Annotated in this window: 47 protein-coding genes (2 of these 47 running past the window's edge); 30 read left to right on the forward strand and 17 right to left on the reverse strand. The window is 36.3% G+C overall.

The genetic code is table 11. The features are described from left to right. From BZG01_RS03430 to BZG01_RS03475, 9 genes are all read left to right on the forward strand, one after another. On the forward strand, window positions 1-537 hold the 3' portion of the coding sequence (locus tag BZG01_RS03430; RefSeq protein WP_101308427.1) for a shikimate dehydrogenase family protein. The gene continues 204 nt to the left of window position 1, outside the view; only the last 537 of its 741 coding nucleotides appear in the window; its start codon lies beyond the left edge, outside the window; its stop codon occupies window positions 535-537. Window positions 538-789: 252 nt separating this feature from the next. Next, window positions 790-3,150, forward strand: a complete 2,361-nt coding sequence (locus BZG01_RS03435) for a DUF2339 domain-containing protein (protein WP_101308428.1) — start codon at window positions 790-792, stop codon at window positions 3,148-3,150. 62 nt (window positions 3,151-3,212) lie between these two features. Continuing rightward, window positions 3,213-4,454: a DUF3999 family protein gene (locus BZG01_RS03440; protein ID WP_101308429.1), complete on the forward strand. Its 1,242-nt coding sequence runs from the start codon at window positions 3,213-3,215 to the stop codon at window positions 4,452-4,454. Window positions 4,455-4,538: 84 nt separating this feature from the next. Continuing rightward, window positions 4,539-5,114 carry a helix-turn-helix domain-containing protein gene (locus BZG01_RS03445; RefSeq protein ID WP_101308430.1) on the forward strand — a complete coding sequence of 192 codons (576 nt, stop codon included), beginning with the start codon at window positions 4,539-4,541 and terminating at the stop codon, window positions 5,112-5,114. A gap of 86 nt (window positions 5,115-5,200) precedes the next feature. Beyond that, window positions 5,201-6,688 (forward strand): serine hydrolase domain-containing protein, encoded by a 1,488-nt coding sequence (locus BZG01_RS03450; protein ID WP_101308431.1) that lies wholly within the window; start codon window positions 5,201-5,203, stop codon window positions 6,686-6,688. Window positions 6,689-6,711: 23 nt separating this feature from the next. Continuing rightward, a complete protein-coding gene (locus BZG01_RS03455) occupies window positions 6,712-7,212 on the forward strand; it encodes a nuclear transport factor 2 family protein (protein ID WP_101308432.1) in 501 nt (166 codons plus the stop codon). 465 nt (window positions 7,213-7,677) lie between these two features. Next, entirely contained in the window at window positions 7,678-8,493 is an 816-nt protein-coding gene (locus BZG01_RS03465; RefSeq protein ID WP_101308433.1) for a helix-turn-helix transcriptional regulator, read from the forward strand. Between the two features lie 90 nt (window positions 8,494-8,583). Next, window positions 8,584-9,480, forward strand: a complete 897-nt coding sequence (locus BZG01_RS03470; RefSeq protein WP_101308434.1) for an alpha/beta hydrolase — start codon at window positions 8,584-8,586, stop codon at window positions 9,478-9,480. A 291-nt stretch (window positions 9,481-9,771) separates the two neighbouring features. Next, window positions 9,772-12,399, forward strand: a complete 2,628-nt coding sequence (locus BZG01_RS03475) for a S8 family peptidase (RefSeq protein ID WP_101308435.1) — start codon at window positions 9,772-9,774, stop codon at window positions 12,397-12,399. Here the strand turns inward: BZG01_RS03475 and BZG01_RS03480 are convergent. The 4 genes from BZG01_RS03480 to truA all read right to left on the reverse strand — a co-directional run bounded on the left by BZG01_RS03480 (window position 12,396) and on the right by truA (window position 15,561). Continuing rightward, window positions 12,396-13,406 (reverse strand): AAA family ATPase, encoded by a 1,011-nt coding sequence (locus BZG01_RS03480; RefSeq protein ID WP_101308436.1) that lies wholly within the window; start codon window positions 13,404-13,406, stop codon window positions 12,396-12,398. The genes BZG01_RS03475 and BZG01_RS03480 overlap by 4 nt on opposite strands. Before the next feature lie 677 nt (window positions 13,407-14,083). Then, the gene (locus tag BZG01_RS03485; protein ID WP_180327192.1) at window positions 14,084-14,269 is read right to left on the reverse strand and encodes a hypothetical protein; all 186 of its coding nucleotides are present in this window, start codon (window positions 14,267-14,269) and stop codon (window positions 14,084-14,086) included. A gap of 61 nt (window positions 14,270-14,330) precedes the next feature. Further along, window positions 14,331-14,804, reverse strand: coding sequence for an RNase H family protein (locus BZG01_RS03490; RefSeq protein WP_101308438.1), 474 nt, complete (start codon window positions 14,802-14,804; stop codon window positions 14,331-14,333). Further along, window positions 14,797-15,561, reverse strand: coding sequence for a tRNA pseudouridine(38-40) synthase TruA (truA, locus tag BZG01_RS03495; RefSeq protein WP_245870247.1), 765 nt, complete (start codon window positions 15,559-15,561; stop codon window positions 14,797-14,799). Before truA ends, BZG01_RS03490 begins: the two co-directional genes overlap by 8 nt. Window positions 15,562-15,867: 306 nt before the next feature. Here truA and BZG01_RS03500 point away from each other — a divergent pair, with 306 nt between their 5' ends. From BZG01_RS03500 to BZG01_RS03550, 11 genes are all read left to right on the forward strand, one after another. After that, complete coding sequence (locus tag BZG01_RS03500) at window positions 15,868-16,863, forward strand: AAA family ATPase (protein WP_101308440.1); 996 nt, start codon at window positions 15,868-15,870, stop codon at window positions 16,861-16,863. Between the two features lie 98 nt (window positions 16,864-16,961). Beyond that, on the forward strand, window positions 16,962-17,831 hold the full coding sequence (locus BZG01_RS03505) for a DUF58 domain-containing protein (RefSeq protein ID WP_101308441.1): 870 nt from the start codon (window positions 16,962-16,964) through the stop codon (window positions 17,829-17,831). An 18-nt stretch (window positions 17,832-17,849) separates the two neighbouring features. Further along, window positions 17,850-18,881, forward strand: a complete 1,032-nt coding sequence (locus BZG01_RS03510) for a hypothetical protein (RefSeq protein WP_101308442.1) — start codon at window positions 17,850-17,852, stop codon at window positions 18,879-18,881. Window positions 18,882-18,899: 18 nt separating this feature from the next. Next, on the forward strand, window positions 18,900-19,892 hold the full coding sequence (locus BZG01_RS03515) for a vWA domain-containing protein (protein WP_218972994.1): 993 nt from the start codon (window positions 18,900-18,902) through the stop codon (window positions 19,890-19,892). Window positions 19,893-19,926: 34 nt separating this feature from the next. Then, entirely contained in the window at window positions 19,927-20,964 is a 1,038-nt protein-coding gene (locus tag BZG01_RS03520) for a vWA domain-containing protein (protein WP_101308443.1), read from the forward strand. 18 nt (window positions 20,965-20,982) lie between these two features. Next, entirely contained in the window at window positions 20,983-21,744 is a 762-nt protein-coding gene (locus tag BZG01_RS03525; RefSeq protein WP_101308444.1) for a tetratricopeptide repeat protein, read from the forward strand. A gap of 108 nt (window positions 21,745-21,852) precedes the next feature. Continuing rightward, on the forward strand, window positions 21,853-23,664 hold the full coding sequence (locus BZG01_RS03530) for a BatD family protein (RefSeq protein WP_101308505.1): 1,812 nt from the start codon (window positions 21,853-21,855) through the stop codon (window positions 23,662-23,664). 125 nt (window positions 23,665-23,789) lie between these two features. Next, window positions 23,790-24,539, forward strand: a complete 750-nt coding sequence (locus BZG01_RS03535) for a tetratricopeptide repeat protein (RefSeq protein WP_101308445.1) — start codon at window positions 23,790-23,792, stop codon at window positions 24,537-24,539. 79 nt (window positions 24,540-24,618) lie between these two features. Continuing rightward, window positions 24,619-25,497: an aldose 1-epimerase family protein gene (locus tag BZG01_RS03540; RefSeq protein ID WP_101308446.1), complete on the forward strand. Its 879-nt coding sequence runs from the start codon at window positions 24,619-24,621 to the stop codon at window positions 25,495-25,497. Window positions 25,498-25,698: 201 nt separating this feature from the next. Further along, on the forward strand, window positions 25,699-26,844 hold the full coding sequence (locus tag BZG01_RS03545) for a trans-sulfuration enzyme family protein (protein ID WP_101308447.1): 1,146 nt from the start codon (window positions 25,699-25,701) through the stop codon (window positions 26,842-26,844). Window positions 26,845-26,860: 16 nt separating this feature from the next. Continuing rightward, window positions 26,861-28,366 (forward strand): PLP-dependent transferase, encoded by a 1,506-nt coding sequence (locus BZG01_RS03550; RefSeq protein WP_180327193.1) that lies wholly within the window; start codon window positions 26,861-26,863, stop codon window positions 28,364-28,366. A 146-nt stretch (window positions 28,367-28,512) separates the two neighbouring features. On the opposite strand, the gene BZG01_RS03555 is transcribed toward BZG01_RS03550, so the two are convergent. Beyond that, window positions 28,513-29,595 carry an alkene reductase gene (locus BZG01_RS03555; protein WP_101308449.1) on the reverse strand — a complete coding sequence of 361 codons (1,083 nt, stop codon included), beginning with the start codon at window positions 29,593-29,595 and terminating at the stop codon, window positions 28,513-28,515. Between the two features lie 282 nt (window positions 29,596-29,877). Here BZG01_RS03555 and BZG01_RS03560 point away from each other — a divergent pair, with 282 nt between their 5' ends. From BZG01_RS03560 to BZG01_RS03585, 6 genes are all read left to right on the forward strand, one after another. Further along, a complete protein-coding gene (locus tag BZG01_RS03560; RefSeq protein WP_101308450.1) occupies window positions 29,878-31,698 on the forward strand; it encodes a peptidase U32 family protein in 1,821 nt (606 codons plus the stop codon). 39 nt (window positions 31,699-31,737) lie between these two features. After that, window positions 31,738-32,385: an AlbA family DNA-binding domain-containing protein gene (locus BZG01_RS03565; RefSeq protein WP_101308451.1), complete on the forward strand. Its 648-nt coding sequence runs from the start codon at window positions 31,738-31,740 to the stop codon at window positions 32,383-32,385. Window positions 32,386-32,865: 480 nt separating this feature from the next. After that, window positions 32,866-33,537, forward strand: a complete 672-nt coding sequence (locus BZG01_RS03570; protein WP_101308452.1) for a TatD family hydrolase — start codon at window positions 32,866-32,868, stop codon at window positions 33,535-33,537. Further along, window positions 33,534-34,253: a tRNA threonylcarbamoyladenosine dehydratase gene (locus BZG01_RS03575; RefSeq protein WP_101308453.1), complete on the forward strand. Its 720-nt coding sequence runs from the start codon at window positions 33,534-33,536 to the stop codon at window positions 34,251-34,253. The genes BZG01_RS03570 and BZG01_RS03575 overlap by 4 nt, the downstream gene beginning before the upstream one ends. Window positions 34,254-34,352: 99 nt before the next feature. Next, window positions 34,353-34,859 (forward strand): methylated-DNA--[protein]-cysteine S-methyltransferase, encoded by a 507-nt coding sequence (locus tag BZG01_RS03580; protein WP_101308454.1) that lies wholly within the window; start codon window positions 34,353-34,355, stop codon window positions 34,857-34,859. Between the two features lie 204 nt (window positions 34,860-35,063). Beyond that, on the forward strand, window positions 35,064-36,860 hold the full coding sequence (locus BZG01_RS03585; RefSeq protein ID WP_101308455.1) for a hypothetical protein: 1,797 nt from the start codon (window positions 35,064-35,066) through the stop codon (window positions 36,858-36,860). Between the two features lie 490 nt (window positions 36,861-37,350). Here BZG01_RS03585 and BZG01_RS03590 read toward each other — a convergent pair whose 3' ends face one another. The 3 genes from BZG01_RS03590 to BZG01_RS03600 all read right to left on the reverse strand — a co-directional run bounded on the left by BZG01_RS03590 (window position 37,351) and on the right by BZG01_RS03600 (window position 41,890). Next, entirely contained in the window at window positions 37,351-38,679 is a 1,329-nt protein-coding gene (locus BZG01_RS03590) for a citrate (Si)-synthase (RefSeq protein ID WP_101308456.1), read from the reverse strand. A 67-nt stretch (window positions 38,680-38,746) separates the two neighbouring features. Beyond that, complete coding sequence (locus BZG01_RS03595) at window positions 38,747-41,014, reverse strand: aconitate hydratase (protein WP_101308457.1); 2,268 nt, start codon at window positions 41,012-41,014, stop codon at window positions 38,747-38,749. A gap of 375 nt (window positions 41,015-41,389) precedes the next feature. Continuing rightward, window positions 41,390-41,890 carry a metallophosphoesterase family protein gene (locus BZG01_RS03600; RefSeq protein WP_101308458.1) on the reverse strand — a complete coding sequence of 167 codons (501 nt, stop codon included), beginning with the start codon at window positions 41,888-41,890 and terminating at the stop codon, window positions 41,390-41,392. A gap of 216 nt (window positions 41,891-42,106) precedes the next feature. Here BZG01_RS03600 and BZG01_RS03605 point away from each other — a divergent pair, with 216 nt between their 5' ends. Together BZG01_RS03605 and BZG01_RS03610 are read left to right on the forward strand one after the other, a co-directional pair. Next, window positions 42,107-43,711, forward strand: coding sequence for a peptide chain release factor 3 (locus BZG01_RS03605; protein WP_245870248.1), 1,605 nt, complete (start codon window positions 42,107-42,109; stop codon window positions 43,709-43,711). Between the two features lie 31 nt (window positions 43,712-43,742). After that, on the forward strand, window positions 43,743-44,117 hold the full coding sequence (locus BZG01_RS03610; RefSeq protein ID WP_101308460.1) for a thioesterase family protein: 375 nt from the start codon (window positions 43,743-43,745) through the stop codon (window positions 44,115-44,117). A gap of 168 nt (window positions 44,118-44,285) precedes the next feature. Here the strand turns inward: BZG01_RS03610 and BZG01_RS03615 are convergent, their stop codons facing one another. The 9 genes from BZG01_RS03615 to BZG01_RS03660 form a co-directional block, all read right to left on the reverse strand. Then, a complete protein-coding gene (locus tag BZG01_RS03615) occupies window positions 44,286-45,527 on the reverse strand; it encodes a DUF438 domain-containing protein (protein ID WP_180327195.1) in 1,242 nt (413 codons plus the stop codon). Between the two features lie 122 nt (window positions 45,528-45,649). Next, window positions 45,650-46,648, reverse strand: coding sequence for a glycosyltransferase family protein (locus BZG01_RS03620; protein WP_101308462.1), 999 nt, complete (start codon window positions 46,646-46,648; stop codon window positions 45,650-45,652). A 43-nt stretch (window positions 46,649-46,691) separates the two neighbouring features. Then, the gene (locus BZG01_RS03625) at window positions 46,692-47,555 is read right to left on the reverse strand and encodes a UDP-2,3-diacylglucosamine diphosphatase (RefSeq protein ID WP_101308463.1); all 864 of its coding nucleotides are present in this window, start codon (window positions 47,553-47,555) and stop codon (window positions 46,692-46,694) included. Between the two features lie 298 nt (window positions 47,556-47,853). After that, window positions 47,854-48,609, reverse strand: a complete 756-nt coding sequence (locus tag BZG01_RS03635; protein WP_218972995.1) for an RluA family pseudouridine synthase — start codon at window positions 48,607-48,609, stop codon at window positions 47,854-47,856. Between the two features lie 28 nt (window positions 48,610-48,637). Continuing rightward, window positions 48,638-50,887: a U32 family peptidase gene (locus BZG01_RS03640; protein ID WP_101308465.1), complete on the reverse strand. Its 2,250-nt coding sequence runs from the start codon at window positions 50,885-50,887 to the stop codon at window positions 48,638-48,640. A 66-nt stretch (window positions 50,888-50,953) separates the two neighbouring features. Next, window positions 50,954-51,505: a MepB family protein gene (locus BZG01_RS03645; protein WP_101308466.1), complete on the reverse strand. Its 552-nt coding sequence runs from the start codon at window positions 51,503-51,505 to the stop codon at window positions 50,954-50,956. Then, a complete protein-coding gene (locus tag BZG01_RS03650; RefSeq protein ID WP_101308467.1) occupies window positions 51,502-52,335 on the reverse strand; it encodes an alpha/beta hydrolase in 834 nt (277 codons plus the stop codon). The genes BZG01_RS03645 and BZG01_RS03650 overlap by 4 nt, the downstream gene beginning before the upstream one ends. A gap of 44 nt (window positions 52,336-52,379) precedes the next feature. Beyond that, on the reverse strand, window positions 52,380-53,696 hold the full coding sequence (locus BZG01_RS03655; RefSeq protein ID WP_101308468.1) for a type II toxin-antitoxin system HipA family toxin: 1,317 nt from the start codon (window positions 53,694-53,696) through the stop codon (window positions 52,380-52,382). Next, window positions 53,690-54,034, reverse strand: coding sequence for a helix-turn-helix transcriptional regulator (locus tag BZG01_RS03660; protein ID WP_101308469.1), 345 nt, complete (start codon window positions 54,032-54,034; stop codon window positions 53,690-53,692). The genes BZG01_RS03655 and BZG01_RS03660 overlap by 7 nt, the downstream gene beginning before the upstream one ends. A 383-nt stretch (window positions 54,035-54,417) precedes the next feature. On the opposite strand from BZG01_RS03660, the gene BZG01_RS03665 reads away from it, so the two are divergent. Further along, on the forward strand, window positions 54,418-56,397 hold the full coding sequence (locus BZG01_RS03665; RefSeq protein WP_101308470.1) for an FIST N-terminal domain-containing protein: 1,980 nt from the start codon (window positions 54,418-54,420) through the stop codon (window positions 56,395-56,397). A 172-nt stretch (window positions 56,398-56,569) separates the two neighbouring features. Beyond that, on the forward strand, window positions 56,570-57,671 hold the 5' portion of the coding sequence (locus BZG01_RS03675) for a hypothetical protein (protein WP_101308472.1). Its footprint extends 47 nt past the window's final position; only the first 1,102 of its 1,149 coding nucleotides appear in the window; its start codon is at window positions 56,570-56,572; its stop codon lies off the right edge, out of view.

Here is a 57,671-nt window from a genome sequence, read left to right on the forward strand (position 1 = left end):
CAATTCCTCGATGATATTGATCCTTTGGCAGAAAGAATTGGTGCTGTAAATTCCGTACAAATTATCCGTGAAAATGATCAGTTTAAATTAGTTGGTTACAACACCGACATACACGGATTTACTGAATCGTTGCGTGTTTTTTTGGATGGAGCGAAACCAAAAGCATTAATTTTAGGAACTGGCGGGGTTTCAAAAGCTGCAGCCACAGCATTGGAAGAAATGGATATTGAATACCAATTTGTATCCAGAACTGCTTCTGACAAATGCATAAGCTACGAGATGCTTTCCCCCGAAATCATAAACAATTGTCATTTGATAGTGAATTGTACTCCGTTGGGAACTTTCCCAAAAGATGATACCTGTCCGGATATCCCATACGAACACCTTACAAAAGATCATTTTCTGTACGATGTTGTTTACAATCCTGCAGAGACTCTTTTCATGAAAAAAGGAGCAGAAAAAGGAGCTAAAACTCATAATGGTTTAAAAATGCTTCACTTACAAGCCGAAAAAAGCTGGGAAATTTGGAATAGATAACTCAAAAAATATCACATTCCATTCCTTGGCATTGTAAATTCACAAAACAATTCGTCATAATATTATTTGATCAAATATTGGGTTTGTGCGACAGCTGCATTAAAACATACATTTTGTTTATGTAGAATGCTTTTCATAAATTCACGAGCTAAAGTAAACAATTCCTTAATCAGGCAAACTAAAAATTTCCAATTTTGGATATTTACAATTCAACAAGGAATTATATTTGCAATACTTATGTAAGTAGATCATATGTCAGACAATAAAGACAAAATAAATCAGCTTTTCGAGATACAAGAAAAGCTTCATAAAAAACAAGAGGCTCTGTCGAATGAAATTAGTGAATTACGACATGAATTAATTCGATTAAAGAGTGCTGAAGCAAAACCTCTTGCAGATAAAGAAGAGACGCAGATTTTGAATGAAAATCTTCTTGATGATCTGAAAAACATCGCATCTCCAGCAACGCAGGAGAAACCCAAAATTGAGACTGCAAAAACAATTGTCACCCCTCCTGCAACCAATCAACCTCCAAAATCGAAATCCGATCTTGAGAAATTTATTGGTGAAAATCTGATCAATAAAATTGGGATTGCCATTACCATTATCGGTGTGGCGATAGGTGCCAAGTACTCCATCGACAATGATCTTATCAGCCCTTTAACAAGAATAATCCTGGCTTATTTAACCGGAATTGGTCTGTTGGGTTTTGGAATAAAACTAAAAGCGAAATATGAAAATTACAGCGCCGTTCTGGTGAGTGGTGCCATAGCAATTCTATATTTTATTACCTATATGGCCTACAGTCTGTACGATCTGTTTCCGCAGGCATTTGCTTTTATTCTGATGCTGATTTTCACCGTATTCACAGTTGTTGCTGCGATTAATTACAACAAGCAGGTAATTGCTCATATTGGTTTGGTGGGAGCATACGCAGTTCCCTTCCTGCTAAGTGACGGCTCAGGAAAAGTGGCTGTACTTTTTACCTACATGACCATTATTAACATTGGCATTCTTTTCATAGCATTCAGGAAGTACTGGAAGGCATTGCATTATTCTTCTTTCGTGCTTACCTGGTTGATTTTCTATTCCTGGTTCCTGGGAAAATACGAAACCAGTGAACACTTTGTACTGGGAAGCAGCTTTCTAACCGTATTCTTCGCGATCTTTTATTTGTTGTTCCTTGCTTACAAATTGGTTCGGAAAGAGAAATTCAACAAAGGCAATTCTCTGCTTCTTGTATCCAACTCCCTTATCTTTTTTGGTCTGGGATATTCTATATTATCGCTTCACGAAACAGGACAACATTTATTAGGATTATTCACTCTTATCAATGCTGTTGTTCACAGTATTGTCAGTGTAATTATCTACAAACAAAAGCTTGACGACAAAAATGTTTTCTATTTGATATCAGGTTTAGTTCTCACATTTATCACCATCGCATTTCCTATTCAGCTAGACGGAAATTGGGTAACTTTATTATGGGTCAGTGAAGCCGCTCTGCTCTTTTGGATTGGCCGAACTAAAAAAGTTTCTATTTACGAAGCAATGTCTTACCCTTTAATGACACTTGCCTTCTGTAGTATTTTGCAGGATTGGACCACCATGTATAACACCTACCTTGTGGCTGATCCGGAAACCAAAATCACTCTGTTTCTTAATGTTAATTTTTTGAGTTCATTGCTTTTTATTATTTCATTTGGGTTTATCAACAGATTGAACAGCAATATCAAGTATCCGACTTTATTAGGCTCATGGCTAAAGGTCACCAAACTATTATCCTATGCCATTCCTGTTATTCTCGTATTTACGCTTTACTATTCAATCCGATTGGAAATTGGCAATTACTGGAATCAACTAATTAAGGAATCGGCATTAAGCATTCAGGCAACCGGAGAGGAATATGCCAGCTACTATAACAACTACGATTTAAAAGAATTTAAAACGATCTGGATCATCAATTATTCCTTACTGTTTTTTTCAGTTCTTTCTTTTGTGAATATCAGGAAATTAAAAAACAAAAATTTAGCTTATGCCGGTATTGGATTAACAACGATAACTTTGGTCGTATTTTTAACCCAAGGATTGTACTCCCTAAGTGAATTAAGAGAAAGTTATCTTACTCAAAGTTTATCTGAATATTATCACCGGGGAACATTCAATATCATTATCAGATACATCTCATTAGCCTTTGCTGCAATTGCACTGACAAGTATATTTCTTCATGTAAAGGAAGAATTTAATGCAAAAAGGTACAGAATAGCATTTGAATACCTGCTTAGCACCTCCATTCTATGGATATTTAGCAGCGAGTTGCTTAATTGGATGGACATAAGCGGATCAACTCAATCCTATAAACTTGGCTTAAGCATACTTTGGGGTTCCTATTCATTACTCCTGATTGCCTACGGCATCTGGAAAAACAAGAAACATTTGCGAATTGGCGCTATCGGATTGTTTGCACTTACATTGGTAAAGCTCTTCTTTTACGACATCTCGCAATTGAGTACAATAGCAAAAACCATCGCATTTGTTTTATTGGGAATACTTCTTTTGATTATTTCGTTCCTGTACAACAAATACAAGAGCAATATGACTGAGGAAGAAATCTAAAGCAAAGAACACAATTTATTTCAGCTGGTTTTACTCAGACATACTAATAAACTTACACTCCCATGAAAATTAAGATCTGTTTCCTTCTGTTACTTTTTGCATTCTCCAATTCCTTTGGCCAGCAGAATAATTTCAACTACAAAAGAGAAATTATTGGTACAAACGATCAATGGCACAAACTGGAACTACCGAATGAAATTTTCGGGAAGATTTCCCCAAACCTGAACGATATTAGAATTATTGGCATCTCTGAGCAAAATGACACGCTCGAAGCACCGTACATTATACATTCCACCGAAGATCAAATAAAAAATGTAAATGTTGACTTTAAATTATTGAATCAATCGAGGGATAAAAACGGCTATTACTTCACCTTTAAAGTTCCCACCTCCAATTCAATAAATCAAATTCAGTTAAATTTCGAACAGGAAAATTTCGATTGGAAAACAACTCTTGAAGGAAGTCAGGATCAACAAAATTGGTATACTCTTGTCGAGGATTACAGAATACTATCCATTAACAATGCACACACCAATTATCAGTTTTCGAAACTTAATTTTCCAAATGCCAATTATGGTTTTTACAGAATAGGAATCAAAAGCGGGGAAAAACCTAAGCTGGAAAGTGCGGCATTATTTCTTAAAGAGATTGTAAAAGGAAAATCCCGCAATTACCAAATAAAGAAAATCAACACCATTGAGAATAAAAAGCGCAAACAGACTGAGCTTGATATCGATTTGGGTTCTCCTGTTTTGATAAATAATCTTAAAGTAAATATTCTCGAATCATTTGATTATTACAGACCCGTTCACATTCAGTATGTAACGGATAGTACCAAAACTGAACTTGGATGGAAATACAACTATCAAACCCTTGCTTCGGGCACGCTCAACTCCATTGAAAAAAATGAGTTCAAATTCAGCAATACAGTTGCTCAGCATGTAAAAATCATCATCAAAAATTCAGACAATGAAGCGCTTACCATTAGCAATGTTGAAATAGGAGGCTCTGTTTATGAGTTACTGGTTCGATTTTCGAAACCCGCGAAGTATTTCCTTTATTATGGAAATACCAATGCCCGAAGACCAAATTATGACATTTCCCGATTTTCAGACAACATCCCTAAATCGATAACAACACTTGCCCTTGGTGATGAAAAAATAATTACAAAATCGGAAACACCTAAATCGGAACCACTTTTTGCCGATGAAAAATGGTTGTGGGCGGTTATGGCTCTAATCATACTAATTCTTGGAGGCTTCACTCTAAAAATGATTAAAAAAACGGACGAAAGAGAAGTTTAAATTTCACTTGATAGCTAATAGAAAAAATTACAATTGAACGGAAAGAAAACCACCATACCCGCGAAACGTTTTTAAAACAACAGAATGTCCAAACTTAAAAATATAAGAGAACAGCAAAATCTTACTCAAGAAGAATTATCGAAGAAATCCGGTATTTCAGTAAGGACAATTCAGAGAATTGAAGCAGGAACAGATCCAAAAGGATACACACTTCGAGTTTTAGGAGAAGCATTAGGCGTCCAGGAAAAAGAATTGCGAAGCAAACAACCCGGAATTGAAAACAAAGAAGATAGTAACGAAAAAACAACACCAAAGGAAGAAGACAATTTATTAAATTACTCATCAATAAAGTTAGTCAACCTTTCTTCCTTGCCATTCATAATTCTTCCTCCTTTAAATATTCTTGTTCCGCTTATATTAATGTTTGCAATGAAATTGAAGAACCCCATAACAAAACAAATTATTTCGCTACAAATAATGTGGACAATCATAGCCCCCATTGTGTTTATGTTAGGTATTTTCACAAAGTCCGGACATAACTTTACTTTAATACTTTTGATTCTTTTGATTCTTTCAAATGTTTATTTCGTTCTTAGAAATGCAGTTGAAATAGACAAAAGAAAAAAGCTGTATTACAGCCTGCATTTCAATATGATATAAAATTGTCGGGTTTTTGACAGGTTATTGTCAGGGAGATTTTAATGACAGAATAAATTTGCTTTTGATCTTTGTGATAAAAAACAGACATGGCAAAATATATTTTATTAAGCTTCATTTTTACGATCACTTTCATTGTAAAGACCCAGGCACAGGTTGCTAAAAATTCAGACCTATACAAAATCATCCTCTCAAAGGACAGTTTGCTTTTTAATGTAGGCTTCAACACTTGCGACATTTCACAGTTTGAAAACCTGCTAAGTGAAAAGTTTGAATTCTTCCACGACAAAGACGGGATTTCCGATAAAAAGAAATTTCTCAATGATTTACAAAATGGATTGTGTGGAAATCCATCCAACTATCAGGCAAGAAGAAAACTCTTGCCCAAAAGCACTGAAATTTATGCTCTTTACAACAAAGGAAATCTTTATGGCGCAATTCAAGAGGGTGTGCATCAGTTCTTTGAAAAACAACTAAATAAACCTGAGCAATTTGGGAGTTCAGCTAAATTTACTCACGTTTGGCTTATAGAAAATGACGAATGGAAACTCACAAAATCGTTGAGTTACGAACATCAGGTAAAACAGCTTTCCTCTTCAAAATCAATTTTTGATAATGACAAAGAAATAGAAAAATGCTTAGCGGAAAACAAAGTTCCTACCCTGGGGATCGGCGTAATTAAAAACGGAAAACTTCAACAGGTAAAAGTGTTTGGAGAACTCAATAAAGGAACAGCAGCACCATACAATACTATATTTAATGTGGCTTCACTGACCAAACCTATAACTGCAATGGTTACTTTAAAATTAGTGAGTTTAGGCAAGTGGAATTTAGATGAACCGATTCATATATATTGGACAGACCCAGATGTTTCAAAAGACCCAAATAGCAAATTGCTTACTACCAGACATATTTTAAGCCACCAAACAGGTTTTACCAATTGGCGTGGAAATAACAAAGATGGAAAATTACATTTTGAATTTACACCAGGAACGAAATATCAATATTCAGGAGAAGGTTTTGAATATTTGAGAAAAGCGTTGGAAGCAAAATTCCATAAATCACTTAACCAATTAGCAAGCGAATTAATTTTTACTCCTTTGCAAATGACCGACACCAAATATTTTTGGGACAATGAAACAGACAGTTTAAGATTTGCAACAGGTTATAACAATAAAGGAGTTGCTTATGAAACAGAAAAAAATAAAACTGCAAATGGTGCAGACAATTTATTGACAACCATTGAAGATTATGGAAAGTTTTTGACCAGTGTAATGAATAGCGAAGGATTGACCCAAAAAGTTTTTGACGATATGACTACAAATCAAGTCGAAACCAAAAACAGCAAGCATTTTGGCTTGGGTTTTGAAATTTACGATTTAGGAAATGGAGAATATGCTTTGTCTCACGGAGGTGCTGACAAAGGTGTTCAAACTATTGTGTTTATCTTCCCTAAAACAAAACAAGGTCTTTTAATTTTTACGAATGTGGATGATGGCTATAAAATTTATCAAAAACTTTTAACTCACTATTTGGGTGAAAACGGACAAAAAATAATTGATATCGAAACAAAATAAAACTATAACAAACATAAAAAATAATGAAATACTTTAAGACTATAATTATACCGCTGTTAACACTTATCACACTATTGGCAAGTTGTAGTACAACAAAAAAACCAATGTATCGTTTGACAAAAAATTATAAGCCAGACAACCAACAACTATACGACACTATAGTTAAATTAGACAGTATTTTTTTTGAGGCTTATAATACCTGCAATTTGAATCTTGACAAGTATGGTACTTTCTTTTCAGAAAATATTGAATTTTATCATGACCAAGGAGGAGTAATGACATCAAAACAAGACATAATTTCTGCAACCAAAAAAAATATTTGTGGAAAAGTAACAAGAGAACTAGTTAAAGGAAGCATAGAAGTTTATCCTGTTAAAGACTTTGGAGCAATTGAAATAGGTTTGCAAAAATTTCATAATAATCAAGAACCAATTGGGACACCTTCAAAAGTAGGACGTTTTTTAATTGTGTGGGAAAACAAAAATAATGAATGGAAAATAAAGCGGGTTGTAAGCTTGCATTAGGTTTGGAAATGGAGAATATGATTTATCTAACGGAGGTGCTGACAAAGGTTGTCAAACAAAACAGCACAGCACCCCTACATTCAAAAATTTGTTAACTCCCATAAATAAAGAGGACGATAAGGACAAAATTATTAATTCTCCCGCAACGCCACTCTCGAAGCTCTATTCACCAATGTAAACAATTGATCAACCTGATCTTTCTGACCCGAAACTTTGTGTCCTTTCACTCTTACAAATTTGCTGAGCTTGCTGTTACCCCTTCTCTCCTTTTGGGATTTCAACAAAAAAATAAGCTCCTTCCTCAGCAGTTCTTACAAAACACAACGGTTTACTTTTTATTTTTCTGAGAGCAAACTTTACTGCGGGTATTTTTGTTAATCTGTTTACTTTTCATAACTTCGAAAACGCTTTTGATTTTCCCTTGCGGAGAATCAATATCTCCGCTAAAAAATTACTTTTAACAAAATGAAAGCCTTTCCAAAAGAAAAAATTTTAAAGAACAAAAATCTATTGTTCGCGAAATGGAAAACGAATACGATTTCAACAAAACAATCAATTTTAATGCAGGAAAATGCATTCGTTTTTATTCTGAAAGGCAAAAAGATTATCATCCAAGACAACAATACGATCGAAGTCGATCAGCATCAATTATTGTTATTGAAAAAAGGCATTCATGAAATGACCGAATACATTCCTAAAAACGGAGAATTCGAGGCATTGGTCATTTATTTTAAGAACACTTTTATTAAATATCCCAAGGATATTTCGCTGGGGAAACATCCACAAATGCCCTTTGTGATCCTCAACAGGGATAAAATGATTGATGACTACATATTGCATTATCTTTCTTACATCAATGAAAATGAAAACAACCCTGCTTTAATGGAGCTAAAAATAAACGAATTGGTTATTTTACTTACCGAAAGATCAGTACAGGCAAAAGTTTTTTTCAACTCGCTATCGGACAATTACAATGATCTGAAACTATTGATGGAAAAAACCTTCAAAAAAAAATATACGGTAGAGCAATTAGCAAGATTATCAAATAGGAGTGTTTCCAAATTCAAACGGGATTTTATGCTCTTATTCAAAAACACGCCCGCCAAATGGATACTGCAAAAAAAACTGGATTGTGCCCGATTTCAACTTGTCAATTCAGACAAATACATATCAGATATTGCTTTTAACTGTGGCTTCGAAAGTGTTTCTCACTTCAACAAAGTTTTTAAGAAAAACTTTAACATCACCCCTGCTGCCTTCAGAAAATTCAATATGGACTAAATGGACAATCAATAGAACTTATTGAACAATCTGGCTTTACACCTGAATACTACATTTGTCCTTTTAATTTAAAACGATGAAAGGAGAAATATGAAAAATTACAGTCTAACGAAAGTAAATTATTTAAGTGATGGTTTAAAAATCTGTGCATTACAATACATTCCTCACAAAAACAGCAAATGTCCGGCTATTGTTATGGCGCATGGATTTGGCCTTCCCAAAGAAGCTTATATAAACAAGTTTGCCGAATTATTTGCAGAAAACGGCTTTGCTGTGATTCTGTTCGATTACAGAAATCTTGGCGAAAGCGAAGGAACACCAAGAGGAGAAATCAATCCCTTTATGCAAATAGACGATTACAAAAACAGCATTAGCTATGCTGCTTCATTAGAAAAAGTGGATGCCAATAGAATCGGCATATGGGGAACAAGTTATTCTGGTGGTCATGTTATTGTTACAGCAGCAACCGACAGGAGAGTTAAATGTGTCGTATCTCAGGTTCCTACCATTAGCGGATCTCAAAGCAGCTCGAGAAGAATGCCTGCCCAAAAAGATGATGGGTATTGGAAACTAGTAAGTAAAGACCGAATAAACCGCCTCAAAGGAAAAGAGCCGATGATGAAAAAATTGGTTGGTGAAGCTAATCTTAACCCACTATATCCTATGGAAGAAGCCAGGGAATACTATACAAAAGCACAAGCATTATCAACATCAGCCAGTAATGAGGTTACCTTCCGAAGTACCGAATACGCCAGGATGTATGAACCAGGCATTTATGCAAGCATGGTAAGCCCTACTCCTATTTTATTTGTAGTCGCTTTAAAAGACATTGTTACCCCCACAGACCTTTGCCTAAAAAGCTATCAGGAAAGTCTGCAGCCAAAAGAGCTCATCACCCTTCCAGGCGGACATTTCACACCTTATATCGAACAGTTCGATATCGTGGCAAAAGCAGCAATAAATTGGTTTTTGAATCATTTGTATTAAAAACAAAAATGCCAGCAAATTCGAAAGAATAGCTGGCATTTTTTTATGCAAGCTTAATTATTGCTGTCTGTTTCAACGCATCATGAAAAATACAAATGCAGCTGCTATTTTACTATTGATAAACGCAATTTCCGGCTGCCCGCCCAAAAGTTTGAGAATTCGCCCGCCAATAATTACAGTAATCTCATTTTTTTTCTGAAAGCAAACTTTACTGCGGGTATTTTTGTTAATCTGCGTACCTTTCATAACTTTGGAAACGCAGTATAAAAAATTCCCCAAAGACTAACGACCATGGCAGATAACAATAAACCTCATTTACTACTAAAAAACCAAATACGAACAATTGAAAGGTTTCCTAAAAGAGGAATGGTTGTATCGAAGAAGAAAAATGATGAAGAGGAAGAAGAAATTGAGATAAAACCCTATGAATCCAAGAAAAAAACGTTACGAAACAACCTTCGAAGTTTTAATAGACATATTTTAGAAAGGCATCAGAATCGAACGATCGATATTCCAGCGCATATTGATTACGTAAAATTATACACTCATGGTGTATTCAATCCTAATCTTCAAAAAAAAATCAGAACCACCTATGGTTTATCTGCTGTTAAATTTGAATATTTTAATAAGGTTGTCCTTTGTGCAATTGTAGATGAAGATGCATTTGAAATATTTAAAGAACATATTAGATTCTTTATTGACACAGAAGCCAATTTCAATCCCCTTCAGACAGATTATTATTTATTAGTTCACATTGATCAATTTGAATTACTAAGTTCTGATAGAATACTTGAATTTACACGCAATGAAGAAGCTGTTGCTGAAATTATTAGCAATACTGAGCTCCCAAATAAATCAGACAATATAGAAAAAGCTCTAAATGAATTCCTTAGACAAGAAAAGTTGTTAAGAATTGAATTTGATTATGAAATTAAACTTGATTATTCACTTTTAGTCTTAAAAAACACGACTGAAGAATTAAACAAACAAATTGTCGACAACTTTGATGTAATATACAAAGTTCAAAGTCACACCTACAAAACAGGTCCTAATCGATATGGTTGGCAAAAAAGAAGACCCGATTTTGAGATATTCCCAATTGAAAATACAACGTTAGTAGGAATAATTGATACAGGAATTCATCAAAATTCACCTCTACGGAATATTATTGAAAATCATCAATTCGACATTATAAATGTCGGTGATCCTTCTCCATACATTGATACTGATGGACATGGAACAGGTATTGCTATGTTAGCAGCATTGGGAACAGAATACTATGAAAACGAAACAAATAATTTTCATTCTCCAATAAAACTTGTTCCAATTAAGGTATTAGAAAATTCAAACGGAAACTATAGCCTTATTGATTTTGAGAAAGTAATAAGAGAAGCCAGTGCGATTGGAGTTCGTGTTTTCAACTTATCAATTACTGATTCTAATTGCAAGTTATATAATGAAACTGTATCTAAACAAGCTTTTCTTCTTGATAAATTGTCATTTGAACTAGATATCTTATTCATTATAGCAACAGGCAATTTGAGTCCTGATGATATCGAATATATGAGAGATAATCCGAATAGCTTACATGATTATCCCAATCATTTTTTTAATCCATATAAGGAGTCGGAACAACATTGTTGTGTTGGAACTAATATACATTCACCGTCAGAATCATATAACAATATCGCTGTTGGAGCAATAGCTGAAAATCTAAATGATAATGAAAGTGATTTAACGTATGCCAAAGAATTACCTGCTTATTACTCGAAGAAATTTCATTTGAATTTCGCTGAAAAGGTAAATAGTGTATTCCTTTCGCAGTCTATTATGAATAAAAACTTTTTTAAACCTGATTTGGTAGCTCCTGGAGGTGATGCGATCGCAAGTTCAGCAGGCATGGAAGTGCTTTCAACAAGAGCTGGTCAATTAACAGAATTATCACACGGCACCAGTAATGCCGCACCATTGGTTACAAATATTGCTGCTCGTATCTTGAATAAATATCCAGAGTTAAAAGCTCAATCCATAAAGGCTCTGTTAATTAATTCGGCGGGTTTATCTTATAACTCAAACTTTCTGGATGAACTTATTATTAATATAAAAGATGATTTTGCAAGAGAGGAATTTAAAAAGTTAATAGAAGAACTAAACAACTCCGAGAAAAACAAATTATCGCGAATTATTAGTAAAGACAGATTATTTAAATACCTAACTGGTAACGGTTTACCAGATCAAACAAAAGCACTCTATTCAAATGAAAACTCTGCCACTCTAGTGGTAGAAGAATCGATTAAAGTAGATTCCCATAAGGGACTAATTTTAAAAATTCCGAAATATCTCAATAAGCTTTCAAATCAAGAAAAAAAATCAGTTGCAAACATTACTGCAACTTTATGTTATAGTTTCGATCCAATTTTCAATAATTTCCTGGCCTATAATCCAATCCATATAAGCTTTGCATTTTTTAATCCTGTTGATGATGACTTATCAAAAAGTATAGATTTAATCGCAGGTTACACAAGTCAACAAAAAGATCGAGATCCAAAACTAAAGAACCGTGTGGAAGAAGCAGACACTAACCGTAAATTTAAAACTGGAATAACCTGGTCAGAAGACTATTCTCCAATTGGTTCAAAAATGTTTTCTAATACCCAAAAACTATCCATACCATTTCGAATTAAAGATTTAAACGAAATCAAAAACGAGTTGAATATTGTGGTTCGATGCACCTGTAAAAAAGATATAGATCCAGAAATATTAAACCGAATTAAATTAAATCCACATCCATTTTCATTAGTAATAAGAATTGAGGAGAAAAAAGTTAACAACACCCTATCTGGACAACTTTACCATAAACTTGATGCAATAAATACCCTCGAAATAATAGCAGAAGCCGACCTTGAAGCAGAAGTTTAGACTTTTTCTTTTAAGATTAACTCTTTTAAAATTGCAGAATCAAGGTATAGATTAGGTTTTTCTAAATCCTTTAAACCAAACAGTGTTCTTTTGATAGCTGTTATGATTGATCTTTGAATCAAATAAAAGGATAATCCTTCTGATAATTTAATAATTTCAGACAGTTCCTTTTTGGTGCGAAATTTAAAGGGTGATTTAGCCAAAGTTTTTTCAATCAGCTCTTGAATTTGAGCATTGGTAGGTAAGCCCAAATTAATTTTCATATCAAACCTGCGCAATAAAGCTTCATCAATCATTTGCATCTGATTGGTCGCAGCAATAACAATACTATTCTGAGGTAAATAATCAAAGAGCTGAAGAATAGTGTTAACTACACGTTTCATTTCGCCATGATCCTGACTATAATCCCTTACTTTACCAATAGAATCAAACTCATCGAAGAAAATAATGCAATTTTCACTGGCCGCTTGTCTGAATAATTTCGATAGATTCTTACTGGTTTCACCCAATTTTGAAGAAACAATGGCTCCTAAATTCACCACATACATCATCATATCCAACTCGCCGGCTAGTACGTATGAAGCCAATGTTTTTCCACAACCCGATGGGCCATGAAAAAGAATACGGTTTGAAACAGGTAAATCGAATTTGTTTAGCAATTCAATATCACGATGCTCTTGAACGAAATAAGTTAATTCCTCTTTGATGCCAGCAGAACAAACTAAATTTTCAAAAGAATAATCTGAAGTAAGTTTTTCAATGATCAATTCATTTAATGCACGATCATCTTCTTTTAAATAATATTTTTTGGATCCTACAGTCGCTAAACCCTTAGTTTGTTGTGCGCGTAACCCTTCCTTTAGTATCGATTGTAACTGTAAAGCCAAGTTCACTTTTTTAGTTTGCCGTGAATGCTCTATCAATTTACTCAATACTTCCAAAAGTTGATCTTGATCATTCTCAAGACCAAACCTTGCAATATCCTTTATGTAATCAGCTTGACTCATTTTGTTCTTCTATCAGCAAATTTAGTCAATTATCTTGATTCTGGAAATCCTAATCCAATAAAACTATGATACTATCGTCGGCATGGAAAAATAGTTTAAGTTCGTAAAAAATATGATTAAAATTTACCATAACTAAAAATTAAAAAACACTTTGATGAATAAAGCCTAATCAAGCAAACTCCCACCAGTTACTTCACCTACCGCACATTCTAGTCGGTAAAATTAGAAACATTACTCATTTTTTGGAAGACTAGCCAAGACCAAAGACCACCCCAAGTGGTCTTTTTTTGTTACTTCTTCTCACCTACCCATAAACACCAGTTCGTAACATGCTTTAAATCTTTCAACCAAATACTTTTACCATTCAAATTTTATCAAACACCTTCAGCAAGCTTACAAAGCCTGTTTTTATTTTGAAAAGTATGCTGTGTTATCTTACAAAGCCTGTTTTCGTTTTGAAAAGTATGCCATGTTATCTTACACAGCCTGTTTTTATTTTTAGAAATAGGCTATGTTATCTTACATGGACTATTTTTTGTTTTAGAAATAGGCTATGTAATGTTACATGAGCCATTTTTATTTTGGAAAGTATGCCGTGCAAGTTTACAAAGCCTGTTTTCGTTTTGAAAAGTATGCCATGTAAACTTACACAGCATACTTTTCTTTTTTTTGAGAGCTTATGCTTCAGCAGCAAGCAATTCTGCCTCAATTTTTTTCTTCGAAACAGTTTGCGGGAGCAAGCGGTTGGCAAAAGTTTTGCCAAATATCTTTATAGCATCCAGGTAATTAAATTCGTATTGCTTTCGCAAATTTGCCTGAGCCACTTCTTCGTTGGCAACTCCCGTTCGCACTCTGGTTTTCAAAAATTTGCTGGCTCCTATAAATGAAGAGGACGATAAGTACAAAAATAATAATTCATAATTATCATCCCCTCAACGCAACTCTCGAAGCTCGATCCACCAATGTAAACAATTGATCAACCTGATCTTTCTGACCCGAAACCTTGTGCCCTTTCACCTTTACAAATTCACATTGCAAACTATCGGTCAGTCCGTAAAATTCCTGATACAATTGATGATTCGCAATGAGCCTTCCATTTTTGGAACAATAGCCATTTTTTTCAAAACGCTCTCTCCTCGCAGGCAAACCAATAATATTCTGAGAATCGGTATACACAATTACATGGCAATTGTCCGAATCAATTTCATTCAGAGCCAACAGTAAAACCTGCAGTTCCAGTTTTGTAGAAGAAGTATTTTCGAAACGATTCAGTTTTACCAGAGTTTTAGCTTCATTCAGAGAGACATTCAAATCCTGTAAAAGAAGAATGGCTCCAAAACCAATTTTAGATTGCGGATTTACACTTCCATCGGTAAATAAAAACAGCGGCTTACACATCTTCTATTCTTAAACCATCCGGATACTCAATTTTAGCTAGAAACAAGCCATGGCCTGGCACCGAAGAACCCGCATTCGATCGATTCCTGCTTTCAATCACCTCACGAAAACCAGCCAAATCCATTTTTCCACGTCCTACCTCAACCAAAGTCCCAACAATGGCACGAACCATGTTACGAAGAAACCGATCAGCCTTAATCTTAAATACCAATTCATCATCAGTTTCAGTCCATTCTGCTTTTGCTATCCTGCAGTTATTGGTTTTCACATCGGTATGCAACTTGCTAAAGCTTGTAAAATCGATGTATTCGAACAGAATTTTAGCCGCCTCGTTCATCTCTGCAACATCCAACTCATGCTGATTTTTCCAGTGCGACTCCATTCGAAACGGATTTTTATGCTTGGTAATTTTATAATAATAAGTTCTGGAAATAGCATCGAAACGGGTATGCGCATCAGCTTTCACCCGAAACACTTCGCGAATGGCAATATCATGAGGCAAAAAGCGATTCAGCTTAAAAGCCAGTTTTTCACAATCGAACCGACAGTTTTCATCCACCTCGAAATGAGCCATAAAATCGCTGGCATGCACACCTGTATCCGTTCTTCCGCAGCCAACCACATTTATTGGCTGATTTAAAATAGTAGACAAGGCCTTATTCAGTTCCTCCTGAACAGAACTTGCATTCGGCTGAATCTGCCAACCATGATAGTTTGTTCCTTTATAACTTAGGCGAATAAAATATCGTTTCTTCAATTTAAATAGTATTTTCTGATTCTCCCCAAAAGTAAGCATTTTTAGCAAGTCCGAAAATGAAAGAACAAAGGAACGGAATAATGAACAATTGGATTCCTTGTCCCTTGGAGCTTGTTCCTTGTTACTTGTTACTTGTCACTTGATACTTGTTCCTTGGAGCTTGTCACTTGTTGCTTGCTAAAACCATTAACAATTTTTAACGGGCATGCATTTTCATAAAACGCTCAAAGGTTTATCTTTGTAAAGGTTTTCTGAAAAATCAGATTCTTTTTATGTAAATTTTTCAAGTAATTAAATATATTTCTAATGATCCAAACAGTTGATATCAAAGAACTAAATGAACGTATCCAAAGAGAAAGTTCCTTTGTGGATATGATTTCTATGGAAATGAACAAAGTTATTGTTGGTCAAAAGCACCTTGTTGAAAGCTTATTGATAGGATTACTTTCGAATGGTCATATATTACTGGAAGGGGTTCCCGGACTGGCAAAAACACTTGCAATCAGCACACTTGCAACTACCATAGAAGCTGAATTTAGTCGTATTCAGTTTACTCCTGACCTGTTACCTGCCGATTTGTTGGGTACCATGATTTACAGTCAGAAAAAAGAAGAATTTGTAGTAAAAAAAGGACCTCTTTTCGCCAACTTTATTCTTGCAGATGAGATTAACCGTGCTCCGGCAAAAGTACAGGCTGCTTTATTGGAAGCCATGCAGGAGCGACAAATCACCATTGGTGACACCACCTATAAATTAAAAGAACCGTTTTTGGTTATGGCCACTCAAAATCCGATTGAGCAGGAAGGAACTTATCCTCTGCCGGAAGCACAGGTTGACCGTTTTATGCTGAAAGTGGTGATCAATTACCCTAAAAAAGATGAAGAGCAGCTAATTATGCGTCAGAATCTTTTGAAGGTATTTCCAAAAGCAGCTCAAATCTTAAAACCGGAAGACATCAACAAGGCGCGTGACGTAGTGAAAGATGTTTATATGGATGAAAAGATTGAAAAATACATTGTAGACATCATTTTTGCAACCCGTTTCCCTGCCGATTACGGATTGGAACAATTCAAGGATATGATCGCATTTGGCGGATCGCCACGTGCCAGTATCAGTTTGGCTTCAGCGGCTAAAGCTTATGCTTTTATTAAACGAAGAGGTTACGTAATTCCTGAAGATATCCGTGCAGTTTGCCATGATGTACTTCGTCACAGAATTGGATTGACTTACGAAGCTGAAGCAAACAATATCACTAGTGAGAACATTATTAGTGAAATACTGAATACCGTTGAAGTACCGTAACAATTATGAATTATGAATTACAAATTAGGTTCTCAATTTGTAATTCATGATTACCACGATTTAATTATTAATTCGTAATTCTCAATTCGTAATTAGCTATGGAAACTAGTGAATTATTAAAACGCGTCAGGCAAATAGAGATCAAAACCAGAGGTCTTTCCCGAAATATTTTTGCCGGCGAGTATCATTCTGCGTTCAAAGGACGCGGTATGACCTTCAGCGAAGTCCGGGAATACCAATATGGTGATGACATCAGAAATATTGACTGGAATGTAACCGCCCGCTACAATCAACCTTACGTAAAACTTTTCGAAGAAGAGCGTGAACTGACCGTAATGCTGATGATTGATGTGAGTGGTTCCCGTGAATTTGGAACCATCTCCAAACTAAAGAAAAATCAGATTACAGAAATTGCCGCTGTGCTTGCCTTTTCGGCCATTCAAAACAACGATAAAATTGGGATGATTTTCTTTTCGGATAAAATTGAAAAGTTTATTCCGCCTAAAAAAGGTAAGTCTCATATACTACGAATCATTCGTGAACTGATCGATTTTAAACCGGAACATCGGAATACTGATATTGGCAATGCTTTACGCTACCTTACACAGGTTATTAAAAAACGCTGCACCACTTTCGTGATATCAGATTTTATTGATGAAGATTTTGAAAATGCATTAACGATTGCCAATAAAAAACATGATCTTGTAGCTCTTAAAATATTCGATAAACGCGAACAGGAAATCCCATCAATTGGATTGATTAAAATTAAGGATGCGGAAACAGGCGAATACAGTTGGATAGACACTTCGAATAAAAAGGTAAGAGAAAACTACGCCAAATGGTGGCGTGAGAAAGACACTCTGCTTACCGAAACATTTAAAAAGTCTGGTGTAGATGTGGCAAATATTCGAACCGATCAGGATTATGTGAGATCCTTAATTGCCTTATTTAAACGAAGAGGACAATAATTTTAGAAGCAGACGACTATGACAAATAGAATGAACATCCCAAATAAACTATTGACAAAAGCACTTGTCGCATTTGCAATTGTATTGGGAGCTACTTTTTCCTCCTTCTCGTCTTTTGCTCAGGAAGAAGAAAAAGGGATTAACTACAGCGCACAACTCGATACCAATGTTATTGTTATTGGTGATCAAATAAACCTTTTACTTTCCATAGAACAGCCAAAAAGTCTTCGGGTAGAGTTTCCGGTATTTATGGACAGCATTGGTTCGGGAGTCGAGATCATAAAACAATCTCCTCAGGATACTATCCCGTTAGAAAATGGAAATATTAAAGTGAATAAAAACTTTTTGATTACCTCTTTTAATGATGGTGTTCACAAAATGAATCCTTTTGAATTCAAGATTCATGACGAAAATCTGATGAATATCATTCGAACGGATACAATGTTATTGGGCGTAAAAACCTTCGATATTGATACCAGCAAGGCTAATTTTGACATTGTAATGCCAATACATACACCAATCGCTTTTGCGGAAATTGCTCCCTGGATATTTGGTGGATTGATTGTTGCAGCATTAATTGTTTTATTGATTTTGTATCTGCGTAAGCGGAAGAAAAACCAACCTTTATTCGTTAAAGCAAAACCAGCCGAACCGGCTCATATTATTGCCTTACGCAAGTTGGATGAGATCAAAAAACAAAAGCTTTGGGAAACCGGAAAGGTGAAACAGTTTCATTCTGACCTTACTGATACAATCCGGTATTATTTGGATGAACGCTTCCAACTATCAACTCAGGAATCAACTACTGATGAGATATTAAAAGCAGTAAATGCTATGGAGGTAAATTCAGACTGGCATGCCAAACTGAAGGACATTCTTGAACGTGCCGATTTAGCCAAATTCGCTAAATTCACCCCCCTTCAGGATGAAAATGAACTAAGTTTGAAATTTGCCTACAAAATTATTGAAACCACCATTGTAGAAGAAGCTCCTGCTAAAGAGGAAAAAGAATCTATTGCAGTGGAAGAAACAAAAAAGGAAGAAAAGTAAACTTTGAAAATACAAAGTATGAGTTCTATAGAATTTGCAAATCCTGAATATTTTTACTTGCTGATCCTTTTGATACCATTAATTGCATGGTACATCTTAAAGGACAAGAATGCTCATGCAAGTATTCAGGTGTCAACATCAAAAAGCTTTCATTCAAGTGCCAAAACCTACAAATATTACTTGCGGCATGCTTTATTTGTATTTCGGGTTTTAGCAATAGTATTTTTAGTGCTTGCTATTGCCCGCCCGCAATCGAGCAATAGCCGAAGAGATGTAACTACGGAAGGAATTGACATCGTTATGTCGCTTGATATTTCGAGTAGTATGCTTGCCCGCGATTTTGAACCGGACAGATTGGAAGCGGCAAAAGAAGTGGCAGTGAACTTTATTACCGGCCGCGAAGATGATAAAATTGGATTGGTAATTTTTAGTGGCGAGAGTTTCACTCAATGTCCTTTAACAACCGATCATGCTGTTTTAATCAACCTTTTCAACGACATCCAAAGTGGAATGATTGAAGATGGTACAGCAATCGGGCTTGGGTTAGCCAATGCGGTGAATCGTTTAAAGGACAGCAAATCAAAATCGAAAGTTGTTATTCTCTTAACCGACGGAGTAAACAATCAGGGAGAGATTGCTCCTATTACGGCTGCAGAATTAGCAAAAACCTTTGGAATAAGAGTTTACACAATTGGTATCGGCACCATGGGAATGGCTCCCTACCCTATTCAAACGGCTTTTGGTATTAGTATGAGAAACATGCCTGTAAAAATTGACGAAGAAGTATTGCAGCAAATTGCTGATATGACAGGTGGTCAATACTTTCGGGCAACTGACAACAATAAATTAAAAGCAATTTACGAACAAATTGATAAGTTGGAGAAAAGTAAAATTGAGGTGAAACAATACATTACAAAAAGCGAGGAATACTTAATTTTTGCGTTGCTTGCCGCTTTATTCTTACTTCTTGAAATTGCTTTGCGTAATTCAATATTGCGGAACATTCCGTAATTGATATTAATTGAACACAGAAAATCATTGAACAATGAATCAATTTCGACTTGATCATCCGGATCTTCTATACTTATTTCTGATACTTCCAATTCTTGTAATTATATATTGGATCAGTTATTCAAGAAAAAAGAAAGCTCTTGAAGAGTTTGGTGAGATGAATATTATCTCGCAGCTAATGCCATACGCTTCCTTTACCCGACCGTTTTACAAGTTCGGTATTCTGTTGCTGGCTTTAAGTTTTATCATTTTTGGTCTTGCGGGACCCCAATTTGGTTCAAAACTACAAACCATTAAAAGAAAAGGAGTAGAAATTATCATTGCGCTGGATGTATCCAATTCGATGATGGCACAAGACATTCAACCCAATAGATTGGAACGCGCAAAACGAGCTGTTTCCAAAATGGTTGACAAACTGAATAATGATAAAATTGGCTTGGTCGTTTTTGCCGGCGAGGCATATACTCAATTGCCGATAACAACAGATTATGCATCTGCAAAATTGTTCTTGTCCTCCATTAGTACTGATATTGTTCCCATACAAGGAACTGCAATTGGTGCGGCAATAAACTTAGCTGCAAACAGTTTTACTCCCGATAGTGAGGCCAGCAAAGCTATTATTGTAATTACTGATGGTGAAAACCATGAGGATGATGCAATTTCGGCGGCAAAAGCAGCTTTCGATAAAGGAATTACAGTACATACTATTGCCATGGGATTACCGGAAGGTGCTCCAATTCCTGTAAGTCCCGGATCCCGGGATTTCAGACGGGATGAAAAGGGTAATATTGTAATATCAAAATTGGATCAGCAAATGGTTGAACAAATTGCTACTGCCGGGGGAGGAAAACCGGTGATAGCCAACAATACTACAACTGGTTTAAATGCCCTTTTTAGTGAAATAAATAAAATGAACAAAACGGAACTGGAGCAGAGAGTATATGCTGCTTACGACGAAAAATTCCAATTGTTTATTGCCATAGGATTGTTGCTGCTCTTTCTGGAATTTTTAGTTCTGGAACGTAAAAACCGCCATTTAAAAGATATCAATTTGTTTAAACCATCGAAATAGAACTCAATTCTGATTATTATGAACAAATATATAGCATTATTCATCGGTCTGCTTTGCCTCTTTAGTTTGGATGCATTGGCACAAAAGGAGCGAAAATTTATCCGCAAGGGCAATGGATTGTTCGAGGGGAATGAATATGAAAACTCGGAAGTAGAATATCGAAAAGCGCTTGATAAAAAAATCAATTCGTATGAGGCCGGCTTTAATTTGGGAGATGCCTTGTACAAACAAAAGAAGTATGATGAAGCATTAAAGCAGTACCAGGCACTAACGGCCACTGAAAAGGATCCTAAAAAACTCGGAGAAATTTACCACAACATTGGAAATACTCTTCTGATGAACCGGAAAATTGATGAAAGTATTGAGGCTTACAAAGAATCCCTTCGTAACTTTCCAAATTCGAAAGAAACCAAATACAATTTGGAATATGCAAAAAAAATGAAACAGAAAGAGGAAGAAAAGAAGAAGAAACAGGATCAAAATAAGGACCAGAACAAAAATCAGGATAAAAAAGACCAGAATAAGGATCAAGACAAAAAAGATCAAAACAAGGATCAGGATAAAAAAGATCAGGACAAGAAAGATCAGAAAAATAAACCTGAAGATCAGAATAAAAAGAAAAGTGATCCTGAGGAACAGCAAAATAAGATATCTGAACAGGATGCCAACCGCTTGTTGGAAGCTCTTGAAAATGATGAAAAGAAGGTTCAGGAAAAGGTACAAAAAGCTAAAGCGGTTGCTCAAAAAGCAAAAAGAACCAAAATCAAAAAGGATTGGTAATTGATCTTTCAAATTGACTATTCCTAATTGATTAATCAGTAAATTTGCGAATCTGTTTAACCAACTATTTAATTGAATTTATAACATCTGAAATACAATATGATACAGATGAAGAAACTACTTCTCTCATTAGTAACAGTCATTTTAATTACAACATCGGTATTTGCCGATGAAATTAAATTTACTGCTTCGGCTCCAAATGTAGTGGAACTTGGCGAACAATTTCGTTTAACCTATTCCCTTAACAGCAAGGGTAAAAACATTCAAATTCCAGAACTTGATGGATTTAGGGTTCTTATGGGGCCTTCTACTTCAAGCAGCATGAGTACGCAAATTATTAATGGAAAAGTTACTTCCAGCTCATCCTATTCGTACACCTATGTTCTTTTGGCTGAAGAAGAAGGTAAATTTGAGATAAAACCTGCAGCAATTACTGTTGATGGTGAGAAAAAAACATCAAATTCACTAACCATTGAAGTCGTTAAGGTCGATAAAACACGGCAGGATACCGGTTCAAAACAATCACAAAACTCTGCATCAAGCCAAAAAATCACAGAAGACAATTTATTTGTTAAAGTAAAATTAGATCGGAATAATGTTTATATGGGTGAGCACGTTGTTGCAACCATTAAAGTATACACACGACTTACCATTGCTGGATTTGGTGATTCTAAATTCCCTTCGTTTGACGGTTTTTTAAGTCAGGAAGTACCAACCCCAGGGCAAATTTCTTTAGAAAGAGAAAACATCAATGGTACCATTTACAATACAGGAATCATCCGTAAATTAATTCTTTTTCCTCAGCACACCGGTGAAATTACAATTGATCCTTTTGAATTAGAGGTTATCATTCGTCAGCGTCAGGCAAACAAACGAAGTGGTTTCTTCGATGATTTCTTTGATAATTATCAGGACATTAGAGTGCCCCGTAAAAGCAAACCTATAAAAATCAAGGTGAAAGACTTTCCATCCAACAAACCTGCAAGTTTTGATGGTGCCGTTGGAAATTTCACTTTGTCTACAACTATCGATAAAGATTCAGTGAAAGCGAATGATGCGATTACCATGCGGGTAAAAGTAGAAGGCAACGGAAACCTGAAGTTGATTAAACCTTTGGAATTTAACTTTCCTGCCGATTTCGAAGTTTACGACCCAAAAACATCGCAGAATTTAAAAAGCTCAGAAGCAGGAATGAGTGGCTCAACCACATTTGAATATTTAATTATTCCCCGGCATGCTGGTGAATATGAGATTCCGTCAGTTGATTTCAGCTTCTTCGATCCCAAAGCAAAAATATTCAGAACACGTTCTACCAAAAAATTTACCGTTAAAGTAGCAAAGGGAGACGGAGATAATTCAGGAACTATCATTAGCTCCTTTACAAAAGAAAAGGTGAAGTTTCTCGGAAAAGATATCCGCTATATTAAAACCAACGATTTCACACCTCAATTAAAAGGCGAGGTTTTCTTTGGAACCACAAATTTCTATTTGGCGTATATCATTCCTTTCTTCCTGTTTGTTTTAGCATTTGTATTCAACAGAAAACGAATAAAAGAAAATGCCGACACCGCTAAATTAAAAAACAAACGCGCCAACCGCGTTGCGATGAAAAGATTAAAAATGGCTTCGGCAAGTCTAAAAGCAAAACAGAAGGATCAGTTTTACGATGAAATTCTAAAAGCAATTTGGGGATATACTTCCGATAAGCTGAATTTACCATTGGAGAATCTGAATAAAGAAAATATTAGTGAAATTTTGCTTAGTAAAGGAGTTGAATTGGAACTTAAGGATGAATTTCTAAGCATACTGGACACCTGCGAGTTTGCAAGGTATTCTCCCTCGGCCGGATCGTCGGAAATGGATGAGTTGTATCAGACAAGCATGGATACAATCACCAAGTTAGAGAAAAATATAAAATAGATTGATTGTGTAATATCGAATTAAGCATGAAACGTCCATGATTAAATAATTATTAACTCATACATGAGAATGATTATTTAATCAAGGTAAGTTACATCTGACAATTGCATAAAAATTATAAACAGATGAAAAAAGCATTACAATTTATACTCGCCATATTTCTAAGCACTCAGGTTTGGGCTCAGGTCAACCCAATTGCTGAGGCCAACGAGATGTATAAAAACGGAGAATACGAGAAAGCAATTCAAGCTTACGAATTTGTTTTAGATACTCATTTAGAAGCTCCGGAAATTTATTTTAACCTGGGAAATGCTTACTACAAAACAGGGGAAATCTCTTCTTCCATTTTAAACTATGAACGGGCTTTATTATTCTCTCCTAACGACAAGGATATTCAGTACAATTTAGACTTAGCCCGTAAACATGTATTAGATAAGTTTGATGTTTTGCCCGAAATATTTATAAAAAGATGGTTTTCCGGAATTCGAAATAGTTTTTCGGCTGATATATGGTCTTACTTTTCAATTTTATTTTTCTTACTGACGCTTACTTTTGCCTGTTTTTATCTGTACAGCAATAAATCAGGACTAAAAAAGCTGGGTTTTTTCTTCGCTTTTTTTGCCTTTGGCATTTCAATCATGACTTATTCTTTTGCATCAAAAAAAACGGATGAAATCAATATTCGTGAGCATGCAATTATTGTTAGCCCTAGTGTTACTATTAAAGGTTCTCCTGATAAAAGCGGCACCGAATTGTTCTTACTGCACGAAGGCACAAAAGTTAAAGTAATTGGAGAGTTGCAGGATTGGCGAAACATTCTTCTCAGCGATGGCAATGAAGGTTGGCTGAAAAAAGAAGACATTGAAATGATATAATACAATCCAATAATATCAAAGGATTTCGGTTTCGAAATCCTTTTTTAATATTAGTAAACGCACAAAACAGAATAGCGAAATGAAATACAGCATACAAAACGAATTCTTTAAAATTGAGGTAATTGAAAAGGGAGCTGAACTTTGCAGCATCAAATCGATTTCTACAAATCAAGAATTTATGTGGCAAGCCGATCCTGAAATTTGGGGAAGCCACGCTCCTAACCTATTCCCGGTTATCGGCTGTCTGAAAGAAGATGGATTCATTCATGAAGGCAAAGAGTATCCAATGCCCAAGCATGGATTCGTTCGAAACAATGAAGATGTTCAATTGCACAGCAAATCAGAGAATGAGCTTTGTTTTGTATTAAAATCAAATGAAAACACGAGCAAACTTTATCCTTTCAAATTTGGATTCTACATTCATTATATATTGGATGGTAAGAAATTACATGTAAAACATGATGTTGTAAACACAGGCTCGAAGGGTATGCTTTTCTGTCTGGGTGGACACCCGGCTTTTGCATGTCCGTTAAAGGAAGGTGAAAGGTACTCGGATTACTATCTTGAATTTGAGCGAAAAGAAACTGCGCACACTTGGATGATCGTCGACAATGGACTTATTGGCCAGGAAGGAAAATTGATTTTAGATGAAAATGATCGAATCGAACTTGCACCAGATCTTTTCGCAAAGGATGCTCTGATTTTTAAAAATCTAAAATCCTCCTTTGTGAAATTAAGAAGTAAGAATTCAAATTTCTCCTTAAAAGTCAGCCTTGATGATTTCCCATATCTTGGACTTTGGGCCAAACCAAATGCACCCTATGTTTGCATTGAACCTTGGATTGGAATCGCCGACAGCTATGATTCAAGCCGGGAATTTTCTGAAAAAGAAATCATTCAATCTCTTGATTCGGGCAAAACATTTAGTGCTGCATATTCGATAGAAATCACAGAATAAAACAGAAGAGCCCAAAGGCTCTTTTTTTTATCTCCAATCAAAATTAAAGACAAATACATCTTTTTTTTGCTTTTCAGAAGCAATTCTTCATCCGAAAAGTTAAATTTGTGATAAGCTTTTAAATTTCCTGCTGCAACCACAATAAAAACAAGCAAGTTTTTTTGAATAAAAAGCCGATAACTATTAATCAATTTTTCACGAATGCATATTGAAACTTTACTTGCTCATTTGGCTGAGGAGGGTGGCGTATACGATCCATACGGAGCCTCGCACCTGCCCATTTATCAAACAGCTACCTTTGATCTGAAAAAACAATCCGGATCTAAAATTTACGATTACACCCGTTCTGATAACCCAACAAGAGATGCTTTGGAAACGGTTTTTGCCAAGGCTGAAAATGGGGCATCTTGTTCGTGCACTCATACCGGGATTGGAGCAATTGCCTTGCTTTTTGAAACTGTATTGAGAGCAAACAGTAAAATTTTGGTTGAAAAAGATTGTTATGGTGGCACTTACCGACTTTTACAGGTATATAAAGACAAATACAATGTAGAAGTTTTCTTTGCTGATTTTACTGATCTTTCGGAAATTCAAAACTTACTGGAAACAGAAAAATTTGATTTAGTTCTTTGTGAATCGCCCACCAATCCGGGAATGAAAATTATTGATTTAAGAGAATTGGCGAGACTTGCCAAAAATAATGGAAGCAAATTTGCCGTTGATAACAGTCTCGCAACATTTGCATCTCAGAAACCACTCGATCTGGGAGCTGATTTTTCTGTTTTCAGCGCTACAAAGTACATTTCAGGACATGGAAGTACTGTTGCTGGTGCCTTGGTCTCTAAATCGGAGGAAGATGGCGAAAAGGTTGCCTACTTTGCCAATGCCGAAGGCCGTTCCCAAAATCCCTTTGATGTATTTTTAATCTCATTGGGAATACCTACTCTCCCCTTACGACTCAAGCATCATGAACAAAGTGCAATTCAGGTTGCTGACTATTTGGAGAAACACCCAAAAGTGAATAAGCTGGTGTATCCGGGTTCCAAAAATCATCCGCAGCATGAATTGGCAAAATCTCAAATGAAAATTTTCCCCGGCGTACTCACTGTTCACATGCAGAATGTTGAAACGGCTGAAAAATTGGTCGCTTCCACTCGCTGGTTTGGAGAAAAAGCCTCGTTCGGAACTGCAGATTCACGAATTGAAATTCCCGCTAAAATTAGTCACGCATCCTTTTCTAAAGAGGATCTGCAAGCAATTGGAATCTTCCCATCCACAGTTCGATTATCCATTGGTTTGGAACACATCGATGATCTGCTTGAAGATTTAGAAAACGCACTTAAATAATTTAATGGAAAAATGCATGGCTAAAAACCCATTCCGAAACATAGCTTGCGGAAAATCGATTCCACCGAACAATGTTCACGCTATTTCCGTTAGTCTTCCAACTATTCAGGATGTCTATTCCTATGAAGAAAATAAGAATAACTGGCGGAATTGCATGGAAACAGGCTATCCCCGCTTTTTTTGTCATCCCTACGAAACAATGGTTATTGAATATTTTAAGGCTCATTTTTCAATTAGCGAAGAGAAACATGTCTTCCTGTTTCCATCAAAATCTTCCTGTCAGCTTGTAAGCAGTTTTTTTGAACTTGATTTGAGGGAATATGAATTAAATGGAATCTTCACCATTTCTGTTGATTCGCAAAATCCTGCTTTTAAAAAAGCATGCGACTTTATTCAACATACCGGGCACAAAGTTTTTTCAAGACAATTAGAAGATTTCTTACTCAAGCTAAAACTCATAAACAATCCGCATCAAGAGGAAATTCTTTCTACTAATCCGGAACAGCACGTTAAACAAGAACTCCAAAAACAGTTCCTGCTAGATAAGAATCAAAACATTGAACTATTTTCGAGTGGAATGAATGCGATATATTCTCTTTTTGAGGGCATTAATCAAATTCAAAAGCTAAAAAAAGCCACTGTTTTCATCCAATATGGTTGGTTATACACCGATACCATAGATATTTTGAGAAAGTACAGTGAATCTTATTTTGAGGTAATCTCTGTTTATGACGAGAAAGAATTACTGTTGGTAATTGAAGCTAACAAAGAGAGAATTGCCGCAGTATTTACCGAAATTCCAACCAATCCTTTTCTTCATACTCCCAATTTGCCTTTTCTATATACGAATTTAAGCAAGCTCAATATCCCTTTAATTGTGGATGGAACCATTGGAACATGCGTGAATATGAATTATCTGCCTTACTGCGATTTTGCCGTAGAAAGCCTCACAAAATTTGCATCTGGAATGGCTGATGTTATGGCTGGTTGTGTTGTTCCAAATCCCAATTCGAACTGGACAAAGAACAATTTGGTTGATTTAAAGCCCTACCAACAAGAATTATACAGAAGAGATTTGGAAAGAATTGCATTTCAAATTTCAGGTATGGAATCGAGAGTTAAATCCATTCGAAAAAATGCATTCGAATTGGCTCTTTTTTTCGAATCCCATCCTGCAGTAAAAACCGTTAATTGGTCGCACAATAAAAAAAACGCAGCAAACTATTCGAAAATTGAGAAAGAGGAAAACAACTATGCCGGATTAATTTCTATTGAATTTGATGGCTCGATTGAAAAATTTTATGATGCTCTTGAACTTCCAAAAGGTCCAAGTCTTGGCACAGAATTCACTTTGGTAATGCCTTATTTTTACTTGGCTCATTTCGATTTAATTAAGACCAAAGAAGGACGAAAACTACTTGCCGAAAAGGGAATCAACTGGGAATTGGTTCGGATATCAGTCGGCACTGAACCAATCGAAGAATTAATCAGCATTTTCGAAAAAGCCTTGAATCAAATCTAAAAAAGGGTGTCCGAAAAGTAAAGTTTTATTTGAAAATGTCATGTTGAGCGAAGTGGAAACATCTGTTATTCAAAGATAAAGATTCTTCAACAAGCTCAGAATGACAATAAGATTGACCTTTTTAGACACCCTCTTAATTTTAAAATCTATACAAGAGCCGGATAGTCGGTATATCCAACTTCGTTACCCCCGTAAAAAGTTTCTTTATTAGCTGCATTCAATCCAGCACCTTGTTCAAATCGTTTTTCTAAATCCGGATTGGCTAAATAGGGTACTCCGAAAGAAACCAATTCTGCTTTTTTCGAAGCAATTGCTTCATGACCTGTTTCTTTCGTAAATCCTCCATTCACCATTCGAACGCCCCTGTACTGTTTCCCGTAATAACCGGCTACATCTTTAATCAATTGCGGATGGTTATCAAGAGGAATCAATGATTCAATCAAATGCAAATAAGAAAGATCATATGCATTCAATTTATCAATCACATAATTAAAAATTGATGTTGGATTCGAATCTCCCATATCATTAAACAAACCACTGGGAGAAAGACGAATACCTACCGATGAAGAATCCCAAACCTGCAGTGTTGCGTCTAAAACCTCAAACAGAAAACGAGCTCGATTCTCTACCGTTCCACCATATTTATCGGTTCGGTGATTTGTTTTATCTTCTAAAAACTGATCGATTAAGTAACCATTTGCTGCATGAATTTCAACGCCGTCAAAACCTGCATCCTTCGCATTTTTAGCTGCCATTTTATAATCTTCCACAATGGCTGCAATCTCCTCTGTTTCCAAAGCTCTCGGAGTCACAAAATCTTTCAGTCCCTCATACGTAAATGCCTGTCCTTCCGGACGAATAGCGGAAGGTGATACCGGCAATTCTCCATTGTGAAAATCGGGATGCGAAATCCGCCCAACATGCCATAGTTGAATAAATATCTTCCCGCCTTTATCGTGAACAGCTTTTGTAATTTGTTTCCAACCATCCACTTGTTCTTTACTGTAAATTCCAGGCGTTGCCGGATAACCCATTCCCTGAGGTGATATTTGACTCGCCTCTGATATGATTAAACCTGCTCCTGCTCTTTGTTTGTAGTACTCTGCCATCAATTTTGTCGGAACATTTCCTTCTCCGGCTCTGTTTCTGGTCATTGGAGCCATTACCATTCTATTTTCCAATTCGATTCTACCAATCGCAAAAGGAGTCAATAATGTATTTTTATTCATCTTCTTTTTCGTTATTTTTATTTAATCAAGATATAAATAAGATTCTGATTTCTAAAAAAAGAAATATTAGAGATAAGTATAAATGAATTTATAGTTGCTATTTATCACTAAGCAAGAAAACAATCAAGTTGAATTTCTATTGATCTCAAGATTGGTTCGTATCTTCGCTAAAAATTTGAAAAGAATGAAACGTCCGTAATTTAATAATTGTTAACTCATACTTGAGCATGATTATTTAATCAAGATAAGTTCCTTCTGACATCTTTAAACAATTTCAGACACATGAAACAAATAGAACTATTAGCTCCAGCCAAAAATCTGGAAACAGGAATGGCTGCCATTAATTACGGAGCTGATGCTATATATATTGGTGCACCTAAATTTGGTGCCCGATCCGCCGCAGGAAATACTCTCGAAGATATTGGGGAGTTGATTAAATATGCTCATAAATACCGGGCGAAAGTATTCATCACGATGAATACGATTCTATATGACCATGAATTAAAAGAAGCTGAAGAGCTGATTCATCAACTTTATAAACTTGGGGCTGATGCTCTGATTGTTCAGGATATGGGAGTTCTGGAAATGAATCTTCCACCTATCGAACTTCATGCCAGCACACAAACTCATAATTACGATCTCGATCGGATTAAATTTTTGGAGCAAGTCGGATTTAAAAGAATTATTCTTGCCCGGGAGCTTTCCCTGGATCAGATTAAAGAAATCCGCAAAAATACCACGGCAGAACTTGAATATTTTATTCACGGCGCATTATGTGTTTCTCTAAGTGGTCAATGTTACTTCTCTCATGCTATTGGCGGACGCTCTGCAAATCGCGGAGAATGCAGTCAGGCTTGCCGGATGAAATACGATTTGGTTGACGGAGAAGGAAAAGTAATTGCGAAAGACAAACACCTGCTCTCTCTAAAAGATCTGAATCTCTCCGCTCATATGAAAGAATTGGTGGAAAGCGGAATTTGCTCTCTGAAAATTGAGGGGCGTTTAAAAGACAGCTCCTATCTAAAGAATGTTACAAGCTATTACAGAAAAGAATTAGATGATGTTTTTGCAAAGAAACAAGAGTTTGAAAAAGCATCGTCGGGGACAGTCAATCCAAACTTTGAACCGGATTTAGAGAGAACTTTTAACCGGGGATTTACAAACTACTTTTTTACAGGTAGAATTCCCGAAATTGCAAATTTCCATACGCCAAAATCATTAGGAAAAGAAATTGGTAAGATTGTTGACATCCGTAAAGATCATTTTATAATTGACAGCAAATTTGAAATTCACAATGGTGATGGTCTTTGCTTTTTTAATCACAATAAGCTGTTAAAAGGAATTCTTGTAAATGGAGTAAAAGGGAAACAGATATTTCCAAATGAAATGAGCATGCTGGTTAAAGGTGCTGTTTTGTATCGTAATAACGATCATGAATTTGCCAAAACTCTTAAAAGAGACAACTCTATCAGAAGAATTTCAGCAGATCTTTTTCTGGAATTTAAAGAAAATATTCTGACCTTATTTGCTGCAGATGAAGACGGCATTAGTGCTTCGGTTCAATTTAAGGAAGAGTTTGAATTGGCCCGAAATGCTGAAATGGCAATTACTAATCTTAAAAATCAATTATCGAAATCGGGAGATTCAATCTACTCGATCAATTCCATTGAAACCAACTTTACCGAAGCACCCTTTGTTCAGGCCAAAGTGCTTAATGAGTTGCGCCGGCAGGTTCTTGATTCTTTAACTGAGAATCGGCTTAATGCATTTCAACAACCCAAAACGAAAGCGTTAATCTCGCATCCCAAATATCATACAAAAAACCTGAATTATATGGGTAATGTGGTCAATTGTAAGGCCGAAGAGTTTTATCACAAGTGTGGGGTCGAAAAAATCGAAAAAGGTTTTGAACTGCAATCCAATTTCAAAGGGAAAACAATCATGACCACAAAGCATTGTTTGCGTCATGAATTTGGTATGTGCAACAAGGAGGTTAGTACCGGACAAAAAACAAATCAACCATTGTATCTTGTTGATAATAAAAATCGCTACAAACTTGAATTTCAGTGCCAGCGATGCGAAATGAAAATCATTTTTGAATAGAACAAACCGAAATTCGAACCCTATTTAAGAATATTAGCTATGGTTCACTATATAGAAAAATTAATTCGTGAGGGAGAACATCAGCAGCAGGATTTTAAATTCTGCATTACTGATTCCCGAAAAATTGCCAGATCATTATCTGCTTTTGCCAACACCGACGGGGGAAAATTACTTATTGGAGTAAAAGACAATGGGAAAATTGCCGGAGCAAAAGTAGAAGAAGAATTCCACATGATAAAAGCGGCTGCTGATATGTACAGTCGTCCTAAAATTACTTTCGAGAGCAAAGTCTGGCAAATAAGCGGAAAAAATGTTTTGGAAATCACTGTACCACCTTCCGAAAAAATGCCTCATTATGCCGAAAATGAAAAAGGAAAATGGTTGGCATACCTGCGAAAAGACGATGAAAATATTCTGGTAAACAAAGTTCTTCTTGAAGTTTGGAAACGAAAATCAAAACCAATCGGAACCTATTTAAAATACACCGAAACAGAAGCCGTTTTAATGGAATACCTTAATCGTAATCAAGAGATTAGTCTCAATCAATATTGCAGAATTGCAAAAATTAGTCGCTACAAGGCAGAACGGATATTAGTGAAACTAATTTGCTGGAATGTTATTGAATTAAACTTTTATGCAGGAGGTACCAAATACCTCATAAAACGAGAAAAAACTTCAAAAATATAAAACACTTCAGTCAAAGACTATTGAGTTACATCAACTTGATTATGTGTGGATTTGCACAATTAAAACATAAAAAAAAAGCACAAAAAAACCGCACTAATTAATAGGATTTTAAACTCCTTAATGACAGGATTTGAGTGCCAGCCTGATCAAGTATCCCCTGTGCCGAAACAACCCGAAGGTTGGGGCCCGCTTTAGCAAGCATGTAGCTTTCTCGGTATCTTATAAATGTTGAGTTTAACAATCGATAATTAATGCGGTATGCTATTATCTTATTTCCAAAGAACGTTCTCTTATTACTCGCAAGCTAAGGAAGAATCTCTGCTTTTGCAAGGCTTACGGTGTATTTTTTATTCTAAATTAAACAAATTCACACTTCCTATTACTCAAAGCACAAGTTATTAAAACGTTATACTATCGAGACTGCCTGCTTAAAGCACGAAATTTGGATCAATCAGCAATATTTGTATTTTTGCCAAAAAAATGACTTTGTCAATGGTGCCTTATATCGACATCCATACGCATAACTGTAGTTATCAGTCCAATGTTTGTTCTATCCTATCAATTCAGCAGGAAGAACAACTGTTAGACAGCCAAACGGTATATTATTCTGCAGGAATTCATCCATGGGCAATTAAGTCAGTAAACATTCCTTCGGCATTGAATGAAATGAAAAATCTGGCTTCATACCCGTCAGTTTTAGCAATAGGAGAAATAGGGCTCGATCGAATGACCGAAACGGCTCTTTCCATTCAGGAAGAAGTATTTTGGAAACAATTGCAGATAGCGGATCAATTTAATAAACCGGTAATTATTCATTGTGTAAAGTGTTATTCCGAAATAATCAACATACGTAAAAAAACAAATACTAAACTTCCATGGATCATTCATGGATTTGTTAAGAACTTGCAGATTGCCGAGGATTTAATAGAATTGGGATGTTATATTTCATTTGGAAAGGCTTTACTGATTAATGAGAATCTGCGGCACATTTTCAAAATGCTTCCTGCAAAAAAAATATTTCTCGAAACGGATGATAGCGATACAGATATTGAAGAATTATACAAAAAAGCAGCAACGATAAAAAACCTTGAAATAGAGGATCTGAAAAAAGAATTACTATCAAATTTTACGACCTGTTTTAATCGATTATGAATAAAGAATGGCTTAGCAGAACAGAACTGCTTCTTGGTAATGACAAATTGGACAAGTTGAAAAATGCACATGTTCTTGTTGTTGGACTGGGTGGTGTTGGAGCTTACGCGGCTGAACAAATATGCCGTGCCGGAGTTGGAGAAATGACCATTGTTGACGGCGATGATATTGAAATTACAAATCTTAATCGTCAACTTCCGGCAAGTATCAGCAATCTTGGAAAAGATAAGGCAAAAATAATGGGCGAACGTCTTTTGGATATCAATCCAAATTTAAAACTCAACATCCTTAACGAATACCTGCGGGACGAGAGAATGATTGAAGTTTTGCGAGAAAAAAAGTACGACTATGTTTTGGATGCAATAGATACTTTAGCTCCAAAAATTTTTCTCATCTACCACAGTTTACAGAACAATCTGAAAATTGTGAGTGCAATGGGTGCAGGAGGAAAAATGGATCCAACGAAAATTCAAATTACTGATATCTCAAAATCATATAACTGCAAATTGGCTAGAATGCTTCGTAAAAAACTTCACCAATTAGGAGTGCACGAAGGCGTACAGGTCGTTTTTTCCCCGGAAGATGTATCTAAAAATGCAGTTATACTCGCTGAAAGCAAAAATAAAAGATCAAATGTAGGTACCATTTCCTATATGCCTCCTCTATTCGGATGCTTCTGCTCTTCAGTAGTAATAAATGGTTTATTATCAGATTAATTATTTTTACAGCACAGAAAGCAACATTCCGTGTTGTTCTTTATAATATTTAGTACATTGACAAGAACTAATACATCATTATTTTCTAAATCAACTGATATGATCTACTACGATATTCTTCCTTCTCCTGTGGGTAATTTGTTGCTTGTTGCAGATGATAATGGTTTAAAACAGATTCAGTTTGATGAAGGGAATCAATCAAATGGAATAAAACCAAATTGGATTAAAGATTCCAATAAATTGAAAACGGTTGCCGATCAATTAATTTCCTACTTTGCCAATGAGCGAACCACATTTGATGTGAAACTCTCACCTGACGGAACCGCTTTTCAAAAACAAATATGGAATCAACTTCTGAAGATTCCATATGGGAAAACGTGTTCTTATCTGGATATTGCCTTGGCTATAAATAAACCTTCTGCGTGCAGAGCAATCGGAATGGCAAATTCTAAAAACCCTATTCCTATAATAATTCCTTGTCATCGGGTTATTGGAAAAAACGGGAAACTTACCGGTTATGCCGGAGGACTATCCAATAAGGCTAAACTGCTGGAAATAGAAAACATTGATCTTACGCCCTCGAAAGATCAATATCTGCTGTTTTAAATGCCACTTACCCTTTATCTATCAGGCTTTTCTATCTTATTCATGTTTTAAGCGTTTTTCCTGAATAAGAAATATAAATACCCAAAATAGCTTTGATATCATTGACAAATAGGCTAACTTGCGCAAGGCAATTTTGTAGCTAAATGCTGTTTTTTCAGCTAATGAAATTTGCCAAAAAAATCATAAAAATCAATATCCAATTACATGAGTAAAATTTTAGGACATAGTTTCCATATCCCAGTTATGGGAACCGGATTTACGGTGGACACTCCTGTAAAAGTGGCTCATTTAGGAATTTCATCTGTTGTTTCAATTGTTGATGATATTCTACTTGAGAAAATGAGAGAATTGTATTGCAATAAACTCAGCTTGCCATTTTTACCAATTTCGGAGAAGACTAAAGATTTTCGTGCAGAAAGAATCACCTCTTACCTCAATTTAATAGATAAGATCGTAAAAGAGAAATTTGAGAATCTAAAAGCATCCGTACAAGAAAAGAAAGAAAATCTAGAGGAATATCTTGATTTACTTCCTGATTTTTCTGAAGTAAAAAAAGAATTTAAAGAAAAATTTGAAGGCAGTTCTTACGTAAAGGAAGCGAAAGAATGGTTGGTGAAAAACCTTCCTCTTGGTTCTATTGATGTAAACATCATGACCAAGCTAGACAAAGATAACTTTTATGAAGGTGAGCAATTACCTGCAGAATATAACGATGCACATGCAGCTCTTCGTGGATTTGCCATGAGTAACCTGGAGAGCTCCATGGTTTTATCTGCCGGAATGAACCCACGCTTATATGGTTATTTAGAGCAATTTGAAGACTTTTATCCGGATGAAAATGGCTATATAAAGAAGAAAATTGTTCTGAAAGTCAGTGATTACCGCTCTGCCTTAATACAAGGTAAATTCCTTGCAAAAAAAGGAATCTGGATTTCGGAGTTCCGAATTGAATCCGGTTTGAATTGCGGCGGTCATGCTTTTGCAACCGAAGGCTTTTTAATGGGGCCGATTCTTGAAGAATTCAAGAATAACAGAGAGGAATTAAGAATAACTCTTAGCGAGATTTTATTTCAAGCTCTAAAGGGAAAAGAAAGAGTCTGCCCAAAATCAAATTTAGACATAAGAATCACCGCACAAGGTGGAGTTGGTACAGCTGAAGAACAAGAGTTTTTGATGAACCATTACAATCTTGATTCTATTGGCTGGGGAACTCCGTTTCTTTTGGTTCCTGAAGCCTGCGACGTTGATGAAAATACTTTACACCTACTTGAGGAAGCTCAGGAAAAAGATTTAAAGCTTAGCCATGCTTCTCCTTTAGGTGTTCGTTACAACAATCTTGTTGCAAACACCAGAGACAGAGATGTTCTTAAGAAATTTGCAGAAAACAAGCCAGGAAGCGCGTGTACAAAAAAATACATGTTAGCCAATACTGAATTTACTGAAAAACCAATTTGTACCGCGTCAGTTCAATACCAAAAGTTAAAACTGGCTGATTTAAAAGAGAAAAATCTTTCGGAAAAAGAATATGAAAAAGAAGTTAGTTTGCTTCTTGAAAAAACATGTTTGTGTAAAGGTTTGTCGGCATCTTCTTTTTTGGTAAATCATATCGATACAAAAGCAGATGGTGATGGAGTTTCGATTTGTCCTGGACCAAATCTGGCATATTTTTCGAAAAAGGCTAAATTGAAGGAAATGGTTGATCACATTTACAATCGAACAAATTTGATTGTTAGAACAGACCGGCCTCATATGTTCATAAAAGAAATGAGTCTGTATATTGACTATTTAAAAGAACAAATTGATGAGCTTCATAATCCTGTAGCGAAACAACTTAAATCTCTTGAAAAGTACAAAGACAACCTTTTAAACGGGGTTGACTACTATAAAAATTTATCGAATAATATAACCGATAAATTTAAAAACATGAAAAACCAGGTTGGTAAAGATCTGGAGAAATTAGAACTCGAAATTCGGGGATTACTTATTTCCTCTGAAAAATAATCAACATGTAAAGCCAATCGAATATCGATTGGCTTTTCTCTTTCTATCTACCAGCCACCAATCCATTACGCAATACAAAAAATTAAAATGGCGTAAAACACCCATTTTTTTTGAGTGTTTCTATCCTTCACATTGGGTAAAACCAATGGTTTTTCTCTCTAAAAAAACATCCATATTTGTAAGGTGAAAGGGATATCACAATAAGGTTATTAACCAAATTGTGAAATGAGAGTGATTAGCAGCATGTGCTTCTGCTGCGAGGATACTTTAAATCCTGCAAGGTTTAGGTTAGGGTTAGAATTGTGCAGCAGGATTTAAAGTGATTCTCTTTTCTTTAGTAATTGAATTCATTGGAACGTTTTCCATATTGTTAGTTTTTGCGCAAAACTGTATAAAAGTCTTCACCAACTTTTATGCAGTTTTTTTTGCTGTAAAAAAAGCTGATTTCCTTTCAGAAATCAGCTCAGTCTTTTTATATCACAAATTGTTTTTATTCTTCAGCTTCCACCATTTTCTTAATACCCGCAATTTTCTCCAGCATATCAGTTGTGATTGATTTTGGTCTTTCCAAAGGATACCCTAATGCCCTGTCCCAAATCACATTGGCACAAATACCAATTGAACGGCCAATACCGAACAGAACGGTATAAAAATCGTATTCAGTAACTCCGTAATGCCACTGAATTACACCAGATTGCGCATCAACGTTTGGCCAGGGATTCTTCGCCTTTCCATGCTCTTTAAGAATATCAGGCACTACCTGATACAGCATATCCGCATATTTAAAAATAGGATCCTCAGGCAGATGTTTCAAACTAAATTCGCGCTGAAGCATATATCTTGGATCAGTCTTACGCAATACAGCATGACCAAAACCAGGAATCACCTGACCCGAGTTTAGTGTATCCCATACAAACTGGGTCATCTCTTCTTTAGTAGGAATCCGATTGTCCATTTTATCCATTACCTCTTGCAGCCATCTTAAAACTTCCTGATTGGCAAGACCATGCAATGGACCGGCCAAACCATTAATCATTGCAGATGTAGAAAGATAAATGTCTGATAATGAACTAGCTACCAAATGGCCTGTATGCGCACTCACATTACCACTTTCATGATCACTATGGATGATGAAATGCAGACGGGACACATCGTCGTAAGGCTTTGCAACGCCCATCATGTGAGCAAAATTGGCTCCCATATCCAAATTAGGATTGGATTGGATTCTTGGTCCCTGACGATACAATTTATTATAAATGTAAGAAGCTATCTCGGGAAGTTTAGCAAGCAGGTTTAATGCATCTTCATAAGTTGCATCCCAATACTCCTTCTTATTTAATCCTGCATGGTACTGTCTGTTAAAAACAGATTCCCTGTTTAACGTAAGAATGGCCGTTGAAAAGATGGCCATAGGATGACTACAGCATGGAAATGAATCAATTACCTCGTAAACATAGCGAGGTACAATTCTACGCTTGCTAAATTCATCAACAACCTGCATTACCTCTTCCTGATTTGGGAAATCTCCGGTAAGGAGCAAATAAAACAATCCCTCAACGTAAGGCATGTCGCCTCCTTTAGGTTTTGGTAAGCCTTTAATTACTTCATTCAATGTAAATCCTCTGTAACGTATCCCTTCATCCGGATCAAGATAAGAGATATCTGTAACCAAAGATTTCAGTCCTCTCATTCCTCCAATTATCTGGGATATTGTAACCTGATCAACAACTACATCCCCGTATTCTTCCAATAATCTTTTTGTTCTAGGTCTATGTTCCTTAATTTTTTTGAACAAAGTTTGCTTTAGTGTTTTTTTCATATGGTCTAAACTTTATGTTTGGAAACCAACCGGGGAGACTGATTTCACGTTAGGAAATGTTTATTGTTTATTTTGCGTTTTGTATTCTGATTAAATTTAAAGCACTTCCTGCTTTAAACCACTCAATTTGAACATCGTTATAGGTATGGTTCGCTACAATTGTATCTTTTGAACCATCTTCATGCGTAACAATTAATTTCAATGGTTTTCCAGGAGCGAAATCTGTTAATCCGGTAACATCAAATTTATCCTTCTCCTGAATTTTATCGTAATCAGCTTTGTTTGCAAATGTCAATCCCAAAACACCTTGTTTTTTTAGGTTTGTTTCATGGATCCTGGCGAAAGAACGAACGATTACCACTTTAACACCTAAATGTCGTGGTTCCATTGCCGCATGTTCTCTTGATGAGCCTTCGCCGTAATTTTCATCTCCAACCACAACAGAGCCCAATCCGATGGCTTTTAAATCTCTTGCTGTAACAGGCACTTCTTCATATTTGCCGTTTACCGGATTAAATATCGAATTGGTTTCCTCATTGAAATAATTAACGGCACCAATCAACATGTTATTAGAAATATTATCCAAATGTCCTCTGTATCTTAACCATGGTCCTGCCATAGAAATATGATCGGTTGTACATTTTCCTTTTGCCTTAATCAATAAATTCAACCCAGTCCAGTCTTTACCATCCCAGGCTTGAAATGGGGCAAGCAGCTGCAGGCGCTCCGAACTCTCATTCACATTAATGGCAATCGCACTTCCATCAGCGCCGGGAGCCAAATAACCGGAATCCTTCATATCGAAACCATTCGGTGGAAATTCCAAACCTTTTGGTTCATCCAATCTCACTTCAACACCATCTTCATTAATCAAAGTGTCAGTCATTGGATTAAAACAAAGATCTCCCGCAATAGCCAGGGCAGTAACCAATTCCGGTGATGCTACAAAACCATGAGTATTTGGATTGCCGTCATTTCGTTTGGCAAAATTTCTATTGAATGAAGTTATAATAGAATTCTTACGGGTTGGATCTTCGGTATGACGTTTCCACTGTCCGATGCAAGGTCCGCAGGCATTGGCCATAATTACTCCGCCGATGTCTTCAAACTCCTTTAAAATACCATCACGTTCCGTTGTATATCTTACCAATTCAGAACCCGGAGTCACCACAAATTCTGCTTTTACTTTCAGGTTTTTATCCTTAGCCTGCCTGGCCAAAGATGCTGCTCTTGAAAGATCTTCGTAAGAAGAATTGGTACACGATCCAATTAGTCCAACCTCCAATGTTTGAGGGTAATTATTTTCTTTAACAGCCTTTCCAAATTCGCTTAAACTATGAGCCAAATCAGGAGTAAAAGGACCGTTAATATATGGCTGCATTTCGGATAAGTTGATTTCGATTACCTGATCGTAATATTTTTCAGGATTCTCATACACTTCCTCATCCGAACGAAGATGATCCATTACCACATCTGCTAAATCAGCAACATCTTCACGTCCTGTGTGACGAAGATAATTGCTCATATTTTGATCGTAACCGAAAATTGATGTAGTTGCACCAATTTCGGCTCCCATATTACAGATGGTTCCTTTACCGGTACAAGACATCGCATCAGCGCCTTCGCCAAAATATTCAACAATAGCGCCTGTTCCCCCTTTAACGGTAAGAATTCCGGCAACTTTTAATATTACATCTTTAGGAGAAACCCAACCACTTAATTTTCCGGTCAACTTCACTCCTATTAATTTAGGCATTTTTAATTCCCATGGCATTCCTGCCATTACATCTACTGCATCAGCACCTCCTACTCCAATAGCAACCATTCCAAGACCACCTGCATTCACAGTATGAGAATCGGTTCCAATCATCATTCCACCAGGAAAGGCATAATTTTCCAATACAACCTGATGAATAATACCAGCACCTGGCTTCCAAAATCCAATTCCATATTTCTGAGAAACAGACTCTAAGAAATCGTACACTTCGTTGTTTTGTTGTTTTGCATCAGCCAAATCTTTCTCTGCACCAATTGATGCCTGAATTAAATGGTCGCAATGAACCGTTGATGGTACAGCAACTTTAGTCTTCCCGGCATTCATAAACTGCAAAAGTGCCATTTGCGCTGTCGCATCCTGCATGGCAACTCTATCGGGAGCAAAATTCACGTAATCTTCTCCTCTTGTAAACTTATTCCCTTTTTCCTCAACAGATAAATGGGAGTATAAAATTTTCTCGCTTAAGGTAAGCGGTTTGCCTAAATTTTTACGGGCATTTTTCACCCTTTCAGGCATTTGTTCGTAAACAGATTTTATCAATTTAAAATCAAATAGCATAGTTTGATGAATTTTTGATTTATATATATTTTCATTGGTATTTATTTCGAATTCGAAAAAGTCTACAAAATAAATAAATTATTATCGGATTTCCCGATCTTTTTATGCATTTTATTGTGCGTCTTACTCAAACACCTGCGTTCTGGCTTACAGCTGTTTATAAGGCTTTCAGTAAAAAACTGATCTGCTAAGTATAATTAAATTTAAATATCTAAATATAACAAAAACTTGGTATATTAAAAAGCATGTACTAAAAATCTTCATGAGTTTTCAGACCGCTTAAAAAGGAACATAATTATTCCTTCCTTCCAATAAATTCCCCCTTGATGAAACAGACTTTTCAGGTATTTCTGAACTTCGGTAAGTTAGGTGCTTTTACTTGCCCTTACTCCCAAATTCCACAACTTGAAGATCTTTAATTTCCTTTGCTTCGATTGTGAATTTGACCATAGTCTGCACTTTGTGATAACCATGAACTCCAGATGCTCCCGGATTTATATGCAAAAGATTCAATTCTTTATCGAAAATAACCTTAAGAATATGCGAATGACCTGAAATAAATAATTGCGGAGCATTCTCAAAAATTTCGGGTTTTACATTCCGATCGTAATTTTTTGGATAACCCCCAATGTGTGTGATCCAGACATCAACCTCCTCGCAAACGAAGCGTTGGTGTTTTGGGTAAACCAAGCGAACATTATGGTCATCTATATTTCCATGAACGGCTCTAAGTGGTGCAATTTCAGCTAATTTATCAGCAATTTCAATTCCTCCGATATCTCCGGCATGCCATATTTCATCGCATTCTTTAAGATGTTTTACCACAACCGGGTCAAGCCATCCATGAGTATCAGAAAGTAATCCTATTCGCTTCATAAATTTTTTATTATCCGCAATTTTGAAGCGTAAATCTACAAAAAGAAAATGAAAGAAAATGCAGAAATAATCAAATTGAATTAAGCAATCGTTAGCGCTTTAAAGCACCATATCCCAGGGCAACCGCCCTTGCATGGGGTTCATTAGGCTGCTAGAGGGCAAGCTATTTAATCGGCAGCTAAACACCTATAATCAGCAAAAAATGATTACTTTTGCATGCTTTTATTTTTAAAGAAAATACTATCAATGGGGTTTAAAGACGAGATAAAAAGACGAAGAACATTTGGGATTATTTCTCATCCGGATGCGGGAAAAACAACACTAACTGAAAAATTACTTTTATTTGGTGGTGCTATTCATGTTGCTGGTGCTGTAAAATCAAACAAAATAAAAAAAACGGCTACTTCCGATTTCATGGAAATTGAACGACAAAGAGGAATCTCTGTTGCAACTTCCGTTATGGGATTTGAATACAAGGGTCACAAAATAAATATTCTTGACACACCTGGTCACCAGGATTTTGCTGAAGATACCTTCCGAACACTTACAGCATGTGATAGTGTAATTATCGTTATTGATGTTGCAAAAGGAGTTGAGGCACAAACCAGAAAATTAATGCAGGTTTGCAGAATGCGAAAAACTCCGGTTATTGTTTTCATTAACAAAATGGACCGAAGCGGAAAAGACGCGTTCGATTTGCTTGATGAGATTGAAACCGAATTGCAAATCAGTGTGAATCCTTTAAGCTGGCCAATTAACATGGGACCTGATTTTAAGGGTGTTTACAATATCTACCAGAAGAATTTGAGTTTGTTTACACCGGCAACTCAAACAATTCAGGAGACCATTGAATTTGACGATCTCTCCAATCCTAAATTGGAAGAATACATTGGGGATGATGCCGAAATACTCAGAGAAGAACTTGATCTAGTTTCAGGTGTTTATCCTGAATTGGATATTCAGGAATATCTGGATGCAAAAATTGCTCCTGTTTTCTTCGGTTCGGCTTTAAATAATTTTGGTGTTCGGGAACTTTTGGATGCTTTTATTCAGATTGCACCTTCTCCCCGTCCTTGCCAAACTGTTGAGCGTGTAATTGAACCTACAGAAGAAAAATTTTCAGGCTTTGTTTTTAAGATTCATGCGAATATGGATCCAAATCACCGCGACCGCATTGCCTTTGTGAAAATTGTGTCGGGTGTATTTAGAAGAAATACTGCTTATTTGCATGTACGAAACGGAAAAAGAATAAAGTTTTCGAGTCCAACTGCATTTATGGCCGAGAAAAAATCGATTATTGAGGAAGCCTATCCGGGTGATATTGTTGGTTTGCACGATACGGGAAACTTTAAAATTGGTGATACTTTAACGGAAGGTGAAAAAATCCACTTCAAAGGAATTCCGAGCTTCTCTCCTGAGTTGTTTAAATACATCGAGAATGCTGATCCGATGAAATCGAAACAACTGGCAAAAGGTGTTGACCAATTAATGGATGAAGGAGTTGCTCAGCTTTTCACTTCTGAATTTAATGGCCGCAAGGTTATTGGTACAGTGGGTGCACTTCAGTTCGAAGTTATTGAATATCGTTTACTACACGAATATACTGCCTCATGCCGCTGGGAACATATCAACCTTCACAAAGCTTGCTGGATTAAGTCCAACGATGATGAACAGCTGAAAGAGTTTAAAAAAGCCAAATATCAATACATCGCAAAAGATAAACACGGTAGAGATGTTTTCCTTGCTGATTCTGGCTATATGCTGCAAATGGCACAAAGCAATTACCCCAAATTGGAATTCCATTTCACATCGGAATTTTAATCATCTAACTACGATATTAACAATTATTTATATGGCATTAAAAGAAGGATTATCTGTAACACAAACAATGACTGTCAGCAAAACAGATACAGCAATACATCATGGCTCCGGGAAACTGGAAGTGTTTGCCACACCGGCCATGGTGGCTTTCATGGAAAATACGGCAGTTGCCTGTATTGATCCGGAAATGGAAAAAGGCACCGATAGTGTCGGCATTCAAATTGACACCAAACACAGCAAAGCCAGTAAAGTTGGAGCTTTAATTACCTGCACCGCTAAATTGGTAAAAGTAGATGGCAAGAAACTAAGTTTCGAAATTGAAGCTTCTGACGAGGGAGGAAACATCGGAAACGCATCTCATATTCGATACATCATCGATCCTGTGAAATTTATGAGCAGACTCTAAACCCTGCTTTCAAAATATGAGAAAAGCCTGCAAATCTTTATGAATTGCAGGCTTTTTAAAGTTTATCCACCAGCAGGACTTGTTCTTCTTTGATCAATAACAGAAAACAATACACCTCAGAGAAACACAGAGAATTTAATATTTGGCATCTATCCTTTGTAACTATTCTTAATCCATCAAGCGTTTTTCGCCATCCAGTCTGCGGATATCAGTTACATCCTGGCTGACTTCAATACAGCCTTTGTAAGCATTATCCTCATCGCGTAAAGCGAAATACTGAATCAAAACGAATTTCCCCTTCATCTGAATCCAAAACGATTCGCTGTCCTTTTCACCACTTTTAAACGCCTTCACCAAATCGTCAACCACATGAACGCTCTCGGGTGGATGACAATTCTGTACCGTTCTTCCAATGATCGCTTTCGAGCGGGGGAAAAAGCGTTCTTTCGGATTGGAAAAGAAACACACCCGGTCATTTTCATCAATCATGGTAATATCAACCGGCAAATGATTCAGCAACATCATCGCTTGTTTCAAAGTCATTAGTCCCGTTTCAAAGTTAAGTACTGCATCTCCCAATTGATCTATATTTAATTTATCTCCTGCCATTTCGCGCTTGTTTGTTTCTTGTTTTTTTCCCTTTTTCACCAGTTTGGGAGCTTCAATAAAACTGAAGCCAATTTCATGACTTTGTTCGTTCATTTCCTCCCACAATTCCTCCGAAACGGCATTTAATGCCACCGGAAACAATAAATATTCCTCTCTTGAAATAATGGCATACATGAAAAAGAACAAATCACCCAACAATTTATTAATCAATTGCAGATTGATAAAGCTGGATGTAAGCTCTGCAGTCAATTGCTTTTGAACTCTTCGGATATCATCGTGAATGGACCACATTACACCCAAACATTTGTAATCGGGAAACTGATTTTCGAAATAAGGAAAGAAAATATTTTCTTTGCGCTGGAAATGCTTATCCATCTCAGCCAAGGCTTCTATCTTAGTTTTCAGGAAAGACAATTCATCAGCCAATTTCACCTCATCTTTTATGGTATTGATGCTTTTTGCCAATGGTTTAATTTCCTTCAGGCGAGTATCCAGCTCAGCATTTTCCTGCATCATAATGCCCAAAAAATGAGTCGGGTCCACATCAGGCTTTGGATGATTATGTATCTGCCTGTGAAATACGTTGAGTGCTTTATTGATCCCAATCTTAAGATCTTCCATCGGAAGTTTTGCCTCAACCAAACGATGCACTACCAAAACAATATCGTTTGGTGTTAATTGGTCGATAGCCGTTTGATGTTTTTTGATTAATCCGGTACCTTTTGCTCCATTTATCAGCTGAAAGCAAAAGTCATATAACGAATTAACTCTTGCCTGATTGTTATTTATAAATTCGGACATATGGTAATTTTTATTGTTCCTAATTCGGGAAAAATACAATAAAAAGCCCATGAAACCAATATATTTGAAAGTTCTGTTCTATCAATTAAACAGAAATAAAATGCTTAATATGAACAGAAAACCTAAATATTTACCGTGAAATGATTCATTAGATGTTTGATTACATTTCGTGCGTTATCGGGGTAATTTATACGAACAGACTTTTCTTTTTCTTTTAACCAATGCCCAATTAATTTAATACTGTATTCCTCCAAATCATAAAAAACGGGAACTCCTAATTCTTCCAATGCATAGGCATTACAAACCTGCTCGAATTGATTCTTCATTGGAATTACCGCCAACTTCTTGCCCAAATGCATGGTTTCGGCAGGTGTTTCGAAACCGGCGCCACAAAGAACACCTTCACAATCTTTTAATCCTTCAATAAATTCTTCGGAATTAACCGCCCTTACGCTTATATTATTTTTCTGATATGCCTGCTTGCTGTGTTTTGAGAAAACCAACCACTTTGTAGATGAAAACTGCGACAGCACTGAGATTATTTTCTCATCGGAATAAGCCGGCAGATACACCACATAAAAGCCCTTGTTCTGCACCTCCAATTTGCGGATTTCCCTTCGTATTATCGGTGTAAACATGTTGTGCCCGTATTCTTTAAAATGAAAACTTAAATTTTGTGAGCAAGGAGCATAGTATTTTAAGATTTTAAATCCGAATGCATCTATGTTTCCGGGCAAAGGAGTTCTGCTGTTCAGCATTGCTGACTGATGACTAAGCCCTAAACAGAATACCTTTTTCAGTTTGCATGCCCATGCTGTAACCGGTTCAAAATCGCTGATTACCAAATCGTACTCTTCAACCGGAAGTGATTTTATATCCCGGATAAAACGGTAAACATTAAATTTTCGAATGGTTTTCCAAATATCAACACCTCCGCTTTTACCAAAAAAGAAGCCCAGTCCCTGCTTTTTATATTTGATTGGATGTTTAAATTCCAAATCGTGATGAAGACCGGAAATTAAAATGTCGACTTCGGCCTCTTCTTTTAAATGAGGTATTAATTCAATTGCCCGGCTTAAATGTCCATTGCCGGTACCTTGAATTCCGTATAGTATTTTCATTGATTCAGTATAATATAGAAAAGAGAAAGCTTGTAATAACGAACTAGGATGCAATAAGCTTATTATTGGATGTAAATTCAGTGAGCATCTCCTTGAATATTTTATCGTAATCATCCAGCTTGTAACTATCCAAATCAGGAACTGCATCTCTGGCATTTTCATCTTCATTATACTCATAAATACTCCATTTCCCCTGGTGATATTCCAGAGCACTCAAACTTTCAATCCAATCTCCTGAATTAAGATACATTGTTGCCCCTTCTTTATTACTTATTTCCTTCATTTCAGGGTGATGAATGTGCCCGCAAACTACATAATCGTAGCCTTTTGTTATGGCAATATCTCCGGCAATTTCCTCGAAATTATTAATGTATTTCACAGCCGACTTCACACTGTTCTTGATCTTCTTAGATAGAGACACCTTCTCCTTGCCCAACATTTTAGCAAAAAAGTTAACAGCCGAATTAATCAGAATCAGCAGATCATAACCAATAGATCCTAACTTGGTCAGCCATTTGGCATACTGCATGGTAACATCGAAAACATCGCCATGAAATATCCACGCCTTTTTTCCATCGAGATTCAAAACGATTTTATTCACGATACTTAAACCTCCCAAGGTAAAGCCTTCAAATTTCCGAAGCAATTCATCATGATTTCCGGTAACGTAATAAACAGGAATCCCTTTGGATAAAAAAGAGGTAAAATGCTTGATGATGCGCATGTGTGATTTTGGCCAGAATCGTTTGCTAAACTGCCAGATATCAACAATGTCTCCATTCAAAATTACTTTCTTAGGCTGAATCGAACTTAGGTACTTCAACAGTTCTTCGGCCCGACATCCCATGGTTCCCAAATGAATATCAGAAAGAACCAAAACATCTACTTCGCGTTTGCTTTTAGGCATAAATAACAGATTAATTTATACAATAAATATATACTGCGCCTGTTAACTTATGGCCTAACCTATTTTATGAAATAATAAAAAAACACAGCTTTATTGTTAAGAAATTGTTACAAGCCCAAAACAGAAATGCATGATGGGGAAAAGGAGAATGGCGAAAAAATAAATGTGGTGAAAGATTTCCGAATCGAGCTGAGACTGTCCTATTTTGGGCGGACATTCCGCAAATCGGGCGGACAGTCCCGAAAAGATTGTAAAGGCATTCCGGACTGTTTTACCCTTCACCCGTTTTATTTCCTGTTTATTTCATAAGTTGTTTAAAGAAACCCGGAGTATTGGTTTCAAATGTCATCTCTTTTTTAGTAAAAGGATGTTGTATGGTAAGCGATGCAGAATGAAGAGCCAAGCGCTTCACTCCCTTTCCCTTTATTCCATACACTTTGTCGCCCGCCACCGGATGTCCATGTTCGGAGAAATGAACGCGAATCTGATTTTTACGGCCTGTAAACAGATTTATTTCAAGCATACTAAAGTATTTTGATTCCCTGATGACCTTATAACCGGTTTTTGCATACTTCCCTTTGTTCGGATTTTTAACAGAAAAAACCCTGTGAATGCTGTTCTCGGTCAGGTACGATTCTATAATGCCCTCCTTTTTGTCCAGCTTTCCTTCAACAACGGCAATGTATGTTTTACTGAAACTTTGCCACTCGGTTTGCAGAAATATTTTTGCCGCTTCTGTTTTGGCAAATACCAATACGCCTGAAGTATCCTTATCCAGACGATGCACAATAAAAATTCTGTTTTTCGATCGCGGATTTCCTTTTTTTACGTAATGCGTTACATGCTGATAAGCTGTTTTCGTGCGCTCACGATCGCTTCCCATGGTTAGCAAACCACTTACTTTCTCAACAACAATTATATCCTGATCTTCGTGAAGAATGGCACAACCTCTGGGTTGAAATCTAGGCTTTACTTTATGCTGTGGTTTTTGACTCTCTTCCATTATTTCTATCTGCGGATATCGGATTAAGGCTATGTTTTTTTGATTGTGCAAAGATTGCTCTTTCCTTTTAAGGATACAACTAAATTCCCTTTTTGTATTGTCGGTTGGTGGTATATTGAATCACTTCCTTCACTTTCGTTTCAGAATCTGCTTTTCCGTCAAGCAGATTTTCAAAAAGCTGAATGACTTCTGATTTCGATGCCAATAGCTTGCTCTCGGTTTTTACATCTCGTAAATCAATAAGTAAAGAAGAAAAAACAGCTGGCAAATCATTTAGAATGTCTGTATTCAGGAAATTGTTCTGATTGTAGATGGTATGATAGTTTCCTTCTGATTTTTCAATTAAAAACGAATCGTTTTTCAGATTGGTGATGGATGATAATTTCCCGCATTGCTGAATGCATGTATCATCCACCCGGTTTTTCTCACAACCAGTTACCTGATGAAACAAACATTGTCTGCTGATCATTAGTACAATGTGATGATAAATGCTGTAGTGAAGTTTAAAATTTACCGGCTTTTTTATGTTTTTAATCTGATTTTGGTTCAACTCATTCGAGATAAACGCCCCGGAGCAATTCAATTCCTCTTTTAAAGCCAGCAGGCCATACGAATTCGCAATATTAATTTGCGGACCTGCAATCCAATCTATTCCCAACGGATAAGCTTCGTAAGCTATGCCGGTGTTATTGGTGACAATCAATTTTGGTTTTAGCTGTTTCAGAAATTCGACCGCCGCAGTATAATCTTCCCCAATAATCACCGAAGGAAAGTAAGGAATCAAGTTTTTGTTCTTTGCAAAGAAATCTACAAAGTGAGAACATTGGCCCTTAAAACTATTGGGCAGCTGAAAATAGATGTCGGCTTTGGTTTCATTAACAAGAAACTCATCTTTTTCAGAAGAAATCAATACTGAAAGCCTCGGTTTATCAATCTCCTTTTCAGGATTCTTTATGGCAGGAAGAGTAACCGGAGCAACAGTTTCTTTCGATCCATTTAAAATGAACAGGATTTTTTTCTTAAGTGAAGTAAGCTCTTTAAAAGAAATATAAACCTCAGCCTTTATGCCTTCCAAATTCAACTCCTCTATAAAATATTCGGTGTCGTTAAAAGCTTTGAATCGCTTTAAAACTATAGCCTCAGTCAACACCTCTGTGCCCTTGTTGAACAGATTGCTTTCCGAAAATATATCAAAGCCTGCCTCCGGTGTTTTTACAGAAACTTTTAATGGAGAGCCACATTCTCCGGAAAGATGAATTTGTAAAGGTGCTTTTTCAGCACTCACCTGATTGATCTTAGCTTCAACCATTGCTTTTATCTCTTCCTTTTCCTGATATAATTTTAACTGCCCAACTTCTGCCTCATCAGCGGAAGCGTACAAATTAATTTCGGAAAGATGCTTGATGGAATGATCGCGGGGATTATCGATGAACATGCTTTTGCTGATCTCCCCTTTTAGCAAAGTATTTGAAAAGCTGCGGTTAAATACCTTGTACAAAAGGCTATCATCCGTGCCAATTTTGCTTTGTGAGTAAAAAGTATCGAGTTGCTTTCTCCAGGCATCCACCACCGTGTACACATAATCGCACTTTTTAATTCTTCCTTCAATTTTTAGGGAATCAACACCGGCATCGTACAATTCCTTCAGATCGAAAAAGGCCGAATTGTCTTTTAAATTCAGCGGGTATTCTTTGCCTGCTGCAGTAGTCTTGTACTGATCGCGGCAAGGTTGACTGCAACGACCGCGGTTGCCCGAATTCCCACTTAAAACAGAACTAATATAGCAGAGTCCCGAAAAGGAGATGCAATTGGAACCATGCACAAACACCTCTGTTAAAACATTGTCCTTATGCGCTGCGGATGTCAGATGCTTTATTTCATGGATATTCAACTCGCGGGATAGATTTACCCGGGTTGCAGAAAGTTTGCTCAGGAATTTTATCTGCCCTTCGTTATGAGTGGTCAACTGAGTAGAAGCATGAACATTGAGTGATTTAAAATACTTTTTGAGCAGATAAAGCATTCCCAGATCCTGCACAATTACACCATCTATACTGGTATTTACCAACTTGTTCAGCAAACTAATCAGAGCCGGAATTTCACGTTCTATGATAATGATATTGAGTGTAAGAAAAACTTCACAATTGTGGCTGTGAGCCAAATGCAAAATGCCCTGCAGATCTTGAAAACCAATATTGACAGCTCTATTCCGGGCATTGAACTGATCCAGTCCGCAATACACCGCATTTGCACCGGCCAATATCGCTGCTTTTATGGAATCAACATCTCCGCCCGGCGCTAATAATTCAATCTTTCTTTTCGTCACCATCCTACTCTTTATTAAGATGCCAAAAGTAAAGCTTTTTTAGTTGGATTCTCTAAATGGGTTTTCGATTCAAACATTAACGGTTTGATTTGTCTCCCTCAATTCTGACTCCCCCGTTTTAGAATAAAGAAATTTTGCCCGATCTAAATCAACAGGCTGATCAATATCAACGGACAAAAAGTATTTTAACTGCCATTTTTGTGTTTTTTCTGCCTGCTTGCTATTTGCCTTATCCCAAGGTGGATAAACGCGGAATCCTCTTTTTCCATCCTTTCGGTCAGTTGCAATAATGCCTTGTTTTACCAATTCTGATTTAGGGAAAATAAATTGTCCAAAATAGCTGCCTGAGCGAGTGTTTATGATGAAAAAATCGATTCCATCGGAGATACTAAAAGCTTGTGTCAGCCCATTTGTATCCCTTTTCCATACGGTAACAAATTGTCCTGTTTTTGCAGGAGTAATTTTTGCTTTTCTTGCTATCGCCAAAAAATTATTGATTTTGAATGCGCAGGCATTATATTCCTTGCTTTCCTTTTCCAAAACAAAGTTCGTGATTTCGAAAGCACATTTGTCGTAAACATGCTCCTTTACTATTGAAAAATCGAAGTTTGATGTCATCATTTAGCCTCTTCTTTTTTCTTTTCTACAATTCTTTGCACTTCATTTAACAGCAAAGGGAAAGCTGGTTCAGTCATTCCGTGTCCATAACCATTCAATTCATAAAGTTTAGTTTCTTTATGGCCAACAACCTTCATCATTCGCATTAAATATGCATTCTCTTCATACCGTCCCAATAATTCCAGTTCCCGGTCGCCGGTAATTAGAAGTAAAGGCGGAGCATCCGGTCTTACATGAAAAAGTGGTGCCAAATCATCAACAACTGGTTGCGTTCCTGCTATTCCCCGTTCTTCACGAACCGTAAAATGGGTAATGGCCTGACCGCTAAATGGAATCAGACCTGCAATTTGATTCGCATCTATCCCATAGGGTTTCAGCCACCTCTTATCCAAACCAATCATACTGGTAAGATATCCACCGGCAGAATGTCCGGAAACAAAAATCAGGTTTGAATCCCCGCCAAAACTGTTTATATTTTTGAAAACCCATGCTACCGATGCCGCCGCATCTTCGATGTATTTTGGCGCATTTACTTTTGGATATAAACGGTAATTAACCGCAACAATACAAACGCCTTTCTCTTTTAATGCTGCAGGAAACTCCTTATTACCAGCCTTTAATCCTCCTCCGTGAAACCAGACTACAGTCGCAAAATCTTTTACATTTACCGGATAGTAAATGTCTAAAACACAACGCTCTTTTATGTAAGCATCGCCCGAATTTATGGAATCGCTGTAGTAATTAATGTCTGTTTTTAATTCATATGTGGTTTTCTGGCCAAATGCCATGCATCCATAAACTATGAATACAATTGACAGTAGTAAATTTTTCATTTTTTCTTATTTGGTTTAATATCGGTAAGCATTTTAAGTGGTTTCTAGTTCTCAAAATTCAATAGTGTTCCTTTAATTGCATCCCGAAGTTTAAAATCAACACTTACTTCATCGGCATAATTATTCCAATTTTGCACTTTACTGTTTATTTCAGCAATAATTTTTTCTGCTTTTTTAATGTTCATTGCTTTTGCAAAGCTGACTAAATCTTCTCTTGTAATATCTTTCCTTTTGCCATTAATACTTAAGGCATGCTGACTCACCCAAATACTGTCGGGCCTGTAGGCATGGCAAATATCGTATGCGGGTGCCAGCTCCCAACTTTCTCCTTTTTTCAATCTAAAAGCAAAATTCTTGGTATGATCATCACAATTTCGTGCAATCACATTAAATACCATTCTTCGATACATCTGTTCTGCTTGAGGATATGGCAAGCGCAGTGTTCTCATGGTCTGAAACAATTGCTCGTAACTAAAACTTCCTACCTCATTAAAATCGTAATGCTGCATTGCACAGAAAGTTTGAATGTGGTGTTTTTGAGAACCATTTTCCCGATCGAATCGTTTGGTCATGAAGTGTGCCCTGCCATTTTCTTCCAATAAGTCAGATTCCATCATCTCTATTCCACAGTCCCTTGCCATGTTGTAATAGGCCATTTCGATTCTTCCATAACCAATGGTTTTTCCAAATTGAGCATCACTTACACCATCGAGCTTTATTAACCAATGCTCAAACCCTTTTGGAGCATTCGCTTGTCCGGAGCGAACCTGACCCGTTTTTTTGTTGTAGGCAATAATGGCTTTGGGTCTTGCTCCACCAGCTGATGTTCCAATTTTTAGGATCTCCATCATTGCCTGCTGTTCATCTTCACTCAAATTGGCTTCAAAATCTTCCCGCTTTCCGAGCATTTTTTGTGCAATATCAACCAAACCATTGATCTCAACCTGAAAAGAGTTTTTATTAGAATTGAGTTGTGTGGGTTCAAATTCCAGCGCTCCCATTCCTCTTGTTCCAATAAAACAGAGTTGTTCTATTGGATTCATACTGTTAGCCGGGCGACCATTTTGTGCCAACCAAACATTAATCAGCTGATTTCCATATTTATCGGGTAACACATCGGCCAATAAACCAGGTAAACCTTTAAATGTATCGTGTTCGCTGTTTTTTGAAGGCCTGAGTTCAGGAAATGAAAATATGCGTTGACTGGATTGAACCGGCATTTTGACTGGTGCTAAATCAATTCCTTTCGATTTAAATTTAGGTTCATATTCGAAACTGGCCAACCCCTGATTCTCATCCCAGGCTACAGCCCCAACAGTCTGTCCCCAAATTTTTACATATGCCGTTCTTATTTCTACCATTCGCTTTCATTTTGCTTGTTATCATCCTTGCCTCTGGCTCTTTGCCTTTTTTGCTTATCCAACTTAGCCAGTTCCAATGGACTTAACTTAGTTTCAAGCTTAAAATTGTCGAGTACATGCAGTAAGTCAAGAGCCCGCAGAATTTGGAGTAATGAAATCAATGAAACAGCTTCCCCTTTCTCCAGTTGACTCACGGTCCAGCGATTAACTCCAGCCGCTTCAGCAATTTTTGCCTGTGTTTTATTTTGAAGCAAACGTTGCTCTTTTACATACCTGCCAATTGTAGAAATAATTGCCTTGTCACTCATCGAAACCCAATTATTGTTGGTATTTTCCATCACTAATGTTTTTATATATATTTAATGTTGGCATTATCTCGCATAAATATATAAAAAACAATTCAAACATAAACAACTTATGTTGGCAAATACAATCACTATCACATAAAGAATACATTTATGTTGGTTTTTACCATCAATAAAATTTACATTTAATGATTTTGATAAATGTTTCTTTCGTGAAGAAATCGAATCCATCCACTCCTTATGTTATCATAAAAAAAAACCCATCCATAAATCTGTAAAGAACCAATCTCAATTATTGAAAAAGTTTGATACAAAAAATTTAACCATTATCTTTTGATATATTCCAGCTTAGCTATCGAAATTATTAAATTTTTAAGAGGTAACTTGTATACGTTTTTCACATAAAAAGCAAAAACATGCATCAACACAATTTCAAAATATCAGATATTAGTGATCTTAAAAAGATATTACAATCTGATGAGATAAGCCATTCTACAACACATCAATCTCTTCTGGTGCAAGTATTTTCAGCTCATAATAAATCAGACTGGTATTTGACAATAGGTGAAACAATTAAAGAAGTTTACCCTGACGCTGTAATTACCGGAGCTACATCAGTGGGAGAAATTACAGAAGGTAGAATTTTCACAAATTCAACAGCTGTCTTGTTTTCCTTTTTCGAAAGCGCAAAGCTAAATTTATTTTCTTACTGCTGCCAATTAGGAGAGGAAGAGAAGGTTGGCAATGCACTGCTTAGAAACACAAAACTGCTGGATGATAAAATTAAGGGAATGCTATTACTTTCCACACCTATCGCCAACGATTCTGGAAAAATATTTAACACTCTGGCAACTTCAAGTCTCGATTTTCCAATTTTTGGCGGTGGAGCCGGTGATTATGCAAATGAGCGCGAAACATTGGTTTTCGATGGGGAACAATGCTATAAAGAAGGTGTTGTTGCAGTTTGTTTTTCAGGGAACAATTTACAAATAGAATTGTCAACCTGTCTTGGTTGGCAACCTCTGAGCAAAGAAATGACAATAACCGATGTAGGTGATGTGGCTGTTAAAACCATTGATAATATGCCTGCGTTTTCGGTTTATGAAAAATACTTAGGAATTAAAGCCGACAACAATTTCTTTCAAAACAGCCTTGAATTTCCTTTTATAATAACCCGGAATAATCACGAAATTGCCCGAACTCCATTTTTTGTGAATGAAGATGATCAGTCCATACAAATGGTAGCAGATGTAAAGGCAGGTGAAAAATTTCGTATTGGATACGGCAATCCTCAAACTATTAAAGAAGAATCAGCTGTATTGCAACACCAAATGTGTAATTTTAAACCTGAAGCTATCTTTATATACACTTGTATTTGCAGAAGATTTTTAATGCAGGATGAAGTTGACTTTGAAACATTGCCTTTTAATGCTATCGCCCCAACTGCTGGTTTTTACACATTTGGTGAATTTTTTTCGAATAACTCATTTCATGCCTTACTTAATTCTTCAATGGTGACTGTTGGATTTCGAGAAGGAGAACCAATAACAAAAGCCGAATCCTCCAATGACACATTAAAAAAGAATACCCTCATAGATCCATATACAAATCAACACAACCGAATTCTTTCCCGCCTGATTTTTTTCATCAATGTTTTAATTGAACAAATGGAAGAAAAGAGTCTTAAGTTGAAAGTTCTTAATGAACAAAAAAACGAAATTATTGGTATCGTAGCCCATGACTTACGAAGTCCGCTTGGTGTAATACAAGGCTTTTCGGAATTATTGGAAGATGAAATGAAAAATGAAGAGCATAAAGATTTTGCTTCATTAATTCATACGGAGAGTTCAAATTTACTGTATTTGCTAAACGATCTACTGGACATTTCAAAAATTGAATCGGGTAAATTGGATCTGAAACGAAAAGAAATTGATTACATAGCTTTGATTCATCGGAACATTAAAACCAATAGCTTTTTTGCTCAAAAGAAAAATATCTCAATTACTGTTGAGTCTGAAATTGAACACCAATTATTGTCTGTTGACGAAGGGCAAATTATACAAGTTTTAAATAATATTATTGGAAATGCAATCAAGTATTCCTATCCTGATTCTAAGATAAAAATCAAAGTATTAAAAAAAGACGATCAGATAATCACCCAAATTATTGATCAAGGACAAGGTATTCCTAAAGAAGAACTTGAAAATGTTTTTACGATGTTTCAAAAGACCAGCACCAAACCTACAGGTGGTGAAGCAAGCCATGGGTTAGGACTTGCCATTGTTAAGAAAATTGTAGAAGGTCACAAAGGCCAGATAAATGTAGAAAGTAATCAGGGAAAAGGTTCTATGTTTTATTTTTCATTGCCGATTGACTCGTGCTTTGACAACTGCTGAATGGCTATATTCAATCCAAAACAATTTATCCATTTGTTTAGCAAAAAACCTATTCGCGCAAACCCGTTGCTGTATGGGCTAAATAAAACCGAAAAAAAAAGAACCTTATCAACTTACCGGCGTATTCTCAATTTTAAAATTAAATTTGCATCAAAACTAACATCCTACATCTATGAATAAAATGATACGCTTCTCACTTATTGCTCTTCTATTTATTTCTGCAGCCTGCAGCACCGGAAATAAAGCTCTTCAAAATGGAGATTACTACTCTGCTGTTATTAAATCGGTAGACCGGTTACGATCAAATCCTGATAAAGCAAAGGCTCAATTAACTTTAAGAGAAAGTTATCCTTTGGCAGTGAACTGGTATCAGCAGGAAATCAGTACGCTTTTATCTTCGAATGATCCGTTTAAGTATTCAAAAACCGTTGGACATTACCAGACTTTGAATAGAATGACTGATGAAATTAGAAGATGCCCGGGTGCATTGCGCGTTATTCCTAATCCAAAGCAATACCAGACAGAAGAATACATGGCCAGGCAAAATGCAGCGCCTGAATGTTATGAAGCAGGCGCAATGGCACTTGCAAAAGGAACCCGTCAAGATGCGGTAACTGCATTTACGCATTTCGAAAAAGCCAATAATTTTATTCCCAACTACAAAGATGTTGCTGATAAAATGGCTGAAGCAGAGGAAATGGCAACCTTAAAAGTGATTATCGATCATGTGCCTGTGAACTCCACAAAATATCAATTGAGTGCTGAGTTTTTTCAAGATCAGGTAACACAGTTTATCTTCAACAATATCAAACGAAGATTTGTACGATTCTACACACCCAAACAAGCTGAGTTAGAGAAACTGGAATATCCTGATCAGCTTATTGGAATGCGTTTCGAAGATTTTGTAGTTGGCGAAACTCACGATACAGATATAGAAAAGCAAGTTGTAAGCGCTGATAGTGTTGAAGTTGGATCGACCAAACTAAAAAATGGCGAAACAATTAAAGTATACAATATTGTGAAAGCTAAATTGCATATTCACAAACGTGAGGTGATTTCGAAGGGAATGCTTTCTCTTCATATTATTGAATTCGAAAACCAAAAGGAAGTAAATAACAAACAATTTGGTGGTCAATTTAACTGGTTTTACCAATGGGGAAATTACAATGGTGACGAAAGAGCTTTAACAAAAGAAGAATTGAATATTTGCCATAGCGAGCCAATTCTCCCTCCTGCTCATCAGGATTTATTTGTAGAGTTTACAAAGCCTATTT

It is taken from the genome of Labilibaculum manganireducens (assembly GCF_002843385.1).
In the GTDB taxonomy this organism is placed as follows: Bacteria; Bacteroidota; Bacteroidia; order Bacteroidales; family Marinifilaceae; genus Labilibaculum; species Labilibaculum manganireducens.

Coding starts and splice junctions, on each gene's coding strand:
- BZG01_RS03585 (WP_101308455.1), top strand. CDS start 35,064: ATGAGTAAAATTTTAGGACATAGTTTCCATATCCCAGTTATGGGAACC.
- BZG01_RS03490 (WP_101308438.1), bottom strand. CDS start 14,804: ATGTGTAAGCCGCTGTTTTTATTTACCGATGGAAGTGTAAATCCGCAA.
- BZG01_RS03610 (WP_101308460.1), top strand. CDS start 43,743: ATGGCATTAAAAGAAGGATTATCTGTAACACAAACAATGACTGTCAGC.
- BZG01_RS03550 (WP_180327193.1), top strand. CDS start 26,861: ATGGCTAAAAACCCATTCCGAAACATAGCTTGCGGAAAATCGATTCCA.
- BZG01_RS03450 (WP_101308431.1), top strand. CDS start 5,201: ATGGCAAAATATATTTTATTAAGCTTCATTTTTACGATCACTTTCATT.
- BZG01_RS03440 (WP_101308429.1), top strand. CDS start 3,213: ATGAAAATTAAGATCTGTTTCCTTCTGTTACTTTTTGCATTCTCCAAT.
- BZG01_RS03590 (WP_101308456.1), bottom strand. CDS start 38,679: ATGAAAAAAACACTAAAGCAAACTTTGTTCAAAAAAATTAAGGAACAT.
- BZG01_RS03575 (WP_101308453.1), top strand. CDS start 33,534: ATGAATAAAGAATGGCTTAGCAGAACAGAACTGCTTCTTGGTAATGAC.
- BZG01_RS03535 (WP_101308445.1), top strand. CDS start 23,790: ATGAAAAAAGCATTACAATTTATACTCGCCATATTTCTAAGCACTCAG.
- BZG01_RS03515 (WP_218972994.1), top strand. CDS start 18,900: ATGAGTTCTATAGAATTTGCAAATCCTGAATATTTTTACTTGCTGATC.
- BZG01_RS03665 (WP_101308470.1), top strand. CDS start 54,418: ATGCATCAACACAATTTCAAAATATCAGATATTAGTGATCTTAAAAAG.
- BZG01_RS03600 (WP_101308458.1), bottom strand. CDS start 41,890: ATGAAGCGAATAGGATTACTTTCTGATACTCATGGATGGCTTGACCCG.
- BZG01_RS03620 (WP_101308462.1), bottom strand. CDS start 46,648: ATGAAAATACTATACGGAATTCAAGGTACCGGCAATGGACATTTAAGC.
- BZG01_RS03625 (WP_101308463.1), bottom strand. CDS start 47,555: ATGCCTAAAAGCAAACGCGAAGTAGATGTTTTGGTTCTTTCTGATATT.
- BZG01_RS03505 (WP_101308441.1), top strand. CDS start 16,962: ATGGAAACTAGTGAATTATTAAAACGCGTCAGGCAAATAGAGATCAAA.
- BZG01_RS03560 (WP_101308450.1), top strand. CDS start 29,878: ATGAAACAAATAGAACTATTAGCTCCAGCCAAAAATCTGGAAACAGGA.
- BZG01_RS03480 (WP_101308436.1), bottom strand. CDS start 13,406: ATGAGTCAAGCTGATTACATAAAGGATATTGCAAGGTTTGGTCTTGAG.
- BZG01_RS03570 (WP_101308452.1), top strand. CDS start 32,866: ATGACTTTGTCAATGGTGCCTTATATCGACATCCATACGCATAACTGT.
- BZG01_RS03470 (WP_101308434.1), top strand. CDS start 8,584: ATGAAAAATTACAGTCTAACGAAAGTAAATTATTTAAGTGATGGTTTA.
- BZG01_RS03530 (WP_101308505.1), top strand. CDS start 21,853: ATGAAGAAACTACTTCTCTCATTAGTAACAGTCATTTTAATTACAACA.
- BZG01_RS03525 (WP_101308444.1), top strand. CDS start 20,983: ATGAACAAATATATAGCATTATTCATCGGTCTGCTTTGCCTCTTTAGT.
- BZG01_RS03540 (WP_101308446.1), top strand. CDS start 24,619: ATGAAATACAGCATACAAAACGAATTCTTTAAAATTGAGGTAATTGAA.
- BZG01_RS03455 (WP_101308432.1), top strand. CDS start 6,712: ATGAAATACTTTAAGACTATAATTATACCGCTGTTAACACTTATCACA.
- BZG01_RS03565 (WP_101308451.1), top strand. CDS start 31,738: ATGGTTCACTATATAGAAAAATTAATTCGTGAGGGAGAACATCAGCAG.
- BZG01_RS03510 (WP_101308442.1), top strand. CDS start 17,850: ATGACAAATAGAATGAACATCCCAAATAAACTATTGACAAAAGCACTT.
- BZG01_RS03465 (WP_101308433.1), top strand. CDS start 7,678: ATGAAAGCCTTTCCAAAAGAAAAAATTTTAAAGAACAAAAATCTATTG.
- BZG01_RS03640 (WP_101308465.1), bottom strand. CDS start 50,887: ATGGTGACGAAAAGAAAGATTGAATTATTAGCGCCGGGCGGAGATGTT.
- BZG01_RS03520 (WP_101308443.1), top strand. CDS start 19,927: ATGAATCAATTTCGACTTGATCATCCGGATCTTCTATACTTATTTCTG.
- BZG01_RS03445 (WP_101308430.1), top strand. CDS start 4,539: ATGTCCAAACTTAAAAATATAAGAGAACAGCAAAATCTTACTCAAGAA.
- BZG01_RS03500 (WP_101308440.1), top strand. CDS start 15,868: ATGATCCAAACAGTTGATATCAAAGAACTAAATGAACGTATCCAAAGA.
- BZG01_RS03655 (WP_101308468.1), bottom strand. CDS start 53,696: ATGGTAGAAATAAGAACGGCATATGTAAAAATTTGGGGACAGACTGTT.
- BZG01_RS03645 (WP_101308466.1), bottom strand. CDS start 51,505: ATGATGACATCAAACTTCGATTTTTCAATAGTAAAGGAGCATGTTTAC.
- BZG01_RS03615 (WP_180327195.1), bottom strand. CDS start 45,527: ATGTCCGAATTTATAAATAACAATCAGGCAAGAGTTAATTCGTTATAT.
- BZG01_RS03580 (WP_101308454.1), top strand. CDS start 34,353: ATGATCTACTACGATATTCTTCCTTCTCCTGTGGGTAATTTGTTGCTT.
- BZG01_RS03605 (WP_245870248.1), top strand. CDS start 42,107: ATGCTTTTATTTTTAAAGAAAATACTATCAATGGGGTTTAAAGACGAG.
- BZG01_RS03435 (WP_101308428.1), top strand. CDS start 790: ATGTCAGACAATAAAGACAAAATAAATCAGCTTTTCGAGATACAAGAA.
- BZG01_RS03475 (WP_101308435.1), top strand. CDS start 9,772: ATGGCAGATAACAATAAACCTCATTTACTACTAAAAAACCAAATACGA.
- BZG01_RS03650 (WP_101308467.1), bottom strand. CDS start 52,335: ATGAAAAATTTACTACTGTCAATTGTATTCATAGTTTATGGATGCATG.
- BZG01_RS03660 (WP_101308469.1), bottom strand. CDS start 54,034: ATGGAAAATACCAACAATAATTGGGTTTCGATGAGTGACAAGGCAATT.
- BZG01_RS03555 (WP_101308449.1), bottom strand. CDS start 29,595: ATGAATAAAAATACATTATTGACTCCTTTTGCGATTGGTAGAATCGAA.
- BZG01_RS03545 (WP_101308447.1), top strand. CDS start 25,699: ATGCATATTGAAACTTTACTTGCTCATTTGGCTGAGGAGGGTGGCGTA.
- BZG01_RS03595 (WP_101308457.1), bottom strand. CDS start 41,014: ATGCTATTTGATTTTAAATTGATAAAATCTGTTTACGAACAAATGCCT.